Raw genomic sequence first — 57,671 nt, forward strand, 5'->3', positions numbered from 1 at the left:
GGGAGTTACTGCAAAAGTTTTTTTCCTCATTAAAAGCTGAAGTGCGCTTTTTTTAAATAAAAGGCATCAGTGATGCCCGCGCGTTAGGGATTGAAGCGGTAGCTCCCAATGGAACTTTGTGGAATTGGGACTATAAGCATAAAGCCCGGCCCCGAGTTTTGCGAGGGGAAACGCCCAAAGAAATATGAGAAAATCAAGAACCTCAGGGCAAGCCCACGAGGTATGTCCCGATGGTTCGGGAGGAAAATACTTTAAACATTTGAGGCAAGTCCGCCTGAATGTTTCGTGCAGGCCTCGGAGAACCTGCCCAGCCGGTCAGGCGGGTTAAGCCCTCAATGAGGGATTAAAGAAAGAAATCCCAGACAACACCAAATCTCACCAAGAAATCTCGATGAGGATGCTCTGGTGCAGCGAAATTATTATTACCGTCTATTAAAGAATTGAGATGTTCCAGCTTAAAAAAGATCCTGGTTTGTTTCACTTTTGCATTAAAAAAGAGATCTACTACAGGGAAGGCTCCATACTTCTGCTCATTCTGCACATAAAATTCTGCTAAAACAGGATCGTAGCCATCCATTTGGTAGCTAGTGAAATATTTTAATGTTAAACCTGTTTGCACATATAGGGCTCGCTTGAACCAATGGTCTTTATAATATAGCGAATTGCGGGTAGTGAGATCAGGAATATTTAAAACCCCGTCGCCATTTAGCACTTGTTGATACATCACTGTATTGTTTAAAGCAAACTTCCCGTACTGAAACTCTTTACTAGCCTTTACTTTAAAGTAACTGATCTCTCCACTCTCTTGGAAGGGTCTTGTTAATCCCTCTTCGTTTGCTGAGAAATAGGCATAGTTTGTTATTCGGGTAAAACTGGCATCTACATTTGCCCAATTAGTTGATTCTAGTTTTAAAGATAAACTTTGAGTATTGGTATTATCAAAATCGTTTTGCCAGTTGTAATTAATATAATCACTTTGATATAACTGAAAATTGAAATTAGGCGCACTTTCATTACTTCTAAGCTCAGCTTTGACCTGATTCTTCTTATTGATAAAATAATCTGCTCCGGCCATGAAATTATGGCCACTAAAGTCGCCAGCTACATTCACCATAAAATCACCATACATTTTTAGAGGTCCAAAGTTTTTAAAATACTCAGCTCCGGCGGCATAATTCTCACCGATAATTCTATTGGTAATAGTTTGATCTTCTAAAATAAAAATTGAGTTGTAACCATAATCATAATGGGTTATCCCCGCTTTTATCTTTAGCTCCCCAAGCGTGGTGTTAGCATAGGTAACACCCGCAACATTATCTATGTTCCTTAATTTTACTTTATCGTTAAGATTGGTAGTTTTAAAGGATTCTCCAAACAAGGCAACTGGTGAGTCTTGCCTAAAAATATATTTCTTATCACTAAAATCCAGCTTATGGTCTATAGTAAGCCTATTGTTCTTCCCATTTGCAAGATCATATTCTTGAACCAGAAAGAAACGCTTACCAAATAAGACATTTTCTGCATTTTCAAATTTTACTTCTAAAATAGACCTATCGTCAAACTCTGGTTCTTTACCAATATATTGAGCTAATGCCTGCTCTGTCAATCCGCCATTTTCTCGATTCAGCAAATCTAGAGATACGAAATGAGTTTTAAGTCTATACTTATTATTAAGTGTTGCGTAATTAAATGTTGCTCTAAAATTTCCGGTACTTGTTAGTACATTCTGAAATTTACCTAGTGAACGTAATCCTTTATAGGCAACAGAAAAATTTAATCGCTCTGAGGTGTTGATCGTGAAAAAGGCATCTAGGGTTTGCCCTTGTTCTGGAACGGTTTTAAAATAAAGCTCGGTAAGAGGGGTCGGGACCTTATAATAGTAGATGTCGTCTGCTTCCATAAAATTATAATGCCTAGCTCTAGCACCAATTTCTGGGATTAGATCTCTGTCATTAAAATTATATGCTAGCTTATTATAGGTTTGCCCAACATTAGCAAAAGGGACTAACTCGAAATTATCTTTTCTAAGATAATTGAATTTATAATCCTTTTCTATAGTTAGGGTAGTATCTACATAGGTGGAATCACCAGAGACAGAAAAAATCTTGTAGGCTGTGATGGGTGGTTTTGGTACAGTGTCTTTTTGTGTGGTATTGCTGATCTCATCATCTCCCTGAGATCCACCGCCGCCCAATCCAAGTTTTCTTTGTCCAAATGAACAAATTGAAAAAATTAAAAAAAATATAATAATAAGCTTTCTCATGAAATTTAAATGTAAAGCAAAAATATAATAATTCCATTAAGGCAGCTGTAGTTTATTGAAACAAAAAAAACCACCCAAATTGGGTGGTTTTAAATATTAAAATAAAATGAATTTATATTTTCTGAAGAGTTACAGTATACTCACCAAATGCTCCTAAAGCACCAGTAAAAGATAACTTTTCATTACAAGAATCAGTTTTTGAAGAGGCAAAAACCAGTGGTCTACCAAAAACCATTGTATCATCAGGAATAGTGAAACCCCCTGTTGCAGGATCAAAAGTTAACACTGAACCGCCAGTGATATTTCCACTGGCATCGATAAGAACAAGACTATTCCCTGATGCATCATCAGGATTCAAAGCTAACTCTACAGGGAATGATTCACCTTCAAGGAAACTAAAGCCTGCATTAGACCCAGCTGTAAAAACTTCACTCGCATCGAATGTACCAACAAATCGATTAATATCGAAAGGACACACTTTGGATACTGTCAAAGTTAATGGATTTCCCGTAGAATAAGTACCGGTTTTTTCCAACATCAAAATAAGAGTTCCTCCACTGTTTGCCAATCCATCATCTGCAAGATTAACTGTAAAGGTTACCTCATTAGAATTAGCCGGTACTGTTACAGAACTAGGAAAATCATACACAGAACCAGGCAATGTTGAAGTAGCGTCCACAACAAGATTAAAAGTTCTATCGGTTCCTACTTTATTACCAGTATAAATGGTAACCTCTCTCGAGTTAGAACCGTTCTCTTGAACATCGATAGCAATTGAATTGCTATCGAAAGTCACATAATTAGGCTCTACAAAATCATCATCATAATCACAACTTGTAACAAGCCCGAGTGATAACAGAACTACGAATAATTTTAAAAAGTGTTTTATCATTTTTATAGTTTTTATATCGATTAGTTATTTTGAGTACTAACGAAAGGATTAAAAAGAATTTCCGCTTCAGGAATCTCAAAAGTCAATCTTTCATCATTAAAAGGAATAGACTCCCCTACAGAAGAAAGGTGATTTGCTCCTCTTACTACTGTACCTTTATTTCTCTTCAAAGCTAAATAACTTTTTCCTTCACCCCATAATTCAATTCTTGTTTGAAGATATACCTCGTTAACAAGTGCAGCACCAGAAAGTGCATCAACATAAGCAGTATCATCTAAACGTAAGTCTAAAAGAGCTAATAAAGAAGTTCTTGCTTCAGAATCCATTCCTAAGTTTGCATTCGCTTCAGCGTTAAGAAGGTACATTTCAGCAACTCTCATATAGATTAAATCTGCTGTAACAATCTGAGATGCTCCCCTTGGTTCCCTTGCTTCATCGAAAAATTTATTAAAAGGCTGTAAGTAATTTGAACTAGTAGTAGTTTGATTAAATTGGTTTTTTCTAATATCACCATCTCTAAGCTGTGCATAAAGACCCGCATCTATAGCTTTGTTATCACCAAATCCGGCATAACTATAAGAAAAGTAGTCCATTTGACCCCACCAGGAAACCAATCCTACACCAGAATCTGTAGTAAGATCTACACCCCACATCCAACCTGAAGTATTTACATCATTGAAACCTCCGCCGTATGGCGCTGTAGGCTCACCGTCTTCATCCAAACCATCGTGAGACATAAAAACTGCTTCTTCTCGACTTACAATTGAGTAGCCACCAGTGGTAATGACATCATTCGTAAGTGTTTTAACCTCTTGCCATTCTCCTTTAGCAGCGTGAACATAGGCTAAAATACCTTTTGCTACATCCTGATTAACCTGATTTTTTGCAGTACGGCCAAACCCATCAAGTAAGGTAATAGCATCATTTAAATCCTTTTCTATTTGGTCATATATAACAGAGGCCGCCAATTTAGGGCCATTTTCATCTGCAGGATCAAGATAAATAGGAAGAATTTCCTGTGCAGGATCATAAGCATTCTGGAAATACTGAGTCAGGTAAAAATATGAATGAGCTCTTAAAGCTTTAGCCTGACCCATAATATATTTGTTAGCTTCTGATTCTGGCACTACATCATTTCCTCCAAGCCCTGCAATTACAACATTTGTAGATCTAATAATACGATAGTAGTATCTCCAAGGTTGATAATTTGTTTGTCTTGTAAAATCAAGCGGCGCCTGAAATTCTGTGATATCAGCACGATACCATCCAAATGAACTTACAGAAAGAGCTGCGTCTCCAGATAACATATCTCCAAAGACATCATATGCCTTTTGACCAAAATCTGTATGGCTTGTAGTTCCTCCTGATCCGGATTGAAACATCAATGAATAAATCCCTGCCAAAGTTCCTTCAAGAACAGCTGGATTATCTACGGCAGCCCTTTCAACCTGATCTGCAGTAAGAAACTGAGATGGCTCTTTTTCTAAGTAGTCATCACTACAACTCACTCCAAAGAGTAGTATAGCAGCAACTCCTGTTAATTTTAATAAATTTTTCATTTTCATTTTTTTTAGAATTTAACTCTTACACCCATTGTAAAAGTGGTAAGTGGTGCATATAAACGACGTCCTGAGTTACCTGTTTCAGCAGTATTTGGTAGAAAACCTTTTCTTGCAGTCTCAGCAAATAAATTATCCCCAGACAAGAATAAATTTACATAATCTATTCCACTATTTCCCAACATTTCTTCGTTTACAGTATATCCCAACAATACGTTATTAAGGGCAAGATAGTCTGTACTTGTTACAAAACGATCTGAAGTAGATGTTCCATTCACTAATCTGTTATCTGTAAGTGCAGGCACACTAGTAATATCACCTGGATTTTGCCATCTGTTAAGGATGTCTGTATGATAGTTATTTCCTACAGCACCAAAACGATCACTCATTAACTCACCATATTGAGCGTCATATCCATGTCCTCCAAGGCTATAAATAAACTGAGAAGAGAAATTAAAGTTTTTGTAGTTTCCTCCTAATCTGAAACCTCCTCTTACATCTGGAATACCAGATTTATCTATATATTTATCTGTAGCATTTGCATAAGTTCTAGTAATAGTTCTTGCAATAACAGCATCTGGGTTTTCAGCTAAATAAGGGGTCAAAGAGTTAATTCCCTCTTCACCAGTATCTAACAAGCCATTGCCGTTTGCATCATTAAAATATTGATACCAAAGTGGAGCTCCATTAGATGGATCTACACCTGCATATTCCCTTACGTAAATATCGAAAATTGAACGACCTTCAGAATATGCAAAAACACCTTGAGGATCTAATATTCTTTCTTCCCCAGTAGAAGGGTCAAGAGGCATTGTGGTAATTTCGTTGGTAAGAATTTCACCATTTATATTTAGGTTCAAGTTAAAATCTTCAGACCTAAACATATGACCAGTTACATTAAATTCTAACCCGGTGTTTCTTAAATCTCCATCATTAACTACAACAATTGCGATTCCCTGTGATGGTCCAACTCTTCTATTAAATATTTGGTCTGTAGTATTTTTGACGTAATAATCAACCGAAGCATCTAACCATCTTCCCAAGCTAAACTCAGTACCTACCTGAAACATTTTTGAAGTTTCCCAAGTTAAATTTGGATTACCATTGTCTCTTGCAGAAAGTGAAATACCGTCATTAAGGTTGTTGATATTGAATGTGTCATAACCAGGATAATATACAGGGTTACCATTAGCATCCGTCTGAGCTTCATCACCTAGAATACCATAAGATGTTTTTAATTTAAAGAAACTAACTATATCATTATTATATAGGAAGTCCTCATTAGAAACGATCCATGCAGCACCTACAGAACCAAAAGTACCCCATTTTTCATTGACGAATCTTGAAGAACCATCACGACGTACAGATCCAGTTAGGTAGTATCTATCTAAGAAATCATAATTAACCTGACCAAAGTAAGATTCAATTGATCTACCTTCATTATATCCTGAATCAGGACTAGGCGAAACAACATAATTATTTAACTCATAAATATCTGCAGCTACCGCTTTTGTTTTGAAAGCATCATTATAATTTCGCTCGAAATCATTTGATTCGTGAGCAGCCAAAACTTCAATAGTATGATCTCCAAATTGTTTGCTATAACGTAACAACTGAAGGAAATTCGTAGTTAATCTTTCATTGTCTTGCTTAAATATAGTACCTCCATCTCCTACGGCAGTACCATAGAATGGGTTTTGAACGTCAGTTCTTCTATCCATAGAGTATTGAGCACCAAATCTAGTTTCAAATTTTAAATCTTGAGTAATGTCAAAATCCAATGAAAAGCTCCCGTTTAGTTCGTTTCTTTCTGTTCCATCAAAATCATATAAAGCAGATCCAATTGGATTTAAATTATCAGACTGTGGTCTAGTTCTAAATCCAGATGAACTTCCATAATCTATTTGACTACCTCCAAAAATAGGATCTGGAACCAATTCACCATTATCATCTCTTAAGAATACGCCGAAAATTGGCGCAGTTTTATCAGCAAATTCAAAGACATTCTCAGAACCTACAGTTTGCCCATTGTTTAAACTTTCAGAATAAGCATAACCAATGTTAGCCCCAACCTTTAACCATTCTTTAACTTGAGTATTAACATTTAAACGAGTGGTATATCTGTCATACCCAGTGTTTATTGCATACCCGTCATCATTAAGATATCCAACAGAAGCAAAATAAGTAGTTTTCTCGTCACCACCACCAAAACGAACATTCGCTTCAGTTCTAATAGCTGAATTAAAAGCCTCATCTATATAACTTTCAGGAGTATACCTTCTTGTCACTCCTTCACGAATCAATCCTGTCGCAGGATCTATCAATTCTGCACCATTAGCTACATTAAAAAGATTATATCCAACAGGAATATAGTTGTCAGAAAAAAGCTCTGAGCTAGCAAAAGCTGCAGGATTCGGGCGCCCGTTTATAACCGCACGGTTGAAAATACCTTCATACACCAACTCAGTATAAGTTTCAGGAGAACGAAGCACGTCATAACGAGGGATTATTTGGTCGTTAATACCTGTTCTTACATCAACTTCAATATAATCATCGCCTGTACTAGAACCAGATTTAGTTGTGATCAACACTACCCCATTTGCACCCCTAGAACCATAAATTGCGGTTGCAGATGCATCTTTTAAAATAGTTGTAGTTTTAATATCTGATGGATTAATCGAGTTAAGACTTCCAGTGAAAGGAACACCATCTAAAACGTAAAGCGGATCACGGTTTCCATTAACCGATCCAAAACCTCTAATTCTAATTGTAGAAGTAGTACCAGGCTGACCAGAGGTATTAATAACATTCACCCCTGCAACCTCACCCGCAAGTGCTTGAGTAATATTCGAAACAGCTTTTACCTCAAGGTTTTCAGCAGATATTGTTGTTGCTGTTCCTGCAAAGGATTGTTTGGTAGCTGTACCATACCCAACTACAATAACTTCGTCTAATGCCGCAGCATCTACAGCTAAGGTAACGTCAACGACATTGCTAGCTCCTAAAGTAACTTGTTTTTTAGCAAACCCTACGTAACTAAACACTAAGATTTGACCTGTAGAAGTTTGGATGGAGTAATTACCATCAAAATCTGTTTGAGTACCATTGTTTGTACCTTGAACGATTACGTTTACACCCGGAAGTGATATGCCGTCTTCATCCGTTACCGTACCTGTAACGGTTTTGTCTTGTGCAAAGGTTAATTGCACCATGAACACTAAAAATAGTGTTAGAATTCCATTTAATTTTTTTTCCATTATTTTGTTAATTTGAATTAGCCAGCGCCAAAAATCCTAATAAATATTGAATAAAACAATATTATTTGAACCTTTGATGTGTTAAAATCTTAACACTACGCTATTCGTTAGATGCATTAATTACTAGAAGGTTGCGTGATATAATAAAAAAAATGTAAAATTTGTAAAATGTTATTGAATTCCTTTAATAAAAGCGGCGTAGAATGTGGAACCGATGAAGCCGGGAGGGGATGTCTTGCAGGGCCAGTGACTGCAGCAAGTGTTATACTTCCCAAGAAGTTTAAAAACACCATATTAAACGATTCAAAAATAGTTAAAACCAGTAATAGAAATATTTTAAAAAAAATTATCGAAGAAGATGCTATTTCTTTCGGAATTTCACATGTCTTTAATAAAGAGATCGATAAAATCAATATTTTAAACGCCTCTATCCTAGGAATGCATAAAGCGATCTTCAACATGCATCTTGTCCCAGATCATATACTGGTGGATGGAAATAGATTTAAAGTTTACAATAACATTCCCCATCTATGCGTAATAAAAGGGGATGGGAAATATTTGAATATTGCTGCTGCCTCCATTTTGGCTAAGACCTATAGAGATGAATTTATGAATTTAATTCACGAAGAGTTCCCAATGTATAACTGGAAACAGAATAAAGGCTATCCAACAAAGGAGCATAGAGCTGCCATTAAGAAATACGGAGTAACAAAATATCATCGATTAAGTTTTAAATTGCTGCCCGATCAGTTAAAATTAGACTTATAACTTAGTACTTTTGTCTAAATCAATTTTATATGACCAGATTATTGACAGCCTTATTGGTTGTTTTTACTTTAATCTCCTGTGAGAAAGCAGAAAATTATTCCTCTGACCTGTTTAACTTTGTCCCGGAGAATTCCTACTATATTATTTCTTCAAATAATGTTCCTGCTTTTATAGCGAAAATAGATAGCTCTACTTTTTTTGATAAGGATAAATTACAATCTGGGTTTAATATTATAGCCCTTAGAGAATACACTAATCTTCTTATACCCTCTAAATCATTAATTGCTTTTTCAAGAAAAGATTCTGTCAGCTATAATTATCTTATAATTGTTGAAGCTAAAAAAGACACTTTGGTTCTTAAGAAGCATCCTAATTTCTCTATTGAAAGCATTTCTACAGAGGAGCTGGATTACAAGAAGATCACAATAGATAATAATATAACTTATTCTGTCTTTATAGATAATACGATATTAGCTAGCTCTTCTAAAACTTTGCTAATTGATGCTATAAATCATTCACAATCCCAAGATAACCGCACAGAATCTTTTCAAAAGGCAATTGCCGGAGCATCCTTAGATAAAACTTCCATTTTTATAAACCATTCCGCAGCTAAATTTAAAACTCAGAAAAACAGTGTTCCTAATAAACTTTTGGGTACACCTATTTCAGACTGGAGTGTTGTAGACTTGGATCTTTCGTCCAAAAAAATGAACTTCAACGGGATTGCTGTCTCTAATAAAGATTCTGAAAATATTCTGGAGATTTTTAAAAATGTCCAACATCAAAAAAATGAACTTCAGAATATCGTACCGATTTCTGCTAACGGATTCTATTCGTTCACTTACAAAGAGTTCAAAAATGTAGATGCTAATCTGAAGAAATTTAAAAAGGACAGTCTGATATTGAACAACAATAACCTTTTGAATTTTACTAAGGAAGCTGGCCTAATTTATTTAAAAGAAGATATAGCTATAGCTTTAAATACTACCGATGCGCAACTGGCAAAAGAAACCTTGCCAAGTTCTGATGCCATGGCAACTGATTATCGCGGAGTTTCGATTTATTCTATTTCTGAAAACACCGATTTAAAATTCTTAGAGCCATTAATTCCTTCAGAAGGAGTTACCAAATATGCCTTTATTGAGAACTTCCTGGTGTATTCTAAAAATCAGGGAACCTTGGAATTGATAATTAGCAATTATCAGAATAACACTACTTATGCTAAACATGAATCCTTTCTTGCTCTTCAAGCAGATCTAGCTGAATCTTCTTCTTTGTTGATTGTAAGCACACCTAACCTAACAAAGGATAAAAATTACAAGTCTCTCCCAATTCAAATCACAAATTCTTTATCCGAATATTTTGACAAGGACTATAACTTTTTAGCTATACAGTATGTAAAAAGTGATGGTTTTTCCCATATACATGGCTCGGTAACTAATGCTGGTTCAGACAAAAGTGAGGGTATTCAAGAGACAGTTACCATCTCTTTGCCAGAATCTATATCGGGTGAGCCGTTCTTGTTTTCAATTTCCAACAAAATAAATGCAATTGTATTTCAAGACATAAACAATGTATTATATGCAGTTTCGAGCCAAGGAACAACACTTTGGAAAAAACAATTGGAGAGCAAAATATTAGGAGAGATACAGCAAATAGACATTAATAAGAATGGCAGCCAACATCTAGCTTTTGCAACTTTAAATAATTTTTTCGTGATAGATGCTAAGGGAAAAGAAACCCGTGGATTCCCTTTAAAATTTAATGATCTCATTACACAACCACTTGCCATATTCGATTATGACAACAACAGAAATTACCGATTTGTGATCACACAAAAGAACAAGCTGCTTATGTATGATGCAAAAGGCAATTCGGTAAATGGGTTCGATTTTAAAGGTGCTACTTCTGAAATAATTCAGCCACCAAAACATATCAGGATAAACAACAAGGATTATATCGTGGTTCCTGAACAGAATGGAAAACTACATATATTAAGTAGACAAGGAAAAGAACGTATTACTGTAAAGGGAAAAATAGATTTTTCTGAAAGTGCTTGGTATGAGAACAGCAATAGTTTTGTATCCCTTGCCGAGGATGGCAAATTGCTGAAGATAGATTCCAATGGAAAAATAAGTAAAGTTCAAGTTAAGGCTAGTAATGGCTTGAAAATTACAGCAAATGAAAATGTATTGGTGTTACTCTCTACTAATATATTAAAGATCAATAACAGAGAAATCCAGTTGGACTTTGGACTTTATACAGAGCCTTCTATATATAAGTTTGAAGGAAAAAGCTATATATCTATTGCAGATACCCAAGCTAAAAAAGTATATCTCTTTAATGAAAACGGAGAACTGATGCCTAATTTCCCAACCTATGGTGTTGGTATTTCAGGTGTAGCAAGCGCCAAGCAAGGAGTTTCCAAAACTGCCTTAATTTTGGGAGAAGGAAATGAAGTTATACTTTATAATTTTTAGTCTCAAATAATTACTGATTGTCCGCTTTTGTTTCAGTGAGTTGTTTTCAACTAATTCATACCAGATGTTACCAGTCATGCTGAGACCTGTGATAAAAAATTATCTAGCGTAGGTTTTTGACGTATGATTGTTTCCAGCTGATTTATCTTATTAAGAACTTCTTTTTTGCAAGTGTAGTACTTCCAAGGCGTAAAATTTTCGAAGCCTTGGAGAAAATTTAGCCGTGGAAGTACGGTTCAAATTATGCGGTAGCATAATTGGAAACACCTACAAAAAAGTGTCCTTTTTTTGGTTCGTTTTTTTGGACACGCAAAAAAATGAACAATCTTAAAAATTAAACAGATCATTACCGACTAAAAGGAGTGTTTTCCAATCTCTTGAAATCACCTCAATCATAACAAAAAGCGTATTAAAAACTTGCAAAGAATTAGGTGTGTCAATTATCTATAAATCCGCAACTTATATAATACGTCAATGGTAACTTGTTTCAGCATCTCAAATATGTGGTATAAGACCCTGAAACTCCCGATGGTTCGGGGCTGGGTGACGTGACCATTTCCAGATAGGATAATTTGGTCACTGGACTCAAGACGGATAGACGAAATAATTATTATAAATATTGCAATTTTTCATGATTTAGCTTAATTTTATATTTATTCAATGGATTGACTTATAGATAGTTAAAGCTTTAATGGTTAATATCAAAAACATTCCCCATTTATTAAGCTTCAGTCAATTGACTGTTTTCTGAAGTCTTTACACTTCCCTATCATACTCCCATACACTCACAAAACTAATTAGATATTGACTAAACTTTGCATTATGAAAGCCTTTGCATTAATATTTCTGACGGTAATAAGCAGTTTTATTGGCTTTGCGCAAGACTGTAATACTTATTTTGCCATGGAAGAGGGCATCTCTTCACAAATTACTTCTTACGATAAAAAAGATAGGCCTGTTGCTATAGTGGTTTATAAAATTACTGATGTACGTAATGAAAACGGCGCAAAAATAGCCAAAATCTCTTCTACTGTAAAAGATGAAAAAGGAGAACTAATCGCTACAGCCGATTATGATGTAAGTTGCAAAGGAGATAAGATCTCTATAGATTTTAAGTCTATGATGAGTCCGCAGTTATTTGAACAGTACAGTGATATGGATTTTGAGATCACTGGAAATGATATTGAGATCCCAAATAATTTAAGTGTGGGTGATAAACTCCCTGATTCTAATATGGAAATGACCATGAATATGGGCGGAATGAAAATGAATGTGGCTATGAAAGACAGAAGCGTCACTGGAAAAGAATCTGTTACTACACCTGCTGGCACTTTTGATTGCGTGGTAATAACCTATACTTCAGAGTTTAAAATGGGCATGACTACGAGTGGTACTGCTAAACAATGGCTTTCCAAAGTTGTAGGGATGGTAAAGCAGGAAGACTATAATGGGAACAGAAAACTAACCAGCAGTAGTCTGCTTACGGCTTTTAATAAGTAAAAATTAATTTGAAGCTTTAAGCTGTGCTTCAAAAACAGTAGAAAAATGCTGTAATAGTTTTTTTTCAACTTCAGCAAGATCAACATTCCTTACTCCTAACTCTACATTTAAAGAAGTAACGGATTTTCCCCGAATTCCGCAGGGAATTATATTATCAAAATAACCAAGATCTGCATTTATATTCAGTGCAAAACCATGCATAGTTACCCAGCGGCTGGCACGAACTCCCAGTGCACAGATCTTTCTGGCAAATGGCGTTCCTACATCCAACCAAACTCCTGTTTCACCTGGACTTCTATCTGGTTTTAAGCCGTATTCCTTTAAAGTTAGAATAATGACTTCCTCTAAAAAACGCAGATATTTATGTATATCGGTGAAAAAATTATCGAGATCCAAAATTGGATATCCCACTAGTTGTCCCGGGCCGTGATAGGTAATATCTCCACCACGATTTATCTTATAATATTTGGCATTCTTTTCTTCAAGCTGAGCTTCGGTAAGTAATAAGTGCTCAAGATCGCCACTTTTGCCCATAGTATACACATGAGGATGCTCTACCATCAACAAATAATTTGGGGTTTCCAGAGAAAGTTCTTCTCTCCTATTCCTGATCTTTAGGTCTACAATAGATTGAAATAACTGCTCCTGATACTCCCAAGTTTCTTTATAATCTTTTAATCCAAGATCTTGAACCTCTACCAATTTGTTCATTGTTTCCCTTTGTTTAAAATAATTAAGGCTGCAATCACTCCTGGAATCCAACCCAGCAAAGTTAGAATGAGCACAATTAAAATAGATCCACATCCTTTGTCATATACTGCCAATGGGGGAAACAACACCGATAGAACAACTCTCCAAACACTCATTAATCCTTCTTTTTTATCTTGAACGCACAAAGATACCAATTAATAATTGCTGAAAATATCTCCTTTTTATTCTTTGTCACAGAAAAACTTGTCACTTATGTTTTGGACTAATAATCTTAACCCCATTGTCTTTTTTTATCTGCCCTTCATTTAGCTCACTGTTTCTATTTTAATGGAGTTCGTGAACCTTCGGTTTCTTTTGCTGTGCTTTCCTCTCGCTTCACTCGTCGGAAGCAATCAGAAACGAAGCAAAGAACCCGCCTGAACATTTCGGGCAGGAAGGACGCATTTTTTAAGGAATTTTTTGGCAAAAAAACCAAAAACCGTGCTGAAATTCCCGCGGAACAACGATTGAAAAAATCGTCGCTCCTGAATCTCGGGAATTTCAGCACATATTCTACAAAAAAGGAGTAAAAAAACCAACTTTCAGATAGCAGTGATTCTTTCTAAATGATATGATTTTCAAATTGACTAGTTAAGTGAATGTCATTATATTTGCAACTTCTTATCCCTGAAGATAAGACACAAATTAAAAGACATCATGCAGCTATCTGAACAAGAAATTGTAAGAAGGGAAAAATTAGCTTCTCTTAGAAAATTAGGCATCAATCCTTATCCGGCAGATCTGTTTCCGGTAGATCATACAAGTGCCAAGATCAAATCTAATTTTGAAGAAGGCAAGAAGGTAGTTGTTGCAGGGCGATTAATGTCCAGAAGAATTCAAGGAAAGGCATCTTTTGCAGATATCCAGGATTCTACAGGAAAGATCCAGGTATATTTCAACAGAGATGAAATTTGTCCTGATGAAGATAAAAGTAAATACAACGACGTATATAAAAAATTACTGGATATCGGTGATTTTATAGGGATCCACGGAGAGCTTTTTACCACACAAGTAGGAGAAAAAACGATCATGGTAAAGGAATTTTCCTTGCTTAGTAAAGCATTGCGTCCATTACCACTTCCTAAAACAGATAAAGAAGGTCACATTTTTGATGAATTCAATGATCCGGAGCAACGTTATAGGCAGCGTTATGCAGATCTTGTAGTGAATCCTAAAGTGAAAGAGGTTTTTGTAAAAAGAACCAAGCTTTTCAATGCCATGCGTAATTTCTTTAATGACGCAGGTTATTTTGAAGTTGAAACTCCGGTACTTCAGCCAATTCCGGGTGGAGCGGCGGCAAGACCGTTTATGACGCATCACAATGCATTGGATATGCCACTTTATATGCGAATTGCGAACGAATTATATCTTAAAAGATTGATCGTTGGTGGTTTTGATGGGGTTTATGAGTTCTCAAAAAACTTCAGAAATGAAGGAATGGATAGAACGCATAATCCTGAATTTACAGCCATGGAGATCTATGTAGCTTACAAAGATTACAATTGGATGATGGAATTCTGTGAGCGACTTTTAGAACATTGTGCAATAGCTGTGAACGGAACAACAAAAGCCACTTTCGGGAAACATGAAATAGATTTCAAAGCACCGTATGCAAGAGTAACTATGGCAGACTCCATTAAACATTTTACTGGTTTTGATATTACCGGAAAGAGTGAATCTGAAATACGTCAGGCCGCCAAAGATCTTGGAGTTGATGTTGATGATACTATGGGTAAAGGGAAGCTTATAGATGAGATATTTGGTGAAAAATGTGAGGGCAATTATATTCAGCCAACCTACATTACAGATTACCCAAAAGAAATGAGCCCCTTATGTAAAGAGCATAGAGATAATCCGGAATTAACGGAACGATTTGAATTGATGGTTTGTGGAAAAGAAATAGCTAATGCCTATTCTGAATTAAACGATCCTATAGATCAACGTGAGCGTTTTGAGCATCAGATGGAATTGGCCAAAAAAGGAGATGATGAAGCTACCGGTGTTATAGATTATGACTTTTTACGCGCTTTAGAGTATGGAATGCCTCCAACATCTGGTATGGGTATTGGAATGGACAGATTGATCATGTATTTAACAAACAACCAATCCATACAAGAAGTGCTTTTCTTCCCTCAAATGAAGCCAGAAAAGAAAGCGACAGTTCCAAAACCTGAAGATTTTATTAAAATTGGAGTGCCACAGGAATGGGTAGATGTTGTGATGCACGAATTTTTAAGTGTTACTAAGTTGAAGGAAAATAAGGCAACACAAGTGCATCAAAAACTAAATGGTTTAAGAAAGAAAAATAAATTGCCCGTTGCTGCGCTTCAGTTAGAAGAAGTAGAAAAATGGTTCTAAAATGTTAATTTTTCAGTTTATTTCTGAATAAATTAAACCTTTTCAAAATATTTCAGTCTAAAGGCTACCAAAGGTAGTCTTTTTTCGTTTTAAATTTCGGTAAAGTAATTCTACTTCTTATATTCAAAATTATTAAATTAAAACACCTTACATGACAAAACAGTTTTCCCACAAGCTATTATTAATAGCCTTGTCAATCTCTGTTTCCGGTTGTGCCGTTTTTCAGCCTAAAGAAAAAAAGGCATCGGCGCAAACAGAAGCAAAATCGGAATCTAAAGACAAAAATGGTATTAAACCTTATGACAAGGTAATTACCAAAGAAGCTAAATCTGACAAAGGTTTATTTACCATCCACAAAGTAGAAGACAACTATTTTTACGAAATCCCTGACAGTCTCTTTAATCGGGAAATGCTTATGGTTACCCGTATAGCCCAAACTGCCGCTGGTATTGGTTTTGGTGGCGGGAAACAGAATGAGCAGGTTTTACGCTGGGAGAAAAAAGACAAAACCGTTTTATTGAGGGTAGTTTCCCACGATGTTTATGCAGCAGATTCTCTTCCGATTCATGAGGCAGTGGTAAATTCCAACTTTGAGCCCATACTTTATTCGTTCGAAATTGAAGCTCTGCACAAAGACTCTTTAAGCAATTCCACGGTTATAAAAGTAAACGATCTTTTTAAGAAAGACGTTCAGGCTCTAGGATTTCCCGAGAGAAGCCGTAAAAATTATAAAATTACGCGTCTTGATGAGAGTAGATCTTATATAGATACTATTAGAAGTTATCCTGAAAATATTGAAGTGCGTCATGTAAAAACGTATAATTCTTCTGAACCACCTTCTAATTCAAGTACTGCTTCAATTTCAGTAAAAATGAGCAACTCGATGATCCTTCTTCCAAAGGTACCTATGGAAAGAAGATATTATGATGAAAGAGTTGGCTGGTTTACAACTGGACAGGTGGATTACGGACTAGAAGCTCAAAAAAGTGAAACTGTTCGTTACCTAGATCGTTGGAGACTTGAGGTAAAAGATGAAGATCTTGAGAAATTCAAGAATGGAGAGCTGGTTGAGCCTAAAAAACAAATTGTTTATTATATAGATAGAGCCACTCCAAAACAATGGATTCCATTTATTAAAGAAGGTATAGAAGATTGGCAAGTTGCTTTTGAAGCTGCCGGCTTTAAAAATGCCATTATAGCAAAAGATCCTCCAACAAAAGAAGAGGATCCGGACTGGAGCCCTGAAGATGCAAGATATTCTGTAGTAAGATATTTAGCTTCCCCAATTCCTAATGCAAATGGTCCTCATGTGAGTGATCCTCGTTCCGGAGAAATATTGGAATCGGATATTAACTGGTACCATAATGTAATGACTCTTTTAAGAAACTGGTTCTTTGTGCAAACAGCTGCTATAAATCCAGAAGCACAGGGTGTGGCTTTTAAAGATGAAGTAATGGGCCGCCTTATTAGATTTGTATCTTCTCACGAGGTTGGACATACATTAGGTCTTCCACATAATATGGGGAGCAGTGTTGCATATTCTGTAGAAGATCTAAGAGATCCGGAATTCACTAAAAAATATGGTACCGCACCTTCTATTATGGATTATGCCCGTTTTAATTATATCGCGCAACCTGAAGATGGAGATGTTGCTTTAATGCCGGAAGTAGGGCCATATGATAAATATGCAATAATGTGGGGTTATAAGCCCTTACCAGAAAAAAAGGGAGTAGAAGAAAAACCCGTTTTGGACGAATGGATCCTGGCAAAAGCCGATGACCCTATCTACCGTTTTGGAGCCCAGCAAAGAGGTGTTATTGATCCTACTTCACAAACCGAAGATCTTGGTGACGATGCAGTACTTGCCAGTCAATACGGAATAAAGAATCTCAAAAGAATAATTCCTAATCTTATTGAATGGACTGCAGAAGACGGTAAAGATTATGATGATCTGGAGACTATGTATGGACAGGTTTTAGGGCAGTACAATCGTTACATGGGTCACGTTGCAGCAAATATTGGTGGTGTAAAAAAATTCACCAAGACCTATGACCAGGATGGAGCTGTATATTTTCACTTAACAGCAGATAAGCAAAAGGTAGCAATGAAATTCCTTCAGGATGAATTGTTCTCTACCCCGGAATGGCTTATTGATCAGGAGATCTTTAATAAGATCGAATTTGATGGAAATGTAGAGCGTTTAAGAGGTGCTCAGGAAAGAACTTTAAACAATTTGCTAGACTTCGGAAGAATGGCAAGACTTATTGAAAACAGCGAGATAAACGGAAGAGAAGCTTATGGTCTTCTAGATATGATGAGCGAACTTAGAAACGGAGTATGGAGCGAACTTAGAAAAGGTGGCGAAATTAGCACCTACCGACGAAACCTTCAACGGGCATATATCAACAGGATGGACTACTTAATGACAGAGGAACAACAAAACAGCCGATTTAGCCGCGGAACGAATGTTGATGTTGCCCAAAGTGACATTAGACCTGTAGTAAGAGGAGAACTGGTTACTTTACAGCGTAACATTAGAAACGCGGTAGGAAGATCTAATGATCAGCTAACCCGTTATCATTTAATGGATGCTTTGGAAAGAATTGATCTAATCCTAAATCCTATTGCAAAAGGTTAATTTTTTTAAAATTTTAAGATTTAAAACGGTTGCTTTAACGGCAACCGTTTTTTTGTGTTAAAACATATTTTAACAGCTCATAAATTGCTTATTTTTAGATGTTTAAGTATTAATTAATAATTTAAATTATGAAAAAAATAAATTTAGTTTTATTGATGATCCTATTCTCCTTTCCAACTTTTGCTCAAGTAGAAAAAGAATATAAGGATAAAGACAAAGATCATATGGAAATGATGTCTCATGATGAGGATGCCACTATGTATTCTGATAAAATGGCTACTAAATTGAGTTTGAATGTGGAACAAAAAGCAGACTTAAAAAAAGCTCAACAGAAAAGATGGGAAAGCATGAAGGAGTTGAAGGCAGGTCACAGAGCAGAAATGACCGAAGAAGATGCAGAGGATATGCCACAAGAAAAAGCCGAAATGCATGAACAGAGGATGAAAATTCAGGATGACTTCAAAGAAGATATAAGAGAAATTCTTGATGATAAGCAGTTCGCAAGATGGGAAGTTATGCACAATGAAGAAATGAAAATGGATAAGGAAAAAATGATGAAGCACAAGGACAAGTCAAAAATGAAAGGGAATAAAAAAGATCATGACGATGATGGGTCAGAATATTCAGGGCAAACGCATTAAAAAAAGTTTAAGTTAATTGGGTAAAAAAGAGTGCCAATCACTTAAAAAACCAGCAGAATATTTGCTGTTTTCAGTTTAAAATATTGTATATTATACTGATAATAAATATTTTACACATTTGAAAACCGCCCAAAAACTAAAGACCATATTTGGTCAAATACCCGACTTTAGACGTTCCCACAAGCAACTTTATGATTTGGAAAGCATCCTTCTCATCGGGATCATTTCAGTAATCTGTGGGGCAGATTCATGGAACGAAATGGAAAACTATGCCAACTCAAAAGAAGAATTCCTTCGCAGCTTCCTTGATCTGCCCAATGGCATCCCTTCGCACGACACATTTAATCGCGTTTTTTCCAATATTGACAGTGATCAATTTGAAAAGTGCTTTATACAATGGGTCAGTGATCTTGCACAACTCCAGCCCAGGGAAATCATTGCCATAGATGGCAAAACAATCAGGGGTGCCAAAGCTGGCGGTAAAAAATCCCCGGTGCACATGGTCAGTGCTTGGGCAAACGACAATAATTTGGTCTTGGGACAAGTCAAGGTTTCTGAGAAGTCAAATGAGATTACTGCCATTCCAGAATTATTAAAGGCCTTGTCCATAGAAAACACCATTGTAACCATTGATGCCATGGGATGTCAGACAGAAATAGCCAAGGCCATCGTCAATAAAAATGCAGACTATATCTTGGCCGTAAAAGACAATCAACCTCAGTTGCTGGAGCATATTGAAGATGAATTTAGATTTGGGAAAACCATGGAATCAAACCTTGTCCAAGAACTGGACCATGGCAGGATAGAAACCAGGACATGCAGTGTGATCGACAACTTTCAGTTTATTGAAAAGACCAATAACTGGGAAAACCTGACAAGTGTTATAAAAATAGAAAGCAAACGTGAGTTTAAAAACTCAGAAAAGCCTGCACAACATGCAATAAGATATTATATTTCAAGTATAAAGGCCAGCTCCCAAGATTTCCAAAAGGCCATTCGTTCCCATTGGTCCATAGAAAACAAGTTGCACTGGACTTTAGATGTTGCTTTTTCAGAAGATGCTTCTAGAAAAAGAACAGGCAACTCCACTCAAAATTTCTCGATACTCAATAAAATCGCATTGAATTTGTTGAAAAATGAAAAATCATCCAAAATAGGCGTTAAAAGCAGAAGGCTCAAAGCGGGATGGGACAACCACTATCTGATAGAAGTGCTGAATCTAATGAAAGTTTAATGCGTTTGCCCTGTCAGAATATTAACCATAGTATCACATATGTTTTTAAGGTTTTTACAGAAAATGAAATGTTTAACTAATTAATCTGTAATTAATTGACAAAAGCTTCGACAATTTAAAAAGCCAATTGCAAATATTTAAAATTTGCATTCATTGTTTAGAACCCACTAAATTATTTTAGTGGGTTTTTGAATTTTAAAATGGATTCAATTTTAAACCTTTTTTAAAACTATGAGTCTAAGAAATATAGAATAAAGAATTTATTTCATATTCTAGATTATTCTACCCTACATAGCCACCTCATAAAATGAGGTGGCTTTTATATTATACTATAGTTATTAATTAAGCTTTCCTCTTTTCGGTTACAAAAACCTGAATACAACTGCTTAAAACATAATCTAACGCAAAGGCCCATAAAGTCATCCAGAAAAAGCCTACACTAGTGTATGCAGCTTCTCCCCATTTACTTAAAAAATCTTGCATAATTTTAATCTTTTATTCTAATCTAATGTTGCATTTTTTAACCTCAACGCATTTGCAATAACAGAGATTGAACTAAAGCTCATTGCTAATGCTGCGATCATTGGGGATAACAGCAATCCAAAAAAGGGATAAAGTACCCCGGCAGCAACCGGAACTCCTAAAGTATTGTAGATAAGTGCAAAAAATAAATTCTGTTTGATGTTTCTCATCACCTTTTCACTTAATCTTTTTGCCTTTACAACTCCTTGCAGATCTCCTTTTACCAAAGTGATCTTTGCGCTTTCTATAGCTACATCGGTTCCCGTTCCCATGGCAATTCCTACATTAGACTGTGCTAAAGCCGGGGCATCGTTAATCCCATCGCCTGCCATGGCAACTAATTTTCCTTGATCCTGGAGTTTTTTCACTTCATTCAATTTATCTTCAGGTAACATTCCTGCTTTAAACGCAGATAGGTGAAGTTTATCTGCTACAGCCTGAGCTGTCTTTTTGTTATCTCCTGTTAACATTATAACCTCTATCCCATCATCCATCAATTCCTTTATGGCTTGGGCACTTGTTTTTTTAATAGGATCTGTGATAGTAATATATCCCACAATTTTATGGTCCACTGAAACGTAAGAAACTGTTTTACCCTGCTCTTGTTCGCTCTCAACCTGATTCTTAAATTCTGAAGTTATCTCTGCATTCTCCTCATCCATCAACTTATCATTTCCAATAGCAACTTTTTTTCCATCAATTTCCCCAGTCACCCCTTTTCCAGTAACCGAATTAAAATTGACGGCTTCATTTAGGCTCACATTTTTATCTTTCGAGAAATTCACTGTTGCCTGTGCTAGTGGATGTTCACTCATTGAGTTCACAGAACCTACAAATCTTAAAACCTCATCTTCAGAATAAGAAGATTTTAATGAAACTACTTTTTCTACTGAAGGCTTTCCTTCAGTAATAGTTCCGGTTTTATCAATAATAAGCACATCTACTTTATCCATTTGCTCTAAAGCCTCAGCATTTTTAATAAGCACTCCATTTTGTGCGCCTTTTCCAACACCAACCATCACAGACATTGGGGTGGCTAATCCCAGAGCGCAAGGGCAGGCAATTATTAAGACTGCAATAGCGTTTATCATGGCATAAGCATACGAAGGTTCTGGACCATATATTGCCCAGATAACGAAGGTGATCACAGAGATCAACACTACAATAGGCACAAAATAACCTGAAATTCTATCGGCTAATTTTTGAATTGGCGCTTGGGATCTACTGGCATCATTCACCATTTTTATAATTTGAGCCAATAAAGTTTCGTTTCCAACTTTTTCGGCTCTCATAGTAAAGCTTTGGTTTCCATTAATAGTTCCAGAACTCACTTTATCACCTTCAACCTTATCTACTGGAATAGGCTCACCAGTAATCATTGATTCATCTAGGCTACTCTGACCCTTTTCAATTGTTCCATCTACAGGAATTTTGTCTCCAGGTTTTACACGTAAGAGATCGCCCACCATAATTTGATCTGTTGGTACTTCTTCCTCCACCCCATCAACTATTCTATAGGCTTTATTTGGAGCGAGTTTTAAAAGTTCTTTTATAGCACTATTGGTTCTGCTGTGGGCTCTGGCTTCTAACAGCTGTCCCAAAAGCACCAGCGTTAAAATAACGGTAGCCGCTTCAAAATAAACATGTACAGTACCCATTTCCGTTTTAAACTGATCTGGAAAAAGGTCTGGAAAAAGCAATCCAAAAACACTAAAAACCCAAGCCACACCTGCACCTATTCCAATTAAGGTGAACATATTAAGGTTCCAAGTAATTATAGATCTATATGCTCTTTCAAAAAACATCCAGGTAGCATAAAACACCACAGGAATGGAAAGGCCTAACTGGATCCAATTCCAGGTTTTCATATCCAACCAATCATAAAGCGGGTTTTCTGGTATCATTTCAGACATCGCGATCAAAAAGATTGGAAGGGTAAAAATTACTGCGATCTTAAATTTATTGAGCAGCTTCTGGTAAGTTTTTGCTTCTGCAGAAACATTTGCTTTCATTGGCACTAGGTCCATTCCACAAATAGGGCAATCTCCAGGCTCATCTCTTACGATCTCTGGGTGCATTGGACAAGTAAATCCTTCCCCCTGCCCCCCTTCGAAGGAAGAGGATCCCATGCTGAATTCTTCTACAAGGTCCATCCCGCAAACTGGACAGTCTCCAGATTCATTATAGGTCTTATCCCCTTCACAGTGCATCGGGCAATAAAAAGTTCCTGTTCCTTTTTCATTGGTTTTAGAAGACCCATTCTCCTTTGTGTTTGGAGCTTTTCCTTGAGGATAAATCTGATAGGTTCCTCCTTCTTTCTCTAATACCTCTTGAAATTTTTGAATCTTAATGTGAGATTCCATTTCTACAACGGCTTCCTTCTTTTCAAGATCTACTATGGCTTTAGAGACTCCTTCTACAGCGTTTAGAACTTTTTCCACATGTGTCCTACAACCATTACAAGTCATTCCTGTAATATCATAAGTATGACTCATGATTTTTCCTGGTTCATGTATCTTATAACCTCCTCCATCTTCTTTTAAAGCTTTTTGAAACTGACTCAGTTTTACGTGAGTATCCATTTCTATTTCTGCTTCAGCTTTTTCCAGATTTACAGTAGCATCCTTTACACCCTCAACTTCTTTTAAGGTTTTTTCTATGTGAGCTCTGCACCCGTTACAAGTCATTCCAGAGATAGTATAGCTATGTTTCATGTCTTCTAAATTCAAGAAAACCTAGACGAATCCAGGTTTTAAACTAATTAAATTAATAGTTTTTATTAAGCGGCATAGGCCTCGCATGCTTTTGCACATTCGCGGCATGCTTGTGCACAATCTTTACAATGTTGTGTGTGATGTTTCTCACATTCCTCTGCACATGAATTGCAAACCTGTTTACAATAATCTACTAGACCTTGGACATCTTTATAGTTAGTTGCCAAAATTTGACTTAAAGCCGCACAGGCTTCTGCACAAACGCGATCTCTGCGAATGCAATCTACCATCATTTTCACATTGTCTTCATCTAGGCAAGCATCTGCACAATAATTACAGTGGTTAATACAGTTTCCTAAGGCTTGAATCAACTTTTCATTTCTCATAACTCTGGTTTTTAGGTTTCTACTCAAAGTTACCTATTATAAAAACTAAAGACTTTTAATATTATGGAAAGATTTTATGAAAATATAGGAAAATCAAGAACCTCGGGGCAAGCCCACGTGGTATGTCCCGATGGTTCGGGAGGAAAATACTTTTAAAAGTTCGAGGCAAGCCCGCCTGAACCTATCGGGCAGGCCTCGGGGAACCTGCCCAGCCGGTCAGGCGGGTTAAACCCTCAATGAGGGATTAAAAGGTGTCCAGTGTATTTCTTTCCTTTTTAGAAGTTTTATACTGAGAAGGAGTAGATCCAGTGATCTTTTTAAATTGAGTAGAAAGATACGCGGCACTTCCAAAGCCTAATGTATCTGCAATTTCGGTGATGCTGAGTTCATCATATTCAAGCAATTCTTTTATGCGCTCTACCTTGAGTTCATTTTGATAAGTCTGTATACTTTTCCCCTCAGTCTTAGAAAATATAGAACTTAAATGGCTGTAATCGAAATGAAGTTGATTACTTAAGTTCACCGATAAGTTTTGATTATTTTTAAGCTTTTCCTGAAAGATATCATTTAAGATAATCGCCTTGATTTGCTTTACTATACGTTGATTTTTTTCTGAAATAACTTCAAAGCCAAGCTTTTTGAATTCCATCTGAAGATTTTCTGTCTCGATTGAATTGATTGGGGTGTTAAGCTCAATAGTTCCTAATGTAATATTATTATAGGAGATATTATTTCGATCTAAGATATCACGAACTGCATGGATACAGCGATCACAAACCATGTTTTTAATATGTAAAACTTCAGTTTTCAATTTTAATATTTGAGTGGATTAAAAGCACTGACCTTAAACTGAACTTGTATATATAAATTATATTAACAAGTCCAGTTCAACATCAACTAAATATTTTGAATCCGTAATTACATAATTACATCTTCAACTCTACCACATTTAAGCATTTTGTCTCCAAAATATGGATTTCTAATTTCTTTTGAAGTAGAGAACCAATAACCACCTTTACCTTCAAAAGCCATAGGGCAAAATTGTTTATAAATCTCTCCGGATGAAACTGCTACAGATAAAACTACTTCCATTCCCTTAGTCATTTCAGTAAAAGCTTCACGTTGTTTATTAATGTCTACAGCTTCAACCATCCGTTGTGTAGTGTCTAGCAATGATTGTTCTGCATTAATAACCTTTAAACTTTCTAATAGCATTTCTGCATTTTCCTTAACTTCTTTAGTATCGGAATTTACCAACGCAGTTTTTACCCCAAGATAATGCTCAAAGGATGTTCGGGTGTTGGTGTCCTCAAACTGTACCTTGGATAACTCCTCCACATCTAAAATCTCAGCAGATTCTTTTGGCATTTCCATTTCATCTTGTTGAGTTTTAGTAGCATCTTTATCTTTGCTTTCTCCGCAGGAATAAAACCCCAAACTGGCAACCATTACGATAATCAAAGAACCATTTCTAACTTGCTTTTTCATTTCTTTTACTTTTTTTATTTCTATTCAAAACTTTTCTAATACTTGGTGATGAGGTAAACCATAGGGTAAAACCACTTAAAACTGTTAATAAACCTAAAAGGGAAAATGCCCTTAAAATAATATTGTTAAAATTGTCACGCCCTTCATAATCCATAGTGTGTGTCATCCATAGAAAATCGAACCAACGCCAATCCCGATGTCTTATACTTTCAAATTTACCATTTTCTACAGCAACATACGCCTTAATATTTTCCCAAGACTTATAAGAGATCACATAAGCAGGCAATGGCTTCCCTCTGTATTCATGATGCTTATCTGTATCATTTATTTTTTCGATATTTGAAACCTCTAGCTCCTTTATAACATGCTTATTTGCCACGGCCATAGCATCTTCTTGAGATAATCCTTCAATTTTTGTTCCGCTTATAGCATTGAAGAGGCTAGTTTCATTTATCCAATAAAAGGGTTTTTTACCAATCTCCATTAATTCTAAAGATGCTATTTCTGAATTTAGTTGAAGCAGAGATGGACTTATTAAATTACTAAAAGCAGCTTTTTCTACGTTTGCTTTAAGAAACTGATCTCCATGAATTTCGTCTATATCTGTCCAGCTAAAATACAAACCACTAATTGACCACATTAAAAACTGAATCCCGATAAATAAACCCAGATACCGGTGTGTTTTTCTAATTTTTTTAGCGGTGTGTCTGTTTACCATTTTAATTAATTTATTTAGGATTTAAATAGTCCTTAGCGATAAAAAGCGAGTGCGAAATGTCTTATATACCTAGCACTTCTCTCCAAAATTAATTCGTTATAAAAGATGAAGTCCCCGTGAAATATATCCCGGAACACTTCATCTTTCCTACTATTCCTAATAAATAAATTAGATATAAGTAATTGAATCTCAACTACTGCTTTTTGTTATTTTTCATTTCAGCCTGATGGGCTTTCATTTTAGCTTGCATTTTATCCATCATTTCTGGATTCTCATGTAAGAACTGTATCATTTTATCCATCATCTTTTCAGCCATCTCCGGGTTCGCCTTCATTTCAGCATGCATATTTTGCATCATAGCTTCTTTCATAGCAGGATCTTCCATCATTTTAGCCTTCATTTTATCCATCATCTTCTTTTGCATTTCCGGATCCTTCTCCATTTTATCCTGCATCATTTTCTTCATTTTTTCCTGCATCTCAGGATTGGCTTTCATAACTTTCATCATTTTGCCATCCTCCATCATTTGCACATGATCTTTCATAAGCCATTTATCACCCTCAGCTGAATTATGAACAACTTGCATGAAATCCTTAAATTTGGTTTGATCTGTAGCTATTTCTTTATAAACTTCATTTCTAAATTCATTTTCTGCCAAAGCTTCAGATGCTGTTTGCGTACTTCCACAGCTTACTGTTAGTAAACTTAGAAGTGCTACCATTGATACTCGAAATACATTTTTCATAATTTTAAATTTTAGTTAGTCATTAATAATATTTAAACTCATTTCCTTTCACAAAACATTTCCTTTTTTTGTCCGGTATGTCTTATTACAATTTTGTAGGGCTAATTTGGAGTATAATTTCTAGAAGAGGAATGTGTCTTTAAAATTTTCCAAGATCCATCTACTTTTTTAAGAACAGAAGTTGCCACTCCCTTTTTACTAATAATTTGTGCCTTTCTATTTTTCTCCTTATTAGGCTTTAGATCTAAGGTGTAGATATAGGTTTCTGTAGTAAACGCATAAGGAAGATCTATTTGAGCATCTATAATATAATCTGAAAAGGTGAAACTATTAAAATGACTCAGTTCTGGCCCAATGTGATTTTCTATATAATTTGCATAAGTACCTTCAGCCCTACCAGATTCAAAAACCTGCGAATCTTCAGAGAACAATTCCATAGTCCCTTCTGTGGAAAGATTTTGAAAGGCATTTTTATATTTCTTCATATGAGCTATTACCTCATTCTTTTCCTTTTCTACATCTACCTCTACCGCTTCAATTTCCATTGGCATTACCTCTGAGCTGGTATGCTTGGTTTCTTCCTTGCAGCTATAGATTCCTAAAATTATAATGAGTGATAATAGTAAAAATAGATGCTGTTTAAAAATACGATTAGTTTTTTTCATTTCAAATATTGAATTTATTGATTTTAAAGATGAAAACATTTTTATTGGTTTAATTGAGCACTAACATTTATTACATGAAATACATAAAATCCTATTTGGGAAAGAAGATCAACTAATTAATCGAACTTATATTCTTCTTCCCCTTCTAGGACTTCTCTTAGCATTTAACATCAAATACTATCAAGAACTTTATCTATCCAATTTAAAACTAATTCCTTTTCGGAATCTGAAATTTTGGCATCCCTATGTATTAATGTATAGGATTCTAAAGGCATTTCATTCTGCTCCACCTGTCTCAATATTGATTTTAATTTACTCTTTTTACGTCTATCAGAATAATCTCCAAATTCATTGAAGTTGAGTTCTTCCTTCCCATGCTTTATATGATCTTCTAAGTACATGGCTGCAGGCTGAATCTTATTATACCAAGGGTACGCAGTGCTGTTGCTATGGCAATCATAACATGATGTGCGCAATATGCTTTCTACCTCATTTGGCGGATTGTTAGTTGTAATAAAATCTGTTACAGGTACAATATCACTTTGGTTACGAGTAGTGGGAATAAATTGAATTCCTATAAGCGCAACCAAAGCAATAATTCCAATTATTTTTAAAATTTTGATCACTTAGATCTCCTTTTGCAAAGACCCACAAGTAAGCATTTTACTACCATAATAAGGGTTTTTGATCTCCTTAAATTCACTCAACCAAATTGCTCCTTTCCCATCATTATACATTGGGCAAAAGTCTTGGTACAAAGTTTTGTTAGTTCCAGTTATGGCTATTAGATCTGCCACATCTTTACTTAATATCTCGAAATGCTCTCTTTGATGGTCCATTGCACTTTCTGCAATATGCTCCGCATGTTCTACAGCATCTACTATAATATCATTCAGTTCTTTTTGCTCTTCTTCAGAATAACTTTTAACATCAAATGCTTTTAAAGCACTCACTATTTTTTCCCCTGAACTTGCAGCTGCTTCTGTATTATCTGCAACCAATGCATTTTTAAGTTCTAAATAATTCACAATAATAATATCGGTTGCAGATTTATCTTGATCAATTGCCATATTATCAGATGAATTCATTGAGGAATTATTCATTTCCATATTATCATGTTCCATCTCCATATCGTCTTGATCCATTTCGTGATCATCTTCTTTCTTAGAATCTCGGCATGATGTCACGGTGAAAGCTATTATTGCCAGTAGCATTACTCCTAATATTGATTTTGATTTTTTCATTTGTTTTCTTTTAAATATTACTGATAACCTTTTTTAATTTTTTCGTAATTTCTTCTGCTATATCTTTTAATTCTGAATTCTCAATAGCTTGCATAGAAGCTAATGGATTAACGGCTGCAATTTCAATAGAATTGTCATCGAGTTGCTGCACAATAACATTACATGGCAGCATAGTTCCTACCTTATCTTCCGCTGTTAAAGCCTTATGTGCATAAGGGGCATTACACGCTCCCAAAATTCTATAATTCTGAAAATCTACATCCAGCTTCTTTTTAAAAGTAGCTTTAATATCGATATCGGTTAAGACACCGAATCCTTCTTTCTCTAATTCTTTGGAAACTTTCTCTATGATTTCTTCAAAATTCCCTTTAACTGTTTTATTAAAATAATAATTCATAATTATGATTTTTAAAATTTGTATTTAAATTAAAACCTTATAGATAATCCCCCACCGGCACCAAATCTGCTATCGTAGCTCCCCATTAAAGAGAAATTTTTAGATATAAAATATTCAAGCCCTGTGCTCCAAGTCTGTTCTTTTTTAAAATTATCACCTTCAGGAAGCTCATCTACCCATCCAAAATCTGCCTGAAATTCATATTCCCCAAATAATACCAATCGTGGAAAGATCATGATTTCCCGGGCCAGGCTTATTTGAGGCCTCAACTTATTATCTACACGAAGGTCGAGGGCAAACATATAAGGAGTAAAATACCGGATACCCCCAATAGCCGTAGTACTGAGTTCTTCCATGCTATTTTCCATTTCGTTCTCTACATTCACACCACCAAACAGTCGTACCCAGTCATTTAAATAATATTCATAGGTGAATTCTGCTTCTATATTTTCATTCCATCCGTATCCAGCTAGGGCAGTAAATTGATTCCTGATATTGGAACTCACCACATTTAATTCTGTCATGTGGGATGCAGCATCTAGCATTCCCCATGTATAGAATTTATTGGTTTCTCTTATAAGATTGCTTACTGGGTAACGTTTCATTCGTTCATCTCGTTTAGTATCATAACTAATTATCCTTGCCATACCTGAATCCAAGTGATACAAAATGTGGCAATGGAAAAACCAGTCTCCATACTCATTTCCATAAAATTCAATAGTTACCTCCTTCATGGGCGGCACATTAACCGTGTGTTTTAAGGGTGAATATTCCCCGTTTTCGTTTATTACCCTGAAAAAATGTCCATGAAGGTGCAAAGGGTGGTGCATCATCGTAAGATTATTAAAAGTGATGCGGGTAACCTCATCGCCTTTAATTTTTATCTTATCTGATTCAGCTAAAGGCACCCCATTGAAGCTCCAGATGTAGCGAGCCATATTACCAGTTAAATTCAATAGAATTTCAGTGACAGGAATATCTTCGTCATAACTTGTCTTTTCAGGAGATTTCAAATAATCATAATTATATTCTGAAAACATACTCATGCCATCAGATTCTTCCATTTTCATATCTTTCATCCCATCCATCGACATATTTTCTGTAGGAGAATTAACCATTTTCATGGTATCCTTCTTCATTTCCATTTTCGAATCATCCATTCCAGACATCGTGGAATCTTTTTTCATTTCCATCTTAGAGCGATCCATTTTGGAATGGTCCATCCCTGTCTTAGAGGAATCTTTCTTCATCTTCATATCACCATGGTCCATCCCATCCATTTTCATTCCCCATTTTTCCTTTAGTTCATATGGATCTGGGTTACTAGGATTAAATTGCAAAGCAGGAGCACCCATTTTCATTTTCATCTTAGCCATTTTCTGCATCATCCCTATCTTATCGGGTCTTGCTACTTCGGGCGCCGGAAGTATTCTCCCGGTCCCAAGAAAAGCAGAGGCAGTACCCGAACCATCCTGTGCCATAATTTTGAATTCTATTTTCCCATCATCGGGGATGGTCACGATAAAATCATAAGTTTCAGCAACAGCAATAAAAGTTTTATTTTTTTGAACCGGCACCACATCTTTCCCATCAGCAGAAACCAACGTAGGCATATTACCTCCAAAAGTCATCCAAAAGGAAGTTGATGCTGCACCATCTATTATCCTTAGCCTTACCTTTTCACCGGGTTTAAACTCAGGGTATTCTATTCTTTCTTCTCCATTTATTAAAAATGCAGGATAGTATATATCAGCAATATCTGCCCCTTCCATTCGCTGTCTCCAAAAATCGACTTGTGCACCCAAAGCACCTCTTGCAATTACCTGGTTAAGAGGAGTTGCCGTTCCTTTTTTGATATTGTACCATTCGGTTCCCCTTTTCAGGAATCTAAGGACATCCTTGGGTTTTTCATTAGTCCAGTCTGAGAGCAACAGTACCAGATCTTTATCATAATCCAGTAGCTTTTCTTTTGGATTTATCAATAAAGAACCATACACCCCGCTTTGTTCCTGCAACATGGTATGCGAATGATACCAATAAGTACCATGCTGTTTAATTTCGAATTCATACTTAAACGTTGTTCCCGGCATAATGGGTGGTGTGGTAAGATAAGGGACACCATCATAAAAATTAGGTAGTAACATGCCGTGCCAGTGAATGGAGGTTTCCACATCCATTTTATTTTCCACATAGATCACAGCATATTCCCCTTCGGTAAATTCGAGGGTCGGACCGGGAATACTTCCATTTATGGTCATTCCCATTACCTCTTTTCCTGCTTTATTTACAGACTCCTGATTTATCGTGATTTTATATTCCTTTACCGGAAGATTATTAACATTTCCTTCCACCGAAGCTTCCAGTTCATTCTGACAATATCCTGACAATCCTGTAATTAGGGCTAGAATAAATAGGTGTGTTTTCAATTTCATATTATTCTTTACTTAAAATGACTATTCTAAAGTTCGAGATTATTAACTTAAGTAAGTCAAGGTTTTTGTATAAAAAACACCATCGATATTTAGATTTCGATTGAGATAGCATGTGTGACCAATCTAATTTTTAGAGATGCTATTAATATTTATTCATTCTCCAATCTTTCGATCATTCTTTTCATTTCAGTTATTTCCCTTTTTTGGGTTTTTATAATGTCTTCTGCCAATTTCTTCACCTCTGGATCTGATATAGCTGCACGTTCACTCGTTAAAATCGCAATGGAATGGTGTGGGATCATCGCTTTCATCCAAAGCACATCCCCAATTATTGGACTTTGAGCCCTTACCAATCCTAATGCACCTAAAAATAGCACCAAGCTCCCTGCATAGATCGCAATGTTCTTTTTCTTGTTAGTATACATGTTTAGCATAAGAGATAGCATTATAACCGCCATTGCAGATATACCTAAACAGCTCATATAAAATCTTGTAAGACTCAAATACACATGATCAATTGCATAAGTGTTTAAGTACATTGTGATATACATAGCCAGAAAGGATAAACCAAGCATCAGGAAAAACTTAGCGTAATTATTTCCATTCATTTCGTGTTGCCCTTTTTCTTGTGCATTCATATTGGTTAGTTTCTGGTTATCACACTAAAGTATTGTAAAACTGCCTCTTAAGTTGTTAATATTTTGGATACTATCTATATTATTTGGTCTAAAGAATTCCTAAAATTCTCATTTAAGCCTTTATATTCTGTCAAACTCATGCCTGTTTCATTCTTAAACTGACGAGATAAATAATTCATATTATTATAATCTAAAAGCTGACTTATCTCTGTGAAATTATACTCCTGAGACTGGACTAATTCCTTTACTTTTTCAATCTTCAGTTTTATAAAATACTTCTCAATAGTGATCTTTTCAGTAATCGAAAATATCTTGCTGATCTTTGAGTAATCAGAATTAAGATGAGCCGAAAGTAAGTTGGATAGAGTCCCTTCAATTTTAATAGGCAGATTCTCCAATAGGTTGATCAATTCGATTTTAACAGCTTCAGATAGTATTGATTCAGGGCTGCTAATAAGTATAAAACCATTTTCAACTAGAACCTGATTCAATTTCTGCTCATCAGAAATTTCGTCCTCGGTATCTATTATCACTCTTCCTAAAACAACTTCCAAAGTATTTACTCCACTAGCATTTAATTCATTTCTCACCACTTTTATACAGCGGTCGCAAACCATATTTTTTATGTAGTATTCTTTGGCCATGAGTGCTAGTATTTATTAAAATCTCTCTTTAAAAATTTTACTTTTGAAGAACTTCGAATGGGATCTCAATCTGAGAAGTCTCCCAAGCCAAAGAAATCACACCCATATTCTCTTTCTTTTTCTTTACATCATAAACAAGCGATTCTTGGGTTTTCTCTAATTTATTAAGCTTAACATTTGTGACTAGTATGTCTTCTGCTTCACTATACTCATCCTTACCATGCTGATCCCAGTTAGAATTGAACATCACTTTCCAAGACTCTTTTCCCGGAACTACGAAAAATCCATATTTCCCGGCGGGCAAAACTTTACCATCTATCTTCAATGCTTTGTTCGTTTCTATCCAAGTTGCTTTATGAGCCCCTGCCTGCCAAACGGTGTTATAGCCAACCAAACCGCCAAAAACCATCCTGTTTCTAACACTTGGAGAAGAATAATCTATATGCACATGCGCATCTCCAATCATAGCCATAGCACTTGTGTGGGGACTCAATACTTTTTTAGGAGTTGTCGATTCCTGTTTAGTTTCAGAATTCATATTATGATTTGAATGCTCATTTTGTGAAAAAACACCTAAACTAATTAGGGCAATACAGCTTGTTATAATTGTTTTTTTCATGATTTTATCTTTAAAAGTTTAGTACTTGATTTATTGCTAAGAATATTAAGATGAATGAAACTATCCAATAGACCAATCGGACACCCCATTTCTTATATACCGATTCTGGTTTCACATTCCCTACTTGACAACACTTTTTCATTTTATTGTAGTTTTTAATTCCCCGCAGGTTAACATAGCGCTACCGTAAAAAGGATTTTTAACTTCTGAAGAAGCACTCAACCAATCGGCTCCCTTATTATTATCTGCCATAGGACAATGCAATACATAAAGTTCTTTATTAGTTAACTGAAAGGTTTTAACCATTCCAATCATTGTTTCTGAAAACTCATCAAAACTGTTCCTCATCTCCTTAATATCTTTGGCAGAAGCCATTGTATTTGTAGAGGCTAGCAATTCCTTCTGAAAACTTTCCCAGATCTTTCCAACTTGGCTGTTAAATTGTGATTTATTGATGCTCTTTATTTGTTCACCCATTTTTGTATTTAACTTTTTTGCTGAAGAAAAATCGTCTTCTACAAGTGCGTCTTTAAACTTTAAATAATTAGACAAAACAGCTTCAAATTTCTGTTTTTCTTTTTCTGAAATAGCAACTTCAATAAAGGCATCCTCTTTCTCTGTATCTATTTTTGGGTTCATCATACTAGGCCTTCCAGACAACTGTACCGAAGCATCTACCGTAAAAGTACCGTTGCTAACTATTTCGTCACCTGCTAGCAAACCTTCAGTCACTATATAAGAATCCCCTAAAGCAGGGCCCAAAACAACTTCTCTTAAAATAAATTCAGCTCTATCTCCTAGAGTTTCTTTTATATAAACCACAGATCGCTTTCCTGTCCACAATACTGCAGACTTTGGGATGACTATTTCTTGGGTTTCTTTTCCAGAGATGTCATTTACCACTACTCCAGAAGCAAACATTTCAGGTTTTAACTTCCCTTCTTTATTATTAACCTCAACTCGAGCAGAGGCTACTCTGGTTTGGCTATTTATCAAAGGATCTATAAAACTTATTTTTCCTTCAAAAGTTTCCCCCGGTATTGAATTAATAGTATAAGTGATCTTACTTCCTTCTTTTACCCAATTCAGGTCGCTTTCATAAAGATCGAAAAGCACCCAAACCTTGGAAAGGTCGGAGATCTCATAAATTGGCATTCCACGTTCTACATAATCCCCCAGATCTACCATTTTTTCTGTAACAATTCCATTTACATCTGCGCTAATTGGAAATCGCTGAATTGCTTTTCCTGTAGATAAGATCCTGTTGATCTGTGAATCGCCGATCTTCCAGTTTCTCAGCTTTTCTTTTGCTGCTGCGAACAACTCCGGCTGACTCTCTTTAATACTTTCAGCTTGCAGCAATTCCTCTTGCGCAGTTACCAATTGTGGTGAGTATACAGTTGCCAGGATTTGGCCTCTGCTAACTTTCTCTCCGGTAAAATTTATTGAAAGTTGTTCTATTCTCCCCGGGATGTGGGTAGATTGAGAATAGGCATTTCGCTCATCTACTTGTACTTTCCCGTTCAGTCTCAATTCCTTGTTAGCACTTCCCTTTCCTACCGTCATTGTAGTGATGTTTGCCAATTTCATGGCGTCTTCACTCATTGTATAGTTTTCAGATTCTAGATTATCGCTTTTTAAAGGAATAAGTTCCATCCCACAAATAGGGCAATTTCCTGGCTCAGATTGTCTGATTTGCGGATGCATAGAGCAGGTCCAAATCTGGTCTGCGGTTTCCCCAAGGTGATCATGGATTTCCTTGTCTTCAGAATTAGAGTTTGAAGGTTTTAAGACCCAACCAATACCAGCTCCAATAATTAGAGTTGCAATTACGATAAGTATTATTTTTTTGTTTTCCATCTTAATAAGATTATGGAGTTTTATTAATTTCTGAATTTGAATTTACATCGCCAGAAAACAAGTAATCTAACTTTGCACCAGCGATAAATCCGTTTTTAATAGCTTCTATTTTTTGAGTTTTAAGCAACAATATATCTTGATTCATTCTTAAAACTTCTTCGAAATCTCCTGTGGCGTTGCTAAAAGCAGAGATATATAATTTATTGGCTTGCCCGGAACTAAGTAGTTGCTTGTTGTATAACTGAATTAGTTTTTCAGATTTATGATATTCATAAATGGTCATTGCCAGCATACTTTGCAGCTCATTTCTCATAGCTTCTCGCTCACTTATACTACTTGATACTAAGAATTCTGCTTGCTCTCTTGAAGCTTTATATTTTTTTCTGAAAATAGGCAGACTTATAGAGACCATAGGCATGATAGCATCTTGACCATTCCCTTCAGGATTGGCATCTGTTCTTTTAGAAATGATTGAATAATCTACCCCAATACCAATATTTGGCATTCCTTGCTTCTCTGCTACGGTTTGTTCTGCTATATAAGATGCCTTTTCCTTTTCTATTGCCTTCAATAAAGGATGCGATTCCAGATTATCTTCTGAATTTATCTCCATAGGAAGTTCTGAAAGTTTTAAAGTATCCTGAACAAATATGGTTTCTTGAAGATCTCTATTTAAAAGTAAATTGAATTTAGTGCTTACAGGAATCAGCATTTCATTCATAAGCTCAATCTCTGTAATAGCAGCATCTTTATCTATATCTACCTTAACCACATTTACCATAGCACCATCGCCACTTTTGAATCGGCTTAAGGATAATTCCCTGTAAGATTCAAGAATTTCAAGATTCTCCTCTTTGATCTGTATAGTTTCTGAAATTGTGTACAATTCAGCATATACAGATTTTACATCATAGATCAGCTGATTTTTTAAGTCAAGGTATTTTTGAAATTTAGCTTCGGCCATTAAATTGGCGGCATTTTCTTTTGCTTCCAAAGTACCAAACCAAGGAAACATCTGCATTAAATTGAATCTTGCCTCCTGAGCTCCTACTCTGGTTTCTATCATTCTTCCCAGACCGCTCATAGTTAGAGTTGGATCTGGCAAACTTGATACCTGCGGGGAGTTTCTCATTGCAGCTTCAAACTGGGCATAAGAAGATTTCAACTTAGGATTGTTCTTAACTGCTATTTCTAAGTAAGTGTCCAATGTTTGCGAGTATCCCCCCATGCCCCAAAGTGGGAGCAAAAGAAGTAGAAATTTCATCCCTGAAAATCGCTTTTGAAAATATTTTGATATAGATTTTTTCATCATCTGTTTCTTTATTGTTTAGGTTTCAGATTATCAGGAGCTAATTCTCCACCTTCGGGGGAGTTAGAGGGGGAACTTACCACCGTTTCTCTCCAATATGCCTGAAGCACTGGAACCACAAAAATGGTCATGATCTGGATGATCATTCCACCAACTATTGGAATTGCCATAGGCACCATAATATCAGATCCTTTTCCGGTAGATGTTAGAACAGGGAAGAGAGCAATAATTGTTACTGCAGTGGTCATCATAGCAGGACGCACTCTTTTTAATCCTGCTTCCATCACAGCTGCCCGAACTGCCTCTACCGTTTTAGGTTTTTTCCTTTCGAATACTTGGTGAATATAAGTTCCCATTAAAACACCATCATCGGTTGCGATTCCGAATAAGGCAATGAACCCCACCCAAACTGCAACGCTTAAATTGATATCTCCCATCTGAAACAAGTCCCGCATATTCATACCGGAAATGGCAAAGTCCATGAACCAAGTTTGACCGTAAAGCCAGATCATTATAAATCCTCCCGCAAAAGCCACAAATACTCCTGAAAAGTGAATTGCAGATGCGATTATGGTTTTAAATTGAAAATAAAGTAACATAAAGATCAAGATCAAACTTATCGGGATCACAATTGCCAATCGTTTTACCGCTCTAACCTGATTCTCATAATTCCCTGAAAACTTATAACTCACACCTGCAGGAACTTTGAGCGTTCCGGCATCTATTTTGTCCTGTAAAAACTTTTGTGCATCATCTACTACGTTCACCTCAGCAAAACCATCTCTTTTGTCAAAAAGCACATAGCCAACCAAAAAAGTATCCTCACTTTTTATCATTTGTGGACCTCTGGTATATTTTAATTCGGCTAATTCACCTAGTGGAATTTGAGCACCGCTATTTGTAGGCACTAAAATCTTCTTGAGGCTTTCCGGGTCATCCCGTAACTCTCTTGGATAACGTACTCTAACAGGATATCGCTCTCGACCTTCCACGGTAGTGGTGATCTCCATTCCGCCAATGGAAGTTTCCAAGCTTTGCTGCACGTCTTCAATACTTAAGCCATATCTGGCAATGGCGTTTCTATCAATATCAATTTCTAAATAGGGCTTCCCAACGGTTCTATCGGCAAAAACCGCTTCAGCCTTTACAGAAGGTACTTGCTTTAACAATTCCTCAAGTTCAATTCCGAAATCCTGAATTGTTTGAAGGTCTGGCCCGTAAACCTTTATTCCCATTGGAGCCCGCATCCCGGTTTGTAGCATCACCAATCTGGTTTCTATTGGTTGTAATTTAGGGGCAGAGGTCACTCCCGGAATATTGGTTCGTTTTACTATTTCTTCCCAAATATCATCTGGACTTTGAATATGAGAGCGCCAATTCCTGTAATAATCACCATCCTCATCTTCAATTAGATCTTCCCTTTCTGTCCTGCCATCTAAGGCTTCTTCATTGGTTAAGCTATCTCCAGATCTTAATATGAATTTATTATCATCATCAACTTTAAAGGCCACTGGTTTGCCCTTTTCAGTAAGAATAAATTCAGGTTTATAATTAATCATAGTCTCATACATAGAGATTGGCGCAGGATCCAGTGCACTTTCTATTCGCCCTAACTTTCCAACAGCCACATCTACTTCGGGAATATCTGTAATTGCAATATCGAGTTTTTGCATGATGTCTTTGGAAGCTTCTATCCCAACATGAGGCATTGCAGTAGGCATCAGTAAAAAACTCCCTTCATTTAATGAAGGCATGAACTCTTTCCCTACTCCCGGAAACGTATGAGACATTCCGCTCCAAATAGAAGTACTTCTCACGTTCCAGCCTACCTTGTCAAAACCGGTTGCAGCAAAACCAAAAACCTTTGGGAATCCTAACCAGATCATGATTCCAAATAAAATGGTTATTAATGGAAGTGTAAGAAATTTCCCTTTATTTAATAGGCACCAGTTAAGAATCCCTTGGTAATATTTCACTATTCCCATGAGAATTAAAAGAGTAATGGCAAGCAGTACAATTACAAAGAAATAGTTTGAAATTACAGATGTTTGATGTCCAAGTGGCACCCATTCTTCCGCTAAGAAAAACAAGGTTACCGCAAGGATCACTATTACGGTGATCAAGTTGGAATACTTTCCTAAAAATTCTGGGTTTTTATCTTCGAATAACCTTAATGTTCCTATTACAACTAATGCTAATGGTAACCAAAAACTAAAATAGATCGCTAAGAAAAGTCCAGTAACTATTAAAACTATATTCCAGATCCTTACCACTTTTTTCTTCTGAATTTTTATGTTGAAAAAGAAAAAAGTGATCATTGGTAATATCAATATCCCAATAATAAATGCTGCTCCCAAGGCAAAAGTTTTGGTGAATGCCAATGGTCTAAATAGTTTACCTTCTGCATGTTCCATAAAAAAGACCGGCAAGAAACTTACAATAGTAGTTGCTAAGGCAGTTGTAACAGCTGGGGCTACCTCTAAGGTTGCTTTATGAATTACCTGCAATAATTTATTATCTCGGGCTCCCGCATTCTTTTTCATCTCCAAGTGCCGAATAATATTCTCAACGAAAATAATTCCGACATCCACCATGACCCCAATAGAAATAGCTATTCCAGATAATGCAACCACATTGGCATCTACCCCAAAATAACGCATGGCAATAAAAGTCATTAGCACCCCAATAGGCAATAAACTGGAAATTAAGATGGAGGCTCTAAGATTTAGAACCAATACAATAATTACAATGATACTTATTAAAATTTCATGCGAAAGGGCACTCTCAAGAGTTCCTATTGTTTCACCAATTAATTGTGTACGATCATAAAAAGGAACAATGGTAAGCTTGCTTATAGTTCCATCTGCCAATGTTTTTTGAGGCAGACCTACAGATATTTCCTTGATCTTCTCTTTGGTATTCTTAATTACTTGAAGCGGATTGGAACCATATCTGGCAACGACTACTCCTCCAACAACCTCTGCTCCTCCTTTATCCAAGATTCCACGGCGTTCTGCAGGCCCCAAGCTTACCACCCCAAGATCTTTAATCAGAACAGGAGTGTTATTATCATTGGCAAGAACTACTGAATTTTCGATGTCCTCAACAGACTCGATATATCCTAATCCACGAACCAAATATTCAACTTTATTGATCTCCATGGTTTTGGCTCCAATATCCCTATTGGAATTCTTCACAGCCATCATCACCTGATCAATTCCAATATTATATGCCTTTAAAGCATCTGGATCTACATCTATCTGATACTCCTGAACATAACCTCCTACTGAGGCTACCTCTGAAACTCCTGAAGTTCCGCTTAATCCAAGCTTCACATAATAATCCTGGATAGATCTCAATTCATTAAGATCCCAGCCACCGGTAACATTACCTTCTGGATCGCGACCTTCCAGTGTATACCAATAAACTTGCCCCAGTCCAGTTGCATCTGGACCTAAAGTTGGTTGCACACCTGATGGAAGCAGATCTGTTGGGAGCGAGTTCAATTTTTCTAATACCCGGGTTCTGGACCAATAGAATTCTACATCCTCTTCAAAAATGATATAGATGGTAGAAAAGCCGAACATCGAAGTACTACGAATAGATTTCACTCCGGAGATGCCCAATAATGTAGAGGTCATGGGATAGGTGATCTGATCTTCGATATCCTGCGGAGATCTCCCCGGCCAATCTGTGAATACAATTTGCTGGTTTTCACCGATATCTGGAATGGCATCTACGGGAACCGAATCTTTAGGCAAAAATCCAGTATCCCAATCGAATGGCGCAGTGACCAATCCCCATCCTACCAAAAAAATCAACAATAGTATAGTTACCAATCTATTGTAGAGGAAATATTTTATAAGTTTATTAAACATGTGTTTACTTTAAATAATTTTCAAAAAACTAAGTTTTTGGTCGAAGAAGAATGATAAAGATCAGACTACGACATAGCTCAAACTGACTACTTTTGTAGTTAGTTCGATAAAAATTATTTAAAATCAGATAAGGAATACCTGATCCATCAAATGGATATCTGTGACCAGTAGGGGTGGGGAATAATCTTTAAAAGGAATTATCTGTTCTGGAGAACTTTCAAAAAGTTCAATGAAAGAAATAGTAAAAGCTGAAACAAAAACTTGCTGATCCAGACTTAATTTATCAAAAGAGATCTTTAACTCGTCTTGACCTTCTATGGCAAGATGTGTATTAGTACAGCAAGAATCTGTAAGCATTCCTGAAACCATCATAGCATCCATATTATGGGAACTCATCCCACAATCTTTAACTTTAGAAAACACAGCTTGATCTACCAATAAATCTCCACAGAAATGTTTTTCGATAGTAAAGGAAAAGGTGGAAACCAGCACTAATAGCGCTAGAATCAAAGAAGAAAATTTCTGGATGCCTTTTTTCATTACAAACAAATATAAACAATAATTGTTATAATTGATATACTTACCTCTTAATCAGCAAGCATAGATTATAACAGCTTATACAAATGTAACAGAAAGTTGTATCTCTAACTTTCAAGTTTTCAGGATTAACTTTTGAGTTTATGGCCATTTTTGCGCCTGTAATAATAGAATGCTGGCATTAATATTAGAACAAAAATTGGATGGATCAAAAACCTTCTAACATAAAAGAGTGCTAAAAAGTTTTGGCTTTCTATTTCAAAAATCAAGACAACAAACACAGTAAAACATATTACAAAAAAGATCGAAAAAAGATAAACAGAGAATTCTAAAATATTTTTATCAAAAAAAGTAACATACAGAATACCCAACGAAATAATAGAATTGATTAAATACCTTAAAAGGACATTAAAAAACAATTTCCCGGTCTCAAAATATGGAAATGAGTGATTCAAATAGTCTGCCTCATAGAATTTTAATAACGGGTCATAAAATAATTGATTCTCAAAATAGCGCACCATTACTAGTAAGGTAACAAGCAAAGAGATCATAATAATTTTATACCGCTTTTTCATCTACTGTGTTTTTAGAAAATAACCGAACCCAAAAAACCCACAAAATAAATACAGTCCCGTAAATTATGAGCGGAAAAACAATGGTGTGCAAGAAGCTTGTGTATTGTGGGTATTCATAAATACCAATAGCCAAGATAACAATTCTTAAAATATTCGCGATATAAATGATCACTGCTCCTGTAAAAATATAGAGGAAGCTTATTTTAAACTTGGCGAAAAAGGAAAGTATAAAAGAGGTGAACAATATAATGATACTTATAGAATTACAACCTTCTACGATCCTTGCAAGAAATATATCATTGACATATAATTGCAGGGAAGGCTCATTTGGATGAATCATTGTCTTTGAGGTATAGCCAAAAGATTCGATCACAGATTCACTTTGCAAGGCCACTAAATGTGTGAAAAAGTCGGGATAGTAGCTAGAAGCTTCAAAAAAAGAGAGATAAAAATTGTATAAAATCGAGAATATAAAATAGCTTCCCATAAAAACGAGAATGAACTGTAAAACCGATCTATATTTTTTAAATAGTTGAAGCAATTAAAAACTTGATTTTAACAAATTTATAGAAAATACATAGGTGACTGTACTAATACTTTTTAATACTTTTGAACAAAAATCAGCAACATGCCTTTTCAAAAATTAAAACCTCAGGTCCTTTCTATCATAGAATCCAAAAATCTTTCTGTAGACCACAGGCTTACAGAAGTTTGCGAATTATTAGAAAAAAATATTCCTTACTACGATTGGGTAGGATTCTATTTTAAAAATGGAGATAAGAACGAGCTCAAATTGAGGGCTTTTGCTGGAGAACCTACAGATCACCTAATTATTCCTTTTGGAAAAGGAATTTGTGGGCAAGTAGCTGTTACCAACAAGAACTTTGTTGTACCAGATGTAAAAGCTCAAGACAACTATATTGCCTGCAGTATTTATGTAAAAGCAGAGATCGTTGTGCCTTTATTCGTTAATGGAGAAAATATTGGGCAAATAGATATAGATTCTCATACCGCAGATCCATTTTCTAAAGAAGACGAATTGTTCTTAGAGTTTGTTAATGAAGAAATCGCGAAAATTTTAGGATAAACTATTCAAAATTTAAGCTTTGAAGTTTCAAATTTGTCTATTGTTCATTGTCCATGCCTAAATAGCAATGACCACTTTAGATTCCTTCTTTACTGTTAATTTTTCCCCTTTGGGGAAATGCCCCAGGGCAATGGGGATTACATCCCCGTCCTAATTGCTTCTACAGGATCTAGTTTGGAAGCAGCGATCGCAGGTATTATTCCTGAAATCAATCCAATAACTGCTGAAACCATTGTTCCTATAAACATATTCCATGGGGACAAGACAAATTCAAAATCCCCTGTGAATTGCGAAGCTAGGATTGAAACTATCCATACCAGGAACAATCCTATTAATCCGCCAATTATTGCTAGTATCACGGCTTCAAATAAGAACTGGAACAAGATAAACCTATTCTTGGCTCCTAAGGATTTTTGAATTCCTATTAAATTGGTTCGTTCTTTTACACTTACAAACATGATATTTGCAATCCCGAAGCCTCCAACCAATAATGAAAATCCACTTATAACCAGCCCCATTAGATTAAGTTGTCCCGTAATATTATCTATAAGGTCTGCAAACCCTTGAAGCTGATTCACAAAGAAATTACTAATCTCATCTGGCTTTAAAGCTCTGTAATTTCTCAACTTCTGAGTTAGCACTGCGATAAATTCAGCATTATCTACGCCTTCATTTGGCTTAATAAGTATTTGAGGAAAAGCAGCTTTATTATTATCCCCATAAATTCGTCTAATAACATTTACAGGTAAAAATACCGAAGTATCTTTAGAGCCTCCAAACAATCCAGCTCCTTCCTTTTTGAGAACTCCAATTACAATAAATCTTTGCCCGTACATTCTAATTTCTTTTCTCAAGGCTTCTCTTTGTCCAAATAAATTCTGGGCAATTTCATGTCCTAAAATAATTACGTGGGTCCCACTAACAGATTCTGCCTCATTAAAAAATCTCCCCTCTGCCAGCTGTAGCGCTTCAATTTGATAATAATTATGAGTAACAGCGCCAACCTCTACCTGAGAAACCGTTTTTTCTTCGAATTTGATAGTTTCTCTTCCTACATTCAAAGCGTAATCTATAGCTTCTACATCTGGAAGATTTTTTTCTAAGTATTGATATTCATCATAAGAAACATCTGGAAATTGTTCTCTTTTCCAACGAGGGATCTCCGAAGGTCCAAATTTGAAACGCATTACCATTATGGTGCTATTATCTAAGGAGCTTAAGCTTCCTTTTATTTCTCGCTCTAGGGAATCTACTGCAGCAAGAACTGCAATAATAGAAAATATACCTATGGTTACACCTAACAAAGAAAGGAAGGTGCGTAGTTTATTGTTTATTAACGCACTGACAGCGAAATTAAAACTTTCTGTTAATAGCCTTAAATATATTAGCATAGAAAAACCGGGTGTTTTTACAAAGATTAAAGATAAGACGTCTAGTGTATATTTTCGTTACATTTTTTTTAAGAAATAAAACTTTAGAACTATATAATTAATAGCGATTTAATTACTTTTGCAAGCTTAACAAACACAACACAATGAGCAATTTAAAAACGGCGAAATCTGCTTTAATTTCGGTATTCAGTAAAGATGGATTGGCACCCATAGTTAAGAAAATGGATGAACTTGGAATCACTATTTATTCAACTGGTGGTACAGAAAAATTCATTAAAGATCTGGGGATCGCTGTTATTCCTGTAGAAGATCTAACTTCTTACCCCTCAATTTTAGGAGGTCGAGTTAAAACTTTGCACCCTAAAGTTTTTGGTGGGATTCTTAACAGACAGGATAATGAAGGTGATGTTGCAGAAATGAAGGAATTTGAAATTCCTCAAATTGACATTGTGATTGTGGATCTTTATCCTTTTGAAAAAACAGAAGCTTCAGGAGCATCTGAGGCAGATATTATTGAAAAGATCGATATAGGAGGAATTTCTCTTATTCGAGCTGCAGCTAAGAATTTCAAAGACGTACTTTGTGTTTCTTCTGTAGATGATTACTCAGCGTTTTTAGAACTCTTATCAGAAAATAACGGAACTACTTCACTTGAAGACAGAAAGAAATTTGCAGGAAAATCTTTTCAGATTTCTTCACATTATGATACTGCTATCTTCAACTTCTTTAACTCTGAAGACGACACTTTCAAACAAAGTTTCAATAAAGGAAAAGAATTAAGATATGGGGAAAACCCACATCAAAAAGGAACCTTCTTTGGAGATTTTGAAGCTATATTCGATCAGTTACACGGAAAAGAATTATCCTATAATAATTTACTGGACGTAGATGCTGCGGTAAATTTGATGAACGAGTTCAAAAATGACGCTCCAACATTTGCAATTTTGAAGCATAATAATGCCTGTGGATTGGCTCAAAGAAATACTATCTTGCAAGCTTATAAAGATGCTTTAGCGGGAGACCCTGTTTCAGCTTTTGGTGGCGTTTTAATTAGCAACACTGAAATTGATAAAGCAACTGCAGAAGAAATTCATAAGTTATTTTGCGAAGTAGTGATCGCTCCTTCTTTTTCTTCAGAAGCACTTGAAGCTTTAAAAGGAAAAAAGAACAGAATTATTCTAATTCAGAAAGAACAGGAATTACCGCAGAAACTAGTGAGAACTTGTTTAAATGGGGTTTTGGTTCAAGATAAAGACTTTAAGACAGATTCTGAGGCAGATTTAACGGATGCTACAAACAATAAACCCACTTCTAACGAGTTAAAGGATTTGATATTTGCATCTAAAATTTGCAAACACACCAAATCCAACACCATCGTTTTAGCAAAAAACAAACAATTACTAGCAAGCGGAACCGGGCAGACCTCTAGAGTAGATGCTTTAACGCATAGTATTGAAAAAGCAAAGTCGTTTAATTTCGATCTCAAAGGATCGGTGATGGCAAGTGATGCTTTTTTTCCTTTTCCAGATTGTGTAGAGATTGCAGATAATGCAGGAATTACCGCAGTAATTCAGCCTGGAGGCTCTATTAAAGATCAATTAAGCATAGATTATTGTAACCAACATAATATGGCTATGGTAATGACTGGTACGCGCCATTTTAAACATTAATTTTATTACATTTACCTAACCTCAACAAAAGAAATATGGGATTTTTTGATTTTCTCATTGAAGAAATAGCAATAGATTTAGGAACCGCCAATACTTTGGTAATCCACAACGATAAAGTAGTAGTGGATAGCCCATCTATTGTTGCCAGAGACAGAACCACCGGAAAAATTATAGCCGTAGGTAAAGAAGCTGCAATGATGCAAGGGAAGACCCATGAGAACATTAAAACAATTAGACCCTTAAAAGATGGAGTAATTGCCGATTTTGACGCCAGTGAACAAATGATAAATATGTTTATCAAAGAAATTCCGGCATTAAAGAAAAAATGGTTCACTCCTGCTCTTAGAATGGTAATTTGTATTCCATCTGGGATTACAGAGGTTGAAATGCGTGCGGTAAAAGAAAGTGCAGAACGTGTTAACGGAAAGGAAGTTTATCTTATTCATGAGCCAATGGCAGCAGCTATAGGTATTGGAATAGATATCATGCAACCTAAAGGGAATATGATTGTGGATATAGGAGGTGGAACAACAGAGATTGCAGTGATTGCTCTTGGAGGGATTGTTTGCGATAAATCTGTAAAAATCGCGGGAGATGTTTTCACAAATGATATTGTTTATTTTATGCGCACACAACATAACTTATATGTTGGGGAGCGTACTGCTGAAAAAATAAAAATTCAAATAGGTGCTGCTACTGAAGATCTTGAGATCCCACCAGAGGAAATGAATGTTCAAGGTAGAGATCTACTTACCGGAAAACCTAAACAGGTTCAAATATCTTATAGAGAAATCGCTAAGGCATTAGACAAATCTATTTTAAGAATAGAAGATGCTGTGATGGAAACTTTATCTCAAACCCCACCAGAATTAGCTGCCGATATTTACAATACAGGAATCTACCTTGCAGGGGGAGGATCTATGTTAAGGGGATTAGATAAACGATTGTCTTTAAAAACAGATCTTCCAGTATATATTGCAGAAGACCCCTTGAGAGCCGTAGTTCGAGGAACTGGAATATGCCTTAAAAACTTAAGCCGTTACAAAGGAATATTGATAAAGTAGGATTAACCCATGCAGCAGATTTTCAATTTTCTTATCCGCAATAAGAATAACATTTTATTTCTGTTGCTGTTTGGCTTATCTATATTTTTAACAATTCAATCTCATACTTTTCATAAAAGTAAATTTATAAGCTCTGCCAATTTTATAACCGGTGGTATTTATAAAAAAGCGAATAGCATTCAGGCTTATTTTTACCTGGAAGAGTATAACGAACGTCTTTTAGAGGAGAATAATGAATTAAGGAATAAACTTTCCAATATTCCGGATACCATTTTCGAGGAAACTTTTATCGATTCTACCATCTATGAAGGGGTTTATCAATTTAGAACAGCAAGAGTCATAAATAATAATTTTTCCAAAGTAGATAATTACATCACTTTGGACAAAGGTGAAAAAGACAATATAGTTCAAGAATCAGGAGTAGTAACCAGTCAAGGTATTGTAGGAATAATAGATAATGTTTCTAGAAAATACTCCAGAGTTATCTCAATTCTCAATAGCGATTCTAAAATAAACGCGCAACTCAAAAAAACCAATCACTTCGGGTCTTTGATCTGGAATGGAAAAGATCCCAATATTGTACAGTTAATAGATGTTCCCAGATTGGCTCCGGTTAAAAAAGGTGACACTATTATAACAGGTGGGAAATCCTTGATTTTTCCTCGCGGTATCCCAATTGGAAATATTGTAGGTTTTGAGTTAGATGAAAATAAAAGTTATTTCACAATAGATATCAAATTATTTAATGACATGACCAATATTGGTCATGTGTATGTTATTGTAAATAAGGATAGAAAAGAAATAAAAGAACTGGAGGAAATAGATGACTAATACAATTATCTCTAATAGCATCCGGTTTGTGGTCTTGGTCTTATTGCAAGTCTTACTTCTTAATAATATCAATTTTTTGGGTTTTATAAATCCATATCTATACATCCTGTTTTTAATTCTTTATCCTTTTAACACTCCACAAGGTTTATTTATGCTAGTAGCTTTTTTATTAGGGCTAAGCATAGACACTTTTGAAGATAGTGGAGGAATACATGCCGCGGCTTCTGTATTTATAGCATATATCCGCCCTATTATATTACGGTTTTCTTTCGGAATAAGTTACGATTACCAAACAGTAAAATTATCCAACACCCCATATGGAGCAAGACTGAGTTATATTTTTCTTGTGGTGCTTCTTCATAATTTATTGCTTTTCATTTTGGAAATGTTCAATTTTTCTCATATCTATTTAATTCTGAAAAAGACTGTTTTCACGAGTATTTTCACTATACTTTTAGTCTTAATTAGTTTGACATTATTTAAAACGAAAAGACGATGAGAAGGCTGTTGCTGTACATTATAATTATTACCACTGGCTTTATTTTTATAGGCCGATTATTCTATCTGCAGATTGTAAATGAATCCTTCGCCGGTTTAAGTGAAGACAATGCAATAAAGGTGGTTTACGATTATCCTCAGCGAGGTTATATTTTTGATAGAAATGGGGAATTGTTGGTTTCTAATCAACCTTCGTATGACGTAATGGCCATCCCAAGAAATATAAAGCCCTTTGACACTGCAGAATTTTGCAACATCTTAAAAATCACTCCAGAACAACTTTCAAAGAAACTAGACAAGGCAAAAATATATTCTCCGAGACTCCCCTCTATTATTGTACCTCAACTCACAAAATCTGAGTATGCATACCTTCAGGAGAAAATGCGGAAATATCCAGGCTTTTATATCCAGAAGAGATCTTTACGGGATTATCAGACCCAAAACGGTTCCAATGTCTTAGGCTATATTGCTGAAGTAAACAATAAAATAATTGATGAAAATCCCTATTATATTTCTGGAGATTTAATTGGAAAACAAGGGGTTGAAGGTCAGTATGAGGAATTGCTTAGAGGTATAAAAGGCGTAAAATACATTCAGAAAGATAGATTTAATAGAGATATTGGGCCATTTAAAGAAGGGATTTTTGATACTCTACCAAAAAAAGGAAAAGATGTCACTCTTTCTATAGATGCCATGCTGCAAGCTTATGGCGAAAAATTGATGGAGAACAAGCGTGGAGGAATTGTAGCAATAGAACCTGCCACTGGTGAGATCCTATCACTTATCACAGCTCCAAGTTATGATCCTGCTCTACTTATGGGAAGGCAACGCTCTGCGAATTTCACCGAACTTTATTACGACACTATTGCAAGACCTTTATACGATAGAGGTTTGTTAGCTGAATACCCACCGGGTTCACCATTTAAGACGATCAATGCGCTTATAGCTTTACAAGAAGACGTTGTGGATATTCACGATAAGTTTTCTTGTAACAGAGGCTATGTGTATGGACGAGGTAGAAAATTAGGCTGTCATGCCCATGCGAGCCCATTAGATATGATCCCGGGAATTGCTCAATCTTGTAATGCCTATTTTGCTAACGTCTATAGGAGGATTATAGAAAAATATCCTACCCCACAGGAAGGTATAGATACCTGGGCGAAACATTTAAATAGTTTTGGTTTAGGAGAGTTCTTAGGCTACGATTTGCCTGCGGGAAGGTCGGGAAAAATTCCAAATGCCGAATATTACAATAAGATCTACGAATATCCAACTTACAAATGGTATGCAACCGCAACTATTTCTAATGCTATTGGACAAGGAGAAGTATTAATGACCCCTATACAATTAGCTAATATGACCGCCACTATTGCCAACAAAGGCTGGTTTTATACCCCACATATTTTAAAAAATATCGAAGGAGATCCAATATCTGACCCAGATTTTACTAAGAAAAACTTCACCACTATAGATAGTGAGCATTTCATTCCGGTTATAGAAGGAATGCACCAAGTATATAAAGTTGGTACCGCATCTGCTTTACAAATACCCGGAATTGAAATAGCCGGAAAAACTGGAACTGCAGAAAATTTCACCAAAATTAACGGTAAGAGAACACAACTAACAGATCATTCTATATTTATTGCATTTGCACCAGTGGAAAATCCTAAAATTGCCATCGCAGTATTTGTTGAAAACGGGTATTGGGGAGGTAGATATGCCGGTAGAATTGCAAGTTTAATGATAGAAAAATATCTTAAAAAAAGCATTTCTAGAGAGGATATGGAAAATTGGATACTCACTCATAGTTTGGAAGATGAATACTTAAAGCCACTTAGTGGAGAACCTTTCTCAATTAATAAATAATGGCGAAAGGCACTATTAGTTTTGATTGGATAACCATTTTAATTTACCTTTTACTCATAAGCTTTGGGTGGATGAATATATATTCAGCTTCACTTGGAGATGCTCCTTCCGGGATTTTTGATTTCAACGAGATCTATGGGAAACAGGCTATTTGGATCATACTCGGTTTATTTATGATCATCATCATATTATCTATTGAGGCTAAGTTCTACATGAAGTTCTCGAGTGTTTTCTATATAATATCACTTGTTTCCATTTTAGGGCTCTTTGCCTTCGGAAAGACCATTAACGGAGCTACTTCATGGTATGTATTTGGCGGAGTAAGCATTCAGCCAGCTGAATTCGCGAAAGTTGGTACTACGCTGGCACTCGCAAATTACCTTGGAGACATTCAAACAAATATTAAATTATTCTCACATCAGCTTAAGGCATTTTTTATAATCGTTTTACCTGCTCTTATTATTTTACCTCAACCAGACGCAGGAAGCGCTATGGTATACGCAGCATTTCTATTCCCGCTATATAGAGAAGGACTATCTGGAATTTACTTATTCTTAGGGTTTGCTGGAATAACTGTTTTTATATTAACCTTGGTTCTTGGGCCATTGTATGTAGCCATTGCGGTCGTTATCATTAGTTTACTAAGCTTGCTTCAGAAAAAAAGGAGACGCCCGAAACCCCTTGTTATATTAGGGATTATTATAGGTGCGGTTGCACTTTCTTATTCTGTAGATTATATCTTTGAGAATGTATTTGAACAACGCCATAGGGATCGCTTCAATATAGTTTTAGGAAAAGAAGTAGATGCTAGGGGAATTGGATATAACACCAATCAGAGTGAAATTGCAATTGGTAGTGGAGGCTGGTTAGGTAAAGGCTGGACAGAAGGTACACAAACCAAAGGTCAATTTGTTCCAGAGCAGCACACAGATTATATATTTAGTACCGTTGGTGAGGAATGGGGATTTCTAGGAACCTCTTTAGTAGTGCTTTTATTTATGGGCCTACTCTTTAGATTATTATTTCTTGCAGAGCGGCAGAAATCTACATTTCATAGAGTGTATGGATACAGCCTAGTGGGGATTATGTTTATTCACTTTCTGGTGAATATAGGAATGGTAACAGGGATTTTTCCAACTGTTGGAATACCACTTCCTTTCTTTAGCTATGGAGGCTCTGGTTTATGGGGCTTTACTATCTTACTCTTTATCTTTATAAAGCTAGATTCTGAAAGAATGGCCTTTTAATCCTACATTGAGGGTTTAGTGCACCATCCTGATGGCTCGGGATTCCTCGATTTTTCTCCCGAATCATCGGAAAATAACTAGTTGTCTTACTTCAGGCTTCTTGATTCAAGAGAGTTTTATTTACATCTTTCTACTAAAACCAATAGCAAAGCAACAGCAAGGATTATAACCGGATAAATATATTTTCTCTTCATAGGAAATTCATAGGAAAGTTGCAGACATAGTAAAGAGCCTGTTTAAAAGATTTGTATTTACATCATACTTTTGAAGGTAGTATCAGGAATTATTTCAAGATTTCAACTAATTAAACTTAGAAATTGAAATATTTCGGATGATTATCCTACAATTTTTTGACGTATTAAACTCTTTAAACAGACTCTTAGAAAACTTTTAATTCTTAATGTTAGCTACCTTATCTCTTTTAATGTTATTGACCTTAATATCTTCAAGAACATTAATAGCCTCTTCTACATAAACATCTCCAGTTAAACTCTCGTGCCATCTGTCTCTCTTTTCTCTTAAGATAGTATCCGTCATAGATATTTCAATTTCATAAGGCAAGGATTCATAGGTAAGATTAGAAGTATAATCTGAAATAGCATCGAATCTCTTAGCATCTTTTTCTGTAAGCAATCTATGATTTTGATAAGCTGCATAGTTCAAAGGATACGTTTCCTCATCTCTTTGATCTTTTACCCACTTTGCATTTTCAGCAATAAGATTTAATTGTGCATTGTTAGTCATTCTCTCATTACTGTTTTTAATAGCATCTTCAAAATCTATATAACCATCCCAAATTTTATATTTAGCAGGTTTTATTTGATCCCAAGGCAATGGGTTTTCATAATCTTTCTCACCTATATCTATAAAGCTATATCTATCTGGAACAACCACATCACTTTTAACGCCTTCTAACTGGGTAGAACCTCCATTTACTCTATAGAACTTCTGAGTGGTTAATTTTAATGCTCCAAGATCTCCATATTCGTTACTTCTCACGGTTTGATTAAGATCTATTACATTTTGAACTGTACCCTTACCATAAGTTTGTTTGCTTCCGATAATAATCGCTCTCTTATAATCTTGCATTGCAGCCGCAAGAATTTCTGAAGCTGAAGCAGATAATTCATTTACTAATATTACTAAAGGGCCGTCCCATAGAATACTTGGATCTTGATCTTCTAAAATCTCCTGACCTTCCCCTTTACTTTTCACCTGAACTACAGGTCCTTTTTCTATAAATAATCCAGCAATATCTACAACTGTTTTAAGGGACCCACCACCATTATTTCTAAGATCTAGAACAAGACCTTCCATTCCTGCTTTTTTCAACCTTATAATTTCCTTTTCAACATCTGAAGCAGCATTTCTATCTGCATAATTTTCCATATCAAAATAGAATTTAGGCAAGTTTATAAGTCCAAATTCTCTTCCGTTCTTATTAACCAAAGCAGATTTTGCATAAGTTTCTTCTAATTCTACAATATCTCTTGTAATGGTAATATCCTCAATGTTACCCATCATCTTTTTCTTAACTGTCAAAGTAACTTTAGAATCCTTAGGTCCTTTTATTAGATTAACAGCATCATCTAATCTCATTCCCACAATACTTACCGGAAGTTCTTCATCTTCTTGCTTAACTTTTAAAATGATATCCCCTTCGCTTAATTTATCACTCAACCAGGCTGGCCCACCAGAGATGACTTCCATGATGGTAATATTATCGCTTTTCTTTTGTAGTCTAGCTCCAATTCCTTCCAGTTTCCCAGACATTGCAATGTCAAATCTATCTTTATCTTGTGGGGCAAAATAAAATGTATGCGGATCGAATTCCTCTACAATGGCATTAATATAAACTGAGAAATAATCTTTACGCTCTAGTTCTTCACTAAAATCAAAATACTCGTCCATAGATGTTAGAACAGCTTCCCTAGCCTCTTTCTCCAACTCCACATCAGATTTCACTTTATAAGAAGAATCTTTTTCTAATGCTTTTTCCTGATCCTCTTTACTATTGTAAAAATTTCCTAAGGTGCTAAATTTTAGTTGCTTTCTCCAACGCTCTTTTAATTCTGCTCTAGAAGAAATATAATCTATCTCCTCGTAGTTGGTATTGATATCTTCTTCTTCAGAAAAATCAAAAGGTTGAGCTAGAATCTCTTTATAAATTCCTCGAACCTCTTTCATTCTTTCCAGTAACCTATCGTGTGTTAAATTGAAAAAAGCAAGATCTTTTCCTCTTATCTGATCATCTATCTTATCTTGATAAACAACAAACTCCTTCACATCTTTCTCGTAGAAAAATCGTTTTAAGGGATCTATTGCATCTAAATAATCTTTATAGACTTCTTTTGAAAAACCATCGTCTATAGTCTTAGCATCGTAATGTCCTTTCTCTAGGACATAGGTAATAAGATCTATTAATAATTTATCTTTATTGGGGTCATTGAAAGTTTTTGTAGTAAAGCTGCACGATGCGGCCGCCATAAGCAACACTAACACCAAAAATTTATAGTTCCTTTTCATAAAGCGAATATATTTCATCATTTAATATCAATCTAGATATAGTAAAAATTGTGCCAACCCTCATCATTTGCACAAATAATTTGTTAGACGTCTAAGATAAGCTTTCCTTTGGGAATTATAATTTTAGCACCCTTAAAATATTTACTTATGTCTAAAGAGAAACCGCTTATTTTAGTCACAAATGATGATGGAATCACCGCTCCGGGAATTCGCACATTGATTGAGGTGATGAAAGAATTAGGCGATGTAATTGTTGTTGCTCCAGATAGCCCCCAAAGTGCCATGGGACATGCAATTACTATTACAGATACACTTTACTGCGACGAGGTTAAAATCAATAAAAAATATACTCATAAAGAATATAGTTGCTCTGGGACTCCAGCAGATTGTGTGAAAATTGCAACCCAAGAAATTTTACACCGAAAACCAGATCTCTGCGTGAGTGGAATAAACCATGGTTCTAATTCCTCTATTAATGTGATCTACTCTGGGACTATGAGCGCTGCTGTAGAAGCTGGGATTGAAGGAATTCCCGCAATTGGATTTTCACTATTGGATTATTCTTTAAGTGCCGACTTTGAACCTACCAAGAAATTTATAAAAGCAATTACAAGAAAAGTTCTCAAAAATGGACTTCCGAAAGGTGTGGTTTTGAATGTGAACTTACCCAAGCTAAAGGAGAAAGAAATTAAAGGAATCAAAATATGTAGGCAAGCCAAAGCCTATTGGGTAGAGGAATTCGATAAAAGAACTAGTCCGCAGGGAAGAGATTACTATTGGCTGACTGGTAAGTTTGTGAATGAAGATAGTGGGCAGGATACAGATGAATGGGCCTTAGAAAATGGCTATGTATCTGTAGTCCCTGTTCAATTTGACCTTACTGCACATCACTATATTAAAGATCTTAACGACTGGGGACTAAATGATTAAGAAACACGTTCTTATTGGTTTTCTAATTGGATTATTAACCAACGCAGCCGGGATTTTCTTTTATATTCTTATATTTTCGAAAATGGATCTGGAGGCTACACTTCATGATGCCCTTCAGAATGATTATTTAGGTAAAATTATAGCGCTTGGAGCGATCTTAAATTTTTTTCCCTTTTTTGTTTTTATAAAAAAGAACCAGCTCTACAAGGCAAGAGGTGTGCTCTTAGCGACCGTACTTATGGCAGTGGTTATAGCAGTTACCAAATTTATTTGATAGCGTCGGAAAATTTGGGAATTTGATTAAATGTTCAATTGGCATTCATTTTTCAAAATAAATTAATAAGATTTAAAGAGTTTGTTTCTATCAAAGAATTGAAATAATAGTATCTCGACTCCGCTCGATTTGACATTTCAACCATATTATAGAAAAGCAGCAAAGAGTACATAGATAACAATTTGATAACTTTCAATACTTAAAATCCCTTTGAATGAAATATTACCTTATTGCAGGTGAAGCTTCCGGCGATTTACATGCTTCCAATTTAATGTTAGCTTTAAAAAAAGCAGATCCAGAAGCTGAATTCAGATTTTGGGGCGGAGACCTTATGCAAGAAGCTGGGGGAACTCTGGTAAAGCACTATAGGGAATTAGCCTTTATGGGATTCTTAGAGGTGATTGCAAATCTAAGAACCATATTAAAGAATATTAAGGTTTGTAAAAATGATATTCTGAAATACAAGCCAGACACCATTATTTTTATAGATTATCCCGGCTTTAATATGCGTATTGCCAAATGGGCAAAAGAGCTAAATATTTCTACACAATATTATATTTCTCCACAGATCTGGGCCTGGAAAGAGAATAGGATAAATGCAATAAAACGAGATGTAGATGAAATGTATGTGATCCTTCCTTTCGAAAAAGAATTTTATGAAGAAAAGCATCAGTTCCCAGTACATTTTGTTGGCCACCCTCTTTTAGATGCAATCGCGAAGAAGGATTTGGTTGTTCCAGATGAATTCAGAAAAAAACATAATCTAGACGAAAGACCGATTATCGCATTGTTGCCAGGGAGTCGAAAACAGGAGATCTCCAAGATGTTGGAAACCATGTTGAGTATTACCGAGGATTTTAAAGAATATCAATTTGTTATTGCCGGAGCTCCTAGCCAGGATGCAGAATTTTATAAACCCTTTATCAAAAAGAAAAATGTTCATTTAGTACTGAATAGAACCTACGATGTATTAAGCCTTTCTGCTGCGGCCTTAGTGACATCCGGGACAGCAACTTTAGAAACAGCCTTGTTTAAGGTACCGGAAGTCGTTTGTTATAAAGGAAGTACAATTTCTTATCAGATAGCAAAAAGGGTAGTGGATTTAGACTATATTTCGTTGGTTAATTTGATTATGGATAAAGAAGTAGTTACAGAATTAATTCAGAATGACTTTAATTCGAAAAAATTAAAAATAGAATTGAATAAAATATTGGATACAAAGAACAGGGAAACAATATTTGAAGCATACTTTGAGTTAGAAAGAAAGTTAGGGGGCGCAGGAGCTAGTGAAAAGACTGCCCAACTAATTTATAAGAGTATTAAGAAATAGCATTTTTATATGAGTAGATTATCTTACTATGTATTTTTCTCCCTATTCGCTTTATTACTTAGCAGTTGTGGGGCCTCCAGATCTAAAAGAGCTGTAGTGCAACAAAAATTGAATGCAAACGAAGTTATAATCTATCACAAGGCTCCAGAAAACAAGGTAAATACAGCCCCTGCCTCAGAGGAACCAAAAGACAAAAGAGTCTATAATATTACTACAACTGCCCTAAAATTTCAGGGAACAAAATATAAATATGGAGGTACCACAGAAAAAGGAATGGATTGTTCTGGCCTAGTATTTACCTCATTTTTAAAAGAAAACATAGAACTACCAAGGTCTTCTAGAGCGATGTCCCTAGAAGGTGAGCGCTTATCTCTAGTAGATGTAAATATTGGAGATCTCTTATTTTTTGAGACCAATAAGAACAAAAAAGTGATAAATCATGTGGGATTAGTTATAGAGATTCAACCGGGTCATATTTTATTTATCCACTCTTCGTCTTCCAAAGGCGTTATAATATCTTCTTTAGCAGATAATTACTGGTTTGACCATTTTGTGATGGCAAGACGAGTGATCTAATTATTTACTATCTTCAAGAGTAATTAAGACTTTTTGAAGATTGTATAATTTCACACTTATCAGGCTTACATTTTTTCTAATAGTCGGGATACTATTGGGTTCTTATTTTGAATTTTCGTCATTTATAATTTTAATAACTGGCGTTGTACTTTTTCTAACATTCATAATTTCTTTTTTCTTAGCAAAAAGGAGTTTTCTTCAAAATCCTGTTTTTGGAATTTTGGTCTTCATGATGTTCCTGTATCTAGGGTTTCTTACCTCCTATTCTCAGCTACCAAAAAATAATCCAGACCACATTGTAAATTCTTTTCCAACAGAATTAAAAGAAGGTTCTCCTATCATTGTTGCTGAAGTATTAGAAATATTAAAACCTGGGATGTATCAAGATAGATATATTTTAAAGCTTATTAATCTGAACTCAAACTATGTAGAAGGAAAATTACTTTTGAATGTATCTAAAGACAGTTTAACACCCAATCTTAAGATTGGCCAACGTCTTGTCACTATAGGACGATTTGAAGATTTAAAAGGAAACTTAAATCCATACCAATTCAATTATAGTCAGTACATGAAGGTATTGGGAGTTTACAAACAACTTAATATCTCTAATCATCAGTTCCAAACCCTTAAGAATTTACCAACATCTCTAAGATCTTATGCCGGAAAACTA

The 57,671-nt window shown here is 35.6% G+C and carries 47 protein-coding genes and 1 pseudogene (1 of these 48 running past the window's edge); 19 read left to right on the top strand and 29 right to left on the bottom strand.

Translation table 11 applies throughout. The annotated features are described in order from the left end of the window. Positions 1 to 343 precede the first annotated feature (343 nt). From H033_RS0100005 to H033_RS0100020, 4 genes are all read right to left on the bottom strand, one after another. Positions 344 to 2,263 (bottom strand): putative porin, encoded by a 1,920-nt coding sequence (locus H033_RS0100005; protein WP_026836479.1) that lies wholly within the window; start codon positions 2,261 to 2,263, stop codon positions 344 to 346. 112 nt (positions 2,264 to 2,375) lie between these two features. Further along, positions 2,376 to 3,155: a hypothetical protein gene (locus H033_RS0100010; protein WP_155827659.1), complete on the bottom strand. Its 780-nt coding sequence runs from the start codon at positions 3,153 to 3,155 to the stop codon at positions 2,376 to 2,378. A 20-nt stretch (positions 3,156 to 3,175) separates the two neighbouring features. Further along, positions 3,176 to 4,714, bottom strand: coding sequence for a RagB/SusD family nutrient uptake outer membrane protein (locus H033_RS0100015; protein WP_026836481.1), 1,539 nt, complete (start codon positions 4,712 to 4,714; stop codon positions 3,176 to 3,178). Positions 4,715 to 4,725: 11 nt separating this feature from the next. Further along, entirely contained in the window at positions 4,726 to 7,971 is a 3,246-nt protein-coding gene (locus H033_RS0100020; protein WP_026836482.1) for a SusC/RagA family TonB-linked outer membrane protein, read from the bottom strand. A 168-nt stretch (positions 7,972 to 8,139) separates the two neighbouring features. Here H033_RS0100020 and H033_RS0100025 point away from each other — a divergent pair, with 168 nt between their 5' ends. The 3 genes from H033_RS0100025 (at position 8,140) to H033_RS0100035 (ending at position 12,719) form a co-directional block, all read left to right on the top strand. Beyond that, complete coding sequence (locus tag H033_RS0100025) at positions 8,140 to 8,739, top strand: ribonuclease HII (protein WP_026836483.1); 600 nt, start codon at positions 8,140 to 8,142, stop codon at positions 8,737 to 8,739. Between the two features lie 29 nt (positions 8,740 to 8,768). Next, entirely contained in the window at positions 8,769 to 11,219 is a 2,451-nt protein-coding gene (locus H033_RS20765) for a hypothetical protein (RefSeq protein WP_026836484.1), read from the top strand. Between the two features lie 822 nt (positions 11,220 to 12,041). After that, a complete protein-coding gene (locus tag H033_RS0100035; protein WP_034885963.1) occupies positions 12,042 to 12,719 on the top strand; it encodes a hypothetical protein in 678 nt (225 codons plus the stop codon). 3 nt (positions 12,720 to 12,722) lie between these two features. On the opposite strand, the gene lipB is transcribed toward H033_RS0100035, so the two are convergent. Together lipB and H033_RS21110 are read right to left on the bottom strand one after the other, a co-directional pair. Continuing rightward, positions 12,723 to 13,430: a lipoyl(octanoyl) transferase LipB gene (lipB, locus tag H033_RS0100040; RefSeq protein WP_026836486.1), complete on the bottom strand. Its 708-nt coding sequence runs from the start codon at positions 13,428 to 13,430 to the stop codon at positions 12,723 to 12,725. After that, positions 13,427 to 13,585, bottom strand: coding sequence for a YqaE/Pmp3 family membrane protein (locus H033_RS21110; protein WP_081661781.1), 159 nt, complete (start codon positions 13,583 to 13,585; stop codon positions 13,427 to 13,429). The genes lipB and H033_RS21110 overlap by 4 nt, the downstream gene beginning before the upstream one ends. A gap of 541 nt (positions 13,586 to 14,126) precedes the next feature. Here H033_RS21110 and lysS point away from each other — a divergent pair. From lysS to H033_RS0100065, 4 genes are all read left to right on the top strand, one after another. After that, entirely contained in the window at positions 14,127 to 15,827 is a 1,701-nt protein-coding gene (lysS, locus tag H033_RS19215; RefSeq protein WP_034885964.1) for a lysine--tRNA ligase, read from the top strand. A gap of 151 nt (positions 15,828 to 15,978) precedes the next feature. Continuing rightward, a complete protein-coding gene (locus tag H033_RS0100055) occupies positions 15,979 to 18,465 on the top strand; it encodes a zinc-dependent metalloprotease (RefSeq protein ID WP_026836487.1) in 2,487 nt (828 codons plus the stop codon). Between the two features lie 128 nt (positions 18,466 to 18,593). Further along, the gene (locus H033_RS0100060; protein ID WP_026836488.1) at positions 18,594 to 19,106 is read left to right on the top strand and encodes a hypothetical protein; all 513 of its coding nucleotides are present in this window, start codon (positions 18,594 to 18,596) and stop codon (positions 19,104 to 19,106) included. 118 nt (positions 19,107 to 19,224) lie between these two features. Next, a complete protein-coding gene (locus tag H033_RS0100065; RefSeq protein ID WP_026836489.1) occupies positions 19,225 to 20,340 on the top strand; it encodes an ISAs1 family transposase in 1,116 nt (371 codons plus the stop codon). Between the two features lie 351 nt (positions 20,341 to 20,691). Here H033_RS0100065 and H033_RS21515 read toward each other — a convergent pair. The 21 genes and pseudogenes from H033_RS21515 to xrtF form a co-directional block, all read right to left on the bottom strand. Further along, positions 20,692 to 20,823, bottom strand: a pseudogene (locus tag H033_RS21515) (permease); the annotation flags it as partial. A gap of 17 nt (positions 20,824 to 20,840) precedes the next feature. Beyond that, on the bottom strand, positions 20,841 to 23,576 hold the full coding sequence (locus H033_RS0100075) for a heavy metal translocating P-type ATPase (RefSeq protein WP_026836490.1): 2,736 nt from the start codon (positions 23,574 to 23,576) through the stop codon (positions 20,841 to 20,843). A 65-nt stretch (positions 23,577 to 23,641) separates the two neighbouring features. After that, positions 23,642 to 23,962, bottom strand: coding sequence for a four-helix bundle copper-binding protein (locus H033_RS0100080; RefSeq protein WP_026836491.1), 321 nt, complete (start codon positions 23,960 to 23,962; stop codon positions 23,642 to 23,644). A 244-nt stretch (positions 23,963 to 24,206) separates the two neighbouring features. Further along, positions 24,207 to 24,773: a helix-turn-helix domain-containing protein gene (locus H033_RS0100085; protein WP_026836492.1), complete on the bottom strand. Its 567-nt coding sequence runs from the start codon at positions 24,771 to 24,773 to the stop codon at positions 24,207 to 24,209. 107 nt (positions 24,774 to 24,880) lie between these two features. Beyond that, positions 24,881 to 25,450, bottom strand: a complete 570-nt coding sequence (locus tag H033_RS20770; RefSeq protein ID WP_051227693.1) for a DUF3347 domain-containing protein — start codon at positions 25,448 to 25,450, stop codon at positions 24,881 to 24,883. Next, entirely contained in the window at positions 25,434 to 26,168 is a 735-nt protein-coding gene (locus H033_RS0100095) for a PepSY domain-containing protein (RefSeq protein ID WP_026836493.1), read from the bottom strand. The genes H033_RS20770 and H033_RS0100095 overlap by 17 nt, the downstream gene beginning before the upstream one ends. A gap of 193 nt (positions 26,169 to 26,361) precedes the next feature. Then, positions 26,362 to 26,913 carry a hypothetical protein gene (locus H033_RS19225; RefSeq protein ID WP_051227695.1) on the bottom strand — a complete coding sequence of 184 codons (552 nt, stop codon included), beginning with the start codon at positions 26,911 to 26,913 and terminating at the stop codon, positions 26,362 to 26,364. A 101-nt stretch (positions 26,914 to 27,014) separates the two neighbouring features. After that, complete coding sequence (locus tag H033_RS19230; RefSeq protein WP_026836494.1) at positions 27,015 to 27,578, bottom strand: nuclear transport factor 2 family protein; 564 nt, start codon at positions 27,576 to 27,578, stop codon at positions 27,015 to 27,017. 170 nt (positions 27,579 to 27,748) lie between these two features. Further along, positions 27,749 to 28,201 carry a heme-binding domain-containing protein gene (locus H033_RS0100110; RefSeq protein WP_026836495.1) on the bottom strand — a complete coding sequence of 151 codons (453 nt, stop codon included), beginning with the start codon at positions 28,199 to 28,201 and terminating at the stop codon, positions 27,749 to 27,751. 3 nt (positions 28,202 to 28,204) lie between these two features. Further along, a complete protein-coding gene (locus H033_RS0100115) occupies positions 28,205 to 28,822 on the bottom strand; it encodes a DUF3347 domain-containing protein (protein WP_026836496.1) in 618 nt (205 codons plus the stop codon). 10 nt (positions 28,823 to 28,832) lie between these two features. Continuing rightward, the gene (locus H033_RS0100120) at positions 28,833 to 29,219 is read right to left on the bottom strand and encodes a DUF302 domain-containing protein (RefSeq protein WP_026836497.1); all 387 of its coding nucleotides are present in this window, start codon (positions 29,217 to 29,219) and stop codon (positions 28,833 to 28,835) included. A gap of 29 nt (positions 29,220 to 29,248) precedes the next feature. Next, complete coding sequence (locus H033_RS0100125) at positions 29,249 to 31,651, bottom strand: multicopper oxidase domain-containing protein (protein ID WP_026836498.1); 2,403 nt, start codon at positions 31,649 to 31,651, stop codon at positions 29,249 to 29,251. A 149-nt stretch (positions 31,652 to 31,800) separates the two neighbouring features. Continuing rightward, positions 31,801 to 32,289, bottom strand: coding sequence for a DUF305 domain-containing protein (locus H033_RS0100130; RefSeq protein ID WP_026836499.1), 489 nt, complete (start codon positions 32,287 to 32,289; stop codon positions 31,801 to 31,803). Positions 32,290 to 32,363: 74 nt separating this feature from the next. After that, entirely contained in the window at positions 32,364 to 32,933 is a 570-nt protein-coding gene (locus H033_RS0100135; protein ID WP_026836500.1) for an AraC family transcriptional regulator, read from the bottom strand. 37 nt (positions 32,934 to 32,970) lie between these two features. Beyond that, on the bottom strand, positions 32,971 to 33,552 hold the full coding sequence (locus H033_RS0100140; RefSeq protein ID WP_026836501.1) for a DUF2911 domain-containing protein: 582 nt from the start codon (positions 33,550 to 33,552) through the stop codon (positions 32,971 to 32,973). A 138-nt stretch (positions 33,553 to 33,690) separates the two neighbouring features. After that, a complete protein-coding gene (locus H033_RS0100145) occupies positions 33,691 to 35,412 on the bottom strand; it encodes an efflux RND transporter periplasmic adaptor subunit (protein ID WP_034885965.1) in 1,722 nt (573 codons plus the stop codon). A 10-nt stretch (positions 35,413 to 35,422) separates the two neighbouring features. Further along, positions 35,423 to 36,676 carry a TolC family protein gene (locus tag H033_RS19235; RefSeq protein ID WP_196809403.1) on the bottom strand — a complete coding sequence of 418 codons (1,254 nt, stop codon included), beginning with the start codon at positions 36,674 to 36,676 and terminating at the stop codon, positions 35,423 to 35,425. Positions 36,677 to 36,732: 56 nt separating this feature from the next. After that, positions 36,733 to 40,599 (bottom strand): efflux RND transporter permease subunit, encoded by a 3,867-nt coding sequence (locus H033_RS0100155; RefSeq protein WP_026836503.1) that lies wholly within the window; start codon positions 40,597 to 40,599, stop codon positions 36,733 to 36,735. Positions 40,600 to 40,722: 123 nt separating this feature from the next. Beyond that, the gene (locus H033_RS0100160) at positions 40,723 to 41,139 is read right to left on the bottom strand and encodes an HYC_CC_PP family protein (protein ID WP_026836504.1); all 417 of its coding nucleotides are present in this window, start codon (positions 41,137 to 41,139) and stop codon (positions 40,723 to 40,725) included. Between the two features lie 125 nt (positions 41,140 to 41,264). Beyond that, on the bottom strand, positions 41,265 to 41,711 hold the full coding sequence (locus tag H033_RS0100165; RefSeq protein ID WP_026836505.1) for an exosortase F system-associated membrane protein: 447 nt from the start codon (positions 41,709 to 41,711) through the stop codon (positions 41,265 to 41,267). Continuing rightward, a complete protein-coding gene (xrtF, locus tag H033_RS0100170; protein ID WP_034885966.1) occupies positions 41,695 to 42,252 on the bottom strand; it encodes an exosortase family protein XrtF in 558 nt (185 codons plus the stop codon). Before xrtF ends, H033_RS0100165 begins: the two co-directional genes overlap by 17 nt. Before the next feature lie 87 nt (positions 42,253 to 42,339). Here xrtF and H033_RS0100175 point away from each other — a divergent pair, with 87 nt between their 5' ends. Beyond that, complete coding sequence (locus H033_RS0100175; RefSeq protein WP_026836507.1) at positions 42,340 to 42,798, top strand: GAF domain-containing protein; 459 nt, start codon at positions 42,340 to 42,342, stop codon at positions 42,796 to 42,798. Between the two features lie 137 nt (positions 42,799 to 42,935). Here H033_RS0100175 and H033_RS0100180 read toward each other — a convergent pair whose 3' ends face one another. Continuing rightward, positions 42,936 to 44,189 (bottom strand): ABC transporter permease, encoded by a 1,254-nt coding sequence (locus H033_RS0100180; RefSeq protein ID WP_026836508.1) that lies wholly within the window; start codon positions 44,187 to 44,189, stop codon positions 42,936 to 42,938. A 143-nt stretch (positions 44,190 to 44,332) separates the two neighbouring features. Between H033_RS0100180 and purH the strand changes: the two genes are divergently transcribed. The 6 genes from purH to rodA are packed head-to-tail and all read left to right on the top strand — an operon-like array spanning position 44,333 to position 51,365. Then, complete coding sequence (gene purH / locus H033_RS0100185; RefSeq protein WP_026836509.1) at positions 44,333 to 45,859, top strand: bifunctional phosphoribosylaminoimidazolecarboxamide formyltransferase/IMP cyclohydrolase; 1,527 nt, start codon at positions 44,333 to 44,335, stop codon at positions 45,857 to 45,859. Positions 45,860 to 45,894: 35 nt separating this feature from the next. After that, positions 45,895 to 46,923, top strand: a complete 1,029-nt coding sequence (locus tag H033_RS0100190; RefSeq protein ID WP_026836510.1) for a rod shape-determining protein — start codon at positions 45,895 to 45,897, stop codon at positions 46,921 to 46,923. A gap of 9 nt (positions 46,924 to 46,932) precedes the next feature. Then, the gene (mreC, locus tag H033_RS0100195; RefSeq protein WP_026836511.1) at positions 46,933 to 47,754 is read left to right on the top strand and encodes a rod shape-determining protein MreC; all 822 of its coding nucleotides are present in this window, start codon (positions 46,933 to 46,935) and stop codon (positions 47,752 to 47,754) included. Next, positions 47,747 to 48,253: a hypothetical protein gene (locus H033_RS0100200; protein ID WP_026836512.1), complete on the top strand. Its 507-nt coding sequence runs from the start codon at positions 47,747 to 47,749 to the stop codon at positions 48,251 to 48,253. Before mreC ends, H033_RS0100200 begins: the two co-directional genes overlap by 8 nt. Then, on the top strand, positions 48,250 to 50,118 hold the full coding sequence (gene mrdA / locus H033_RS0100205) for a penicillin-binding protein 2 (RefSeq protein WP_026836513.1): 1,869 nt from the start codon (positions 48,250 to 48,252) through the stop codon (positions 50,116 to 50,118). Before H033_RS0100200 ends, mrdA begins: the two co-directional genes overlap by 4 nt. Next, a complete protein-coding gene (rodA, locus tag H033_RS0100210; protein ID WP_026836514.1) occupies positions 50,118 to 51,365 on the top strand; it encodes a rod shape-determining protein RodA in 1,248 nt (415 codons plus the stop codon). The genes mrdA and rodA overlap by 1 nt, the downstream gene beginning before the upstream one ends. A 390-nt stretch (positions 51,366 to 51,755) precedes the next feature. Here the strand turns inward: rodA and H033_RS0100215 are convergent, their stop codons facing one another. Next, positions 51,756 to 53,891 carry a carboxy terminal-processing peptidase gene (locus tag H033_RS0100215; RefSeq protein ID WP_026836515.1) on the bottom strand — a complete coding sequence of 712 codons (2,136 nt, stop codon included), beginning with the start codon at positions 53,889 to 53,891 and terminating at the stop codon, positions 51,756 to 51,758. A gap of 147 nt (positions 53,892 to 54,038) precedes the next feature. Here H033_RS0100215 and surE point away from each other — a divergent pair, with 147 nt between their 5' ends. From surE to H033_RS19240, 5 genes are all read left to right on the top strand, one after another. Further along, positions 54,039 to 54,821 carry a 5'/3'-nucleotidase SurE gene (gene surE, locus H033_RS0100220; protein WP_026836516.1) on the top strand — a complete coding sequence of 261 codons (783 nt, stop codon included), beginning with the start codon at positions 54,039 to 54,041 and terminating at the stop codon, positions 54,819 to 54,821. Next, positions 54,814 to 55,095 carry a hypothetical protein gene (locus tag H033_RS0100225; RefSeq protein WP_026836517.1) on the top strand — a complete coding sequence of 94 codons (282 nt, stop codon included), beginning with the start codon at positions 54,814 to 54,816 and terminating at the stop codon, positions 55,093 to 55,095. Before surE ends, H033_RS0100225 begins: the two co-directional genes overlap by 8 nt. Before the next feature lie 214 nt (positions 55,096 to 55,309). Further along, a complete protein-coding gene (lpxB, locus tag H033_RS0100230; protein ID WP_026836518.1) occupies positions 55,310 to 56,425 on the top strand; it encodes a lipid-A-disaccharide synthase in 1,116 nt (371 codons plus the stop codon). A gap of 9 nt (positions 56,426 to 56,434) precedes the next feature. Next, complete coding sequence (locus H033_RS0100235) at positions 56,435 to 57,001, top strand: C40 family peptidase (RefSeq protein WP_026836519.1); 567 nt, start codon at positions 56,435 to 56,437, stop codon at positions 56,999 to 57,001. A 94-nt stretch (positions 57,002 to 57,095) separates the two neighbouring features. Beyond that, positions 57,096 to 57,671, top strand: partial view of a ComEC/Rec2 family competence protein gene (locus H033_RS19240; protein WP_231367530.1) — the 5' end (the start) only. The gene runs 1,422 nt beyond the window's last position; only the first 576 of its 1,998 coding nucleotides appear in the window; its start codon is at positions 57,096 to 57,098; its stop codon lies off the right edge, out of view.

The sequence above is a fragment of the Gillisia sp. JM1 genome (assembly GCF_000424645.1).
Classification (GTDB): domain Bacteria; phylum Bacteroidota; class Bacteroidia; order Flavobacteriales; family Flavobacteriaceae; genus Gillisia.

Coding starts and splice junctions, on each gene's coding strand:
- H033_RS0100005 (WP_026836479.1), bottom strand. CDS start 2,263: ATGAGAAAGCTTATTATTATATTTTTTTTAATTTTTTCAATTTGTTCA.
- H033_RS0100010 (WP_155827659.1), bottom strand. CDS start 3,155: ATGATAAAACACTTTTTAAAATTATTCGTAGTTCTGTTATCACTCGGG.
- H033_RS0100015 (WP_026836481.1), bottom strand. CDS start 4,714: ATGAAAAATTTATTAAAATTAACAGGAGTTGCTGCTATACTACTCTTT.
- H033_RS0100020 (WP_026836482.1), bottom strand. CDS start 7,971: ATGGAAAAAAAATTAAATGGAATTCTAACACTATTTTTAGTGTTCATG.
- H033_RS0100025 (WP_026836483.1), top strand. CDS start 8,140: ATGTTATTGAATTCCTTTAATAAAAGCGGCGTAGAATGTGGAACCGAT.
- H033_RS20765 (WP_026836484.1), top strand. CDS start 8,769: ATGACCAGATTATTGACAGCCTTATTGGTTGTTTTTACTTTAATCTCC.
- H033_RS0100035 (WP_034885963.1), top strand. CDS start 12,042: ATGAAAGCCTTTGCATTAATATTTCTGACGGTAATAAGCAGTTTTATT.
- lipB (WP_026836486.1), bottom strand. CDS start 13,430: ATGAACAAATTGGTAGAGGTTCAAGATCTTGGATTAAAAGATTATAAA.
- H033_RS21110 (WP_081661781.1), bottom strand. CDS start 13,585: ATGAGTGTTTGGAGAGTTGTTCTATCGGTGTTGTTTCCCCCATTGGCA.
- lysS (WP_034885964.1), top strand. CDS start 14,127: ATGCAGCTATCTGAACAAGAAATTGTAAGAAGGGAAAAATTAGCTTCT.
- H033_RS0100055 (WP_026836487.1), top strand. CDS start 15,979: ATGACAAAACAGTTTTCCCACAAGCTATTATTAATAGCCTTGTCAATC.
- H033_RS0100060 (WP_026836488.1), top strand. CDS start 18,594: ATGAAAAAAATAAATTTAGTTTTATTGATGATCCTATTCTCCTTTCCA.
- H033_RS0100075 (WP_026836490.1), bottom strand. CDS start 23,576: ATGAAACATAGCTATACTATCTCTGGAATGACTTGTAACGGGTGCAGA.
- H033_RS0100080 (WP_026836491.1), bottom strand. CDS start 23,962: ATGAGAAATGAAAAGTTGATTCAAGCCTTAGGAAACTGTATTAACCAC.
- H033_RS20770 (WP_051227693.1), bottom strand. CDS start 25,450: ATGAAAAAGCAAGTTAGAAATGGTTCTTTGATTATCGTAATGGTTGCC.
- H033_RS0100095 (WP_026836493.1), bottom strand. CDS start 26,168: ATGGTAAACAGACACACCGCTAAAAAAATTAGAAAAACACACCGGTAT.
- H033_RS19225 (WP_051227695.1), bottom strand. CDS start 26,913: ATGAAAAATGTATTTCGAGTATCAATGGTAGCACTTCTAAGTTTACTA.
- H033_RS19230 (WP_026836494.1), bottom strand. CDS start 27,578: ATGAAAAAAACTAATCGTATTTTTAAACAGCATCTATTTTTACTATTA.
- H033_RS0100115 (WP_026836496.1), bottom strand. CDS start 28,822: ATGAAAAAATCAAAATCAATATTAGGAGTAATGCTACTGGCAATAATA.
- H033_RS0100120 (WP_026836497.1), bottom strand. CDS start 29,219: ATGAATTATTATTTTAATAAAACAGTTAAAGGGAATTTTGAAGAAATC.
- H033_RS0100125 (WP_026836498.1), bottom strand. CDS start 31,651: ATGAAATTGAAAACACACCTATTTATTCTAGCCCTAATTACAGGATTG.
- H033_RS0100130 (WP_026836499.1), bottom strand. CDS start 32,289: ATGAATGCACAAGAAAAAGGGCAACACGAAATGAATGGAAATAATTAC.
- H033_RS0100135 (WP_026836500.1), bottom strand. CDS start 32,933: ATGGCCAAAGAATACTACATAAAAAATATGGTTTGCGACCGCTGTATA.
- H033_RS0100140 (WP_026836501.1), bottom strand. CDS start 33,552: ATGAAAAAAACAATTATAACAAGCTGTATTGCCCTAATTAGTTTAGGT.
- H033_RS0100145 (WP_034885965.1), bottom strand. CDS start 35,412: ATGGAAAACAAAAAAATAATACTTATCGTAATTGCAACTCTAATTATT.
- H033_RS19235 (WP_196809403.1), bottom strand. CDS start 36,676: ATGAAATTTCTACTTCTTTTGCTCCCACTTTGGGGCATGGGGGGATAC.
- H033_RS0100155 (WP_026836503.1), bottom strand. CDS start 40,599: ATGTTTAATAAACTTATAAAATATTTCCTCTACAATAGATTGGTAACT.
- H033_RS0100160 (WP_026836504.1), bottom strand. CDS start 41,139: ATGAAAAAAGGCATCCAGAAATTTTCTTCTTTGATTCTAGCGCTATTA.
- H033_RS0100165 (WP_026836505.1), bottom strand. CDS start 41,711: ATGAAAAAGCGGTATAAAATTATTATGATCTCTTTGCTTGTTACCTTA.
- H033_RS0100175 (WP_026836507.1), top strand. CDS start 42,340: ATGCCTTTTCAAAAATTAAAACCTCAGGTCCTTTCTATCATAGAATCC.
- H033_RS0100180 (WP_026836508.1), bottom strand. CDS start 44,189: ATGCTAATATATTTAAGGCTATTAACAGAAAGTTTTAATTTCGCTGTC.
- purH (WP_026836509.1), top strand. CDS start 44,333: ATGAGCAATTTAAAAACGGCGAAATCTGCTTTAATTTCGGTATTCAGT.
- H033_RS0100190 (WP_026836510.1), top strand. CDS start 45,895: ATGGGATTTTTTGATTTTCTCATTGAAGAAATAGCAATAGATTTAGGA.
- mreC (WP_026836511.1), top strand. CDS start 46,933: ATGCAGCAGATTTTCAATTTTCTTATCCGCAATAAGAATAACATTTTA.
- H033_RS0100200 (WP_026836512.1), top strand. CDS start 47,747: ATGACTAATACAATTATCTCTAATAGCATCCGGTTTGTGGTCTTGGTC.
- mrdA (WP_026836513.1), top strand. CDS start 48,250: ATGAGAAGGCTGTTGCTGTACATTATAATTATTACCACTGGCTTTATT.
- rodA (WP_026836514.1), top strand. CDS start 50,118: ATGGCGAAAGGCACTATTAGTTTTGATTGGATAACCATTTTAATTTAC.
- H033_RS0100215 (WP_026836515.1), bottom strand. CDS start 53,891: ATGAAAAGGAACTATAAATTTTTGGTGTTAGTGTTGCTTATGGCGGCC.
- surE (WP_026836516.1), top strand. CDS start 54,039: ATGTCTAAAGAGAAACCGCTTATTTTAGTCACAAATGATGATGGAATC.
- H033_RS0100225 (WP_026836517.1), top strand. CDS start 54,814: ATGATTAAGAAACACGTTCTTATTGGTTTTCTAATTGGATTATTAACC.
- lpxB (WP_026836518.1), top strand. CDS start 55,310: ATGAAATATTACCTTATTGCAGGTGAAGCTTCCGGCGATTTACATGCT.
- H033_RS0100235 (WP_026836519.1), top strand. CDS start 56,435: ATGAGTAGATTATCTTACTATGTATTTTTCTCCCTATTCGCTTTATTA.